Source organism: Aquimarina agarivorans (assembly GCF_000218485.1).
Classification (GTDB): domain Bacteria; phylum Bacteroidota; class Bacteroidia; order Flavobacteriales; family Flavobacteriaceae; genus Aquimarina; species Aquimarina agarivorans.
On sequence record NZ_AFPB01000174.1, the window covers coordinates 57672 to 115342 of the forward strand.

59 protein-coding genes and 1 riboswitch (2 of these 60 cut by a window edge) are annotated in these 57671 nt (G+C 34.0%); of the genes, 29 read left to right on the top strand and 30 right to left on the bottom strand.

Annotated features, from left to right (window positions below):
• The 9 genes from GMC_RS0115375 to GMC_RS0115415 form a co-directional block, all read left to right on the top strand.
• Nucleotides 1-525, top strand: the 3' portion of a protein-coding gene (locus GMC_RS0115375) for a sugar kinase (protein WP_010522986.1). The gene continues 498 nt to the left of window position 1, outside the view; 525 of the gene's 1023 nt are visible here — the last part of the coding sequence; the start codon falls outside the window, past its left edge; the stop codon is at nt 523-525.
• Between the two features lie 79 nt (nt 526-604).
• A complete protein-coding gene (locus GMC_RS0115380; protein WP_010522987.1) occupies nt 605-1273 on the top strand; it encodes a bifunctional 4-hydroxy-2-oxoglutarate aldolase/2-dehydro-3-deoxy-phosphogluconate aldolase in 669 nt (222 codons plus the stop codon).
• A 27-nt stretch (nt 1274-1300) separates the two neighbouring features.
• Nucleotides 1301-2953, top strand: coding sequence for a UxaA family hydrolase (locus tag GMC_RS0115385; protein ID WP_010522988.1), 1653 nt, complete (start codon nt 1301-1303; stop codon nt 2951-2953).
• 131 nt (nt 2954-3084) lie between these two features.
• Nucleotides 3085-4548, top strand: a complete 1464-nt coding sequence (locus GMC_RS0115390) for a tagaturonate reductase (RefSeq protein WP_010522989.1) — start codon at nt 3085-3087, stop codon at nt 4546-4548.
• 102 nt (nt 4549-4650) lie between these two features.
• Nucleotides 4651-5478, top strand: a complete 828-nt coding sequence (locus GMC_RS0115395; protein WP_029489823.1) for an amidohydrolase family protein — start codon at nt 4651-4653, stop codon at nt 5476-5478.
• Between the two features lie 224 nt (nt 5479-5702).
• On the top strand, nt 5703-6494 hold the full coding sequence (locus tag GMC_RS0115400) for an SDR family oxidoreductase (RefSeq protein ID WP_010522991.1): 792 nt from the start codon (nt 5703-5705) through the stop codon (nt 6492-6494).
• Between the two features lie 178 nt (nt 6495-6672).
• On the top strand, nt 6673-7989 hold the full coding sequence (gene fucP / locus GMC_RS0115405) for an L-fucose:H+ symporter permease (RefSeq protein ID WP_010522992.1): 1317 nt from the start codon (nt 6673-6675) through the stop codon (nt 7987-7989).
• A gap of 11 nt (nt 7990-8000) precedes the next feature.
• Entirely contained in the window at nt 8001-8345 is a 345-nt protein-coding gene (locus GMC_RS0115410; protein WP_029489824.1) for an L-rhamnose mutarotase, read from the top strand.
• A 270-nt stretch (nt 8346-8615) separates the two neighbouring features.
• Nucleotides 8616-8918, top strand: coding sequence for a hypothetical protein (locus GMC_RS0115415; protein WP_010522994.1), 303 nt, complete (start codon nt 8616-8618; stop codon nt 8916-8918).
• A gap of 481 nt (nt 8919-9399) precedes the next feature.
• Here GMC_RS0115415 and moeB read toward each other — a convergent pair whose 3' ends face one another.
• The 11 genes from moeB to thiS all read right to left on the bottom strand — a co-directional run bounded on the left by moeB (nt 9400) and on the right by thiS (nt 18088).
• Nucleotides 9400-10500, bottom strand: coding sequence for a HesA/MoeB/ThiF family protein (gene moeB, locus GMC_RS0115420; RefSeq protein ID WP_029489825.1), 1101 nt, complete (start codon nt 10498-10500; stop codon nt 9400-9402).
• Nucleotides 10501-10548: 48 nt separating this feature from the next.
• Complete coding sequence (thiH, locus tag GMC_RS0115425) at nt 10549-11733, bottom strand: 2-iminoacetate synthase ThiH (RefSeq protein WP_010522996.1); 1185 nt, start codon at nt 11731-11733, stop codon at nt 10549-10551.
• Between the two features lie 14 nt (nt 11734-11747).
• Complete coding sequence (locus GMC_RS0115430) at nt 11748-12107, bottom strand: four helix bundle protein (RefSeq protein ID WP_010522997.1); 360 nt, start codon at nt 12105-12107, stop codon at nt 11748-11750.
• A 70-nt stretch (nt 12108-12177) separates the two neighbouring features.
• Nucleotides 12178-12942, bottom strand: a complete 765-nt coding sequence (locus GMC_RS0115435; protein WP_010522998.1) for a thiazole synthase — start codon at nt 12940-12942, stop codon at nt 12178-12180.
• Nucleotides 12943-12964: 22 nt separating this feature from the next.
• Nucleotides 12965-13606 (bottom strand): thiamine phosphate synthase, encoded by a 642-nt coding sequence (gene thiE / locus GMC_RS0115440; RefSeq protein ID WP_010522999.1) that lies wholly within the window; start codon nt 13604-13606, stop codon nt 12965-12967.
• Between the two features lie 27 nt (nt 13607-13633).
• Nucleotides 13634-14002: a four helix bundle protein gene (locus GMC_RS21840; RefSeq protein ID WP_010523000.1), complete on the bottom strand. Its 369-nt coding sequence runs from the start codon at nt 14000-14002 to the stop codon at nt 13634-13636.
• 99 nt (nt 14003-14101) lie between these two features.
• On the bottom strand, nt 14102-14866 hold the full coding sequence (locus tag GMC_RS0115450; protein WP_010523001.1) for a hydroxymethylpyrimidine/phosphomethylpyrimidine kinase: 765 nt from the start codon (nt 14864-14866) through the stop codon (nt 14102-14104).
• A gap of 47 nt (nt 14867-14913) precedes the next feature.
• Complete coding sequence (locus GMC_RS0115455; RefSeq protein ID WP_029489828.1) at nt 14914-15501, bottom strand: thiamine phosphate synthase; 588 nt, start codon at nt 15499-15501, stop codon at nt 14914-14916.
• A 21-nt stretch (nt 15502-15522) separates the two neighbouring features.
• Complete coding sequence (locus GMC_RS0115460) at nt 15523-15876, bottom strand: four helix bundle protein (protein WP_010523003.1); 354 nt, start codon at nt 15874-15876, stop codon at nt 15523-15525.
• 45 nt (nt 15877-15921) lie between these two features.
• Nucleotides 15922-17784 carry a phosphomethylpyrimidine synthase ThiC gene (gene thiC, locus GMC_RS0115465; RefSeq protein WP_010523004.1) on the bottom strand — a complete coding sequence of 621 codons (1863 nt, stop codon included), beginning with the start codon at nt 17782-17784 and terminating at the stop codon, nt 15922-15924.
• 100 nt (nt 17785-17884) lie between these two features.
• Nucleotides 17885-18088 (bottom strand): sulfur carrier protein ThiS, encoded by a 204-nt coding sequence (gene thiS / locus GMC_RS0115470; protein WP_010523005.1) that lies wholly within the window; start codon nt 18086-18088, stop codon nt 17885-17887.
• Nucleotides 18089-18190: 102 nt separating this feature from the next.
• Nucleotides 18191-18285: riboswitch (TPP riboswitch) on the bottom strand.
• Nucleotides 18286-18363: 78 nt separating this feature from the next.
• On the opposite strand from thiS, the gene GMC_RS0115475 reads away from it, so the two are divergent.
• On the top strand, nt 18364-19764 hold the full coding sequence (locus GMC_RS0115475; RefSeq protein ID WP_029489829.1) for a sensor histidine kinase: 1401 nt from the start codon (nt 18364-18366) through the stop codon (nt 19762-19764).
• Nucleotides 19765-19769: 5 nt separating this feature from the next.
• Nucleotides 19770-20816, top strand: a complete 1047-nt coding sequence (locus GMC_RS0115480; protein WP_029489830.1) for an ATP-binding response regulator — start codon at nt 19770-19772, stop codon at nt 20814-20816.
• Nucleotides 20817-20830: 14 nt separating this feature from the next.
• On the opposite strand, the gene GMC_RS0115485 is transcribed toward GMC_RS0115480, so the two are convergent.
• Nucleotides 20831-22189: a sigma-54-dependent transcriptional regulator gene (locus tag GMC_RS0115485; protein ID WP_010523006.1), complete on the bottom strand. Its 1359-nt coding sequence runs from the start codon at nt 22187-22189 to the stop codon at nt 20831-20833.
• Nucleotides 22190-22424: 235 nt separating this feature from the next.
• Nucleotides 22425-22748 (bottom strand): hypothetical protein, encoded by a 324-nt coding sequence (locus tag GMC_RS0115490; RefSeq protein ID WP_010523007.1) that lies wholly within the window; start codon nt 22746-22748, stop codon nt 22425-22427.
• Nucleotides 22749-23200: 452 nt separating this feature from the next.
• Here GMC_RS0115490 and GMC_RS0115495 point away from each other — a divergent pair, with 452 nt between their 5' ends.
• The 5 genes from GMC_RS0115495 (at nt 23201) to GMC_RS0115520 (ending at nt 28146) form a co-directional block, all read left to right on the top strand.
• The gene (locus tag GMC_RS0115495) at nt 23201-24151 is read left to right on the top strand and encodes a T9SS type A sorting domain-containing protein (RefSeq protein WP_010523008.1); all 951 of its coding nucleotides are present in this window, start codon (nt 23201-23203) and stop codon (nt 24149-24151) included.
• A 170-nt stretch (nt 24152-24321) separates the two neighbouring features.
• Entirely contained in the window at nt 24322-26385 is a 2064-nt protein-coding gene (locus GMC_RS20125; protein WP_010523009.1) for a Tex family protein, read from the top strand.
• Between the two features lie 13 nt (nt 26386-26398).
• On the top strand, nt 26399-26866 hold the full coding sequence (locus tag GMC_RS0115510; protein ID WP_010523010.1) for a CYTH domain-containing protein: 468 nt from the start codon (nt 26399-26401) through the stop codon (nt 26864-26866).
• Between the two features lie 215 nt (nt 26867-27081).
• Nucleotides 27082-27468, top strand: a complete 387-nt coding sequence (locus tag GMC_RS20130) for a Crp/Fnr family transcriptional regulator (protein ID WP_010523011.1) — start codon at nt 27082-27084, stop codon at nt 27466-27468.
• A 363-nt stretch (nt 27469-27831) separates the two neighbouring features.
• Entirely contained in the window at nt 27832-28146 is a 315-nt protein-coding gene (locus tag GMC_RS0115520; RefSeq protein ID WP_010523012.1) for a hypothetical protein, read from the top strand.
• A 31-nt stretch (nt 28147-28177) separates the two neighbouring features.
• Here GMC_RS0115520 and GMC_RS0115525 read toward each other — a convergent pair whose 3' ends face one another.
• The 4 genes from GMC_RS0115525 to GMC_RS0115540 all read right to left on the bottom strand — a co-directional run bounded on the left by GMC_RS0115525 (nt 28178) and on the right by GMC_RS0115540 (nt 31382).
• Nucleotides 28178-28825, bottom strand: a complete 648-nt coding sequence (locus GMC_RS0115525) for an HD domain-containing protein (protein ID WP_010523013.1) — start codon at nt 28823-28825, stop codon at nt 28178-28180.
• A gap of 75 nt (nt 28826-28900) precedes the next feature.
• A complete protein-coding gene (locus tag GMC_RS0115530) occupies nt 28901-29926 on the bottom strand; it encodes an acyl-ACP desaturase (RefSeq protein ID WP_010523014.1) in 1026 nt (341 codons plus the stop codon).
• 5 nt (nt 29927-29931) lie between these two features.
• On the bottom strand, nt 29932-30666 hold the full coding sequence (locus GMC_RS0115535; RefSeq protein WP_010523015.1) for a lysophospholipid acyltransferase family protein: 735 nt from the start codon (nt 30664-30666) through the stop codon (nt 29932-29934).
• A gap of 305 nt (nt 30667-30971) precedes the next feature.
• On the bottom strand, nt 30972-31382 hold the full coding sequence (locus tag GMC_RS0115540) for a BrxA/BrxB family bacilliredoxin (protein WP_010523016.1): 411 nt from the start codon (nt 31380-31382) through the stop codon (nt 30972-30974).
• A gap of 118 nt (nt 31383-31500) precedes the next feature.
• Here GMC_RS0115540 and GMC_RS0115545 point away from each other — a divergent pair, with 118 nt between their 5' ends.
• From GMC_RS0115545 to GMC_RS0115565, 4 genes are all read left to right on the top strand, one after another.
• Complete coding sequence (locus tag GMC_RS0115545; protein WP_010523017.1) at nt 31501-32256, top strand: TerB family tellurite resistance protein; 756 nt, start codon at nt 31501-31503, stop codon at nt 32254-32256.
• Between the two features lie 57 nt (nt 32257-32313).
• A complete protein-coding gene (locus GMC_RS0115550) occupies nt 32314-33771 on the top strand; it encodes a sensor histidine kinase (RefSeq protein WP_010523018.1) in 1458 nt (485 codons plus the stop codon).
• Nucleotides 33772-33781: 10 nt separating this feature from the next.
• The gene (locus GMC_RS0115555) at nt 33782-34555 is read left to right on the top strand and encodes an enoyl-CoA hydratase/isomerase family protein (protein WP_010523019.1); all 774 of its coding nucleotides are present in this window, start codon (nt 33782-33784) and stop codon (nt 34553-34555) included.
• Nucleotides 34556-34731: 176 nt separating this feature from the next.
• On the top strand, nt 34732-36135 hold the full coding sequence (locus GMC_RS0115565) for a hypothetical protein (protein ID WP_010523020.1): 1404 nt from the start codon (nt 34732-34734) through the stop codon (nt 36133-36135).
• Nucleotides 36136-36345: 210 nt separating this feature from the next.
• Here the strand turns inward: GMC_RS0115565 and GMC_RS0115570 are convergent, their stop codons facing one another.
• The 5 genes from GMC_RS0115570 to GMC_RS0115590 are packed head-to-tail and all read right to left on the bottom strand — an operon-like array spanning nt 36346 to nt 41590.
• Nucleotides 36346-37719, bottom strand: coding sequence for a DUF58 domain-containing protein (locus GMC_RS0115570; RefSeq protein ID WP_010523021.1), 1374 nt, complete (start codon nt 37717-37719; stop codon nt 36346-36348).
• 6 nt (nt 37720-37725) lie between these two features.
• Nucleotides 37726-38703: an AAA family ATPase gene (locus GMC_RS0115575; RefSeq protein WP_010523022.1), complete on the bottom strand. Its 978-nt coding sequence runs from the start codon at nt 38701-38703 to the stop codon at nt 37726-37728.
• Nucleotides 38704-38708: 5 nt separating this feature from the next.
• On the bottom strand, nt 38709-39899 hold the full coding sequence (locus GMC_RS0115580; RefSeq protein ID WP_010523023.1) for a DUF4350 family protein: 1191 nt from the start codon (nt 39897-39899) through the stop codon (nt 38709-38711).
• Nucleotides 39892-40575 (bottom strand): hypothetical protein, encoded by a 684-nt coding sequence (locus GMC_RS0115585; protein ID WP_138940656.1) that lies wholly within the window; start codon nt 40573-40575, stop codon nt 39892-39894. The genes GMC_RS0115580 and GMC_RS0115585 overlap by 8 nt, the downstream gene beginning before the upstream one ends.
• Nucleotides 40576-40612: 37 nt before the next feature.
• Nucleotides 40613-41590, bottom strand: a complete 978-nt coding sequence (locus tag GMC_RS0115590) for a stage II sporulation protein M (protein WP_010523025.1) — start codon at nt 41588-41590, stop codon at nt 40613-40615.
• Between the two features lie 22 nt (nt 41591-41612).
• On the opposite strand from GMC_RS0115590, the gene GMC_RS22390 reads away from it, so the two are divergent.
• Nucleotides 41613-41864 carry an RDD family protein gene (locus tag GMC_RS22390; protein ID WP_238528023.1) on the top strand — a complete coding sequence of 84 codons (252 nt, stop codon included), beginning with the start codon at nt 41613-41615 and terminating at the stop codon, nt 41862-41864.
• An 11-nt stretch (nt 41865-41875) separates the two neighbouring features.
• A complete protein-coding gene (locus GMC_RS20135; protein WP_238528024.1) occupies nt 41876-42367 on the top strand; it encodes an RDD family protein in 492 nt (163 codons plus the stop codon).
• 41 nt (nt 42368-42408) lie between these two features.
• On the opposite strand, the gene GMC_RS0115600 is transcribed toward GMC_RS20135, so the two are convergent.
• Nucleotides 42409-42846 carry a DUF805 domain-containing protein gene (locus tag GMC_RS0115600; RefSeq protein ID WP_010523026.1) on the bottom strand — a complete coding sequence of 146 codons (438 nt, stop codon included), beginning with the start codon at nt 42844-42846 and terminating at the stop codon, nt 42409-42411.
• Nucleotides 42847-42865: 19 nt separating this feature from the next.
• Complete coding sequence (locus GMC_RS0115605; protein WP_010523027.1) at nt 42866-43249, bottom strand: DUF805 domain-containing protein; 384 nt, start codon at nt 43247-43249, stop codon at nt 42866-42868.
• A gap of 181 nt (nt 43250-43430) precedes the next feature.
• Here GMC_RS0115605 and bioB point away from each other — a divergent pair, with 181 nt between their 5' ends.
• Both bioB and GMC_RS0115615 read left to right on the top strand, forming a co-directional pair.
• Nucleotides 43431-44513, top strand: coding sequence for a biotin synthase BioB (bioB, locus tag GMC_RS0115610; RefSeq protein ID WP_029489833.1), 1083 nt, complete (start codon nt 43431-43433; stop codon nt 44511-44513).
• A gap of 30 nt (nt 44514-44543) precedes the next feature.
• Complete coding sequence (locus GMC_RS0115615) at nt 44544-45422, top strand: cupin-like domain-containing protein (RefSeq protein WP_010523029.1); 879 nt, start codon at nt 44544-44546, stop codon at nt 45420-45422.
• A 278-nt stretch (nt 45423-45700) separates the two neighbouring features.
• Here GMC_RS0115615 and GMC_RS0115620 read toward each other — a convergent pair whose 3' ends face one another.
• The 3 genes from GMC_RS0115620 to trmB are packed head-to-tail and all read right to left on the bottom strand — an operon-like array spanning nt 45701 to nt 47358.
• The gene (locus GMC_RS0115620) at nt 45701-46039 is read right to left on the bottom strand and encodes an MGMT family protein (protein WP_010523030.1); all 339 of its coding nucleotides are present in this window, start codon (nt 46037-46039) and stop codon (nt 45701-45703) included.
• 15 nt (nt 46040-46054) lie between these two features.
• Nucleotides 46055-46684: a LysE family translocator gene (locus tag GMC_RS0115625; protein WP_010523031.1), complete on the bottom strand. Its 630-nt coding sequence runs from the start codon at nt 46682-46684 to the stop codon at nt 46055-46057.
• A 2-nt stretch (nt 46685-46686) separates the two neighbouring features.
• Entirely contained in the window at nt 46687-47358 is a 672-nt protein-coding gene (gene trmB, locus GMC_RS0115630) for a tRNA (guanosine(46)-N7)-methyltransferase TrmB (RefSeq protein ID WP_010523032.1), read from the bottom strand.
• 718 nt (nt 47359-48076) lie between these two features.
• On the opposite strand from trmB, the gene GMC_RS0115635 reads away from it, so the two are divergent.
• Nucleotides 48077-48283 carry a hypothetical protein gene (locus GMC_RS0115635; RefSeq protein WP_010523033.1) on the top strand — a complete coding sequence of 69 codons (207 nt, stop codon included), beginning with the start codon at nt 48077-48079 and terminating at the stop codon, nt 48281-48283.
• A gap of 1 nt (nt 48284) precedes the next feature.
• Here the strand turns inward: GMC_RS0115635 and GMC_RS0115640 are convergent, their stop codons facing one another.
• From GMC_RS0115640 to GMC_RS0115655, 3 genes are all read right to left on the bottom strand, one after another.
• Nucleotides 48285-49358: a sensor histidine kinase gene (locus GMC_RS0115640; protein ID WP_010523034.1), complete on the bottom strand. Its 1074-nt coding sequence runs from the start codon at nt 49356-49358 to the stop codon at nt 48285-48287.
• Between the two features lie 139 nt (nt 49359-49497).
• Complete coding sequence (locus GMC_RS0115645; RefSeq protein WP_010523035.1) at nt 49498-50181, bottom strand: response regulator transcription factor; 684 nt, start codon at nt 50179-50181, stop codon at nt 49498-49500.
• 260 nt (nt 50182-50441) lie between these two features.
• A complete protein-coding gene (locus GMC_RS0115655) occupies nt 50442-52715 on the bottom strand; it encodes an inorganic phosphate transporter (protein ID WP_010523036.1) in 2274 nt (757 codons plus the stop codon).
• A 319-nt stretch (nt 52716-53034) separates the two neighbouring features.
• Between GMC_RS0115655 and GMC_RS0115660 the strand changes: the two genes are divergently transcribed.
• The 4 genes from GMC_RS0115660 to GMC_RS0115675 form a co-directional block, all read left to right on the top strand.
• The gene (locus GMC_RS0115660) at nt 53035-53397 is read left to right on the top strand and encodes a toxin-antitoxin system YwqK family antitoxin (RefSeq protein ID WP_010523037.1); all 363 of its coding nucleotides are present in this window, start codon (nt 53035-53037) and stop codon (nt 53395-53397) included.
• 209 nt (nt 53398-53606) lie between these two features.
• On the top strand, nt 53607-53963 hold the full coding sequence (locus tag GMC_RS0115665) for a carboxypeptidase-like regulatory domain-containing protein (protein WP_010523038.1): 357 nt from the start codon (nt 53607-53609) through the stop codon (nt 53961-53963).
• 529 nt (nt 53964-54492) lie between these two features.
• Nucleotides 54493-57201 carry a TonB-dependent receptor gene (locus tag GMC_RS0115670; RefSeq protein WP_010523039.1) on the top strand — a complete coding sequence of 903 codons (2709 nt, stop codon included), beginning with the start codon at nt 54493-54495 and terminating at the stop codon, nt 57199-57201.
• Between the two features lie 93 nt (nt 57202-57294).
• Nucleotides 57295-57671: the 5' portion of a beta-helix domain-containing protein gene (locus tag GMC_RS0115675; RefSeq protein WP_010523040.1), read on the top strand. 835 nt of this gene lie beyond the right edge of the window; the window shows 377 of its 1212 coding nt (coding positions 1-377); it begins with the start codon at nt 57295-57297; its stop codon lies off the right edge, out of view.

The window sequence follows — 57671 nt, forward strand, 5'->3', positions numbered from 1 at the left end:
AACTACCGCAAAAAATTGTGGAATTACGGTAAAACTCCAAAGGAAGTTATGCCTGAACTGTTAAGTTATAGTAACGTTATTTTAGGTGATGTTGATACCGCATTATTTATGTTAGGTAAAGAAAAACTTGACCCTGATTATACGGTTGATTTGGAAGCGAAAAAAGTATTTGCTAAAGTTTTTGAATTGCTTCCCAATCTGCAAACTATGGCAATGACTTACCGAAATTCATTAAATGCTTCGCATCAAATCATCGGGGGGCTACTTTATAATAAAGGTGAAATGTACCGCGCACGTTTAAATGAAATTACCCCCGTAGTGGATCGTGTTGGTACAGGTGATGCCTTTATGGGCGGATTAATATATAGCTTAACTGAGTATACTAATGATCTGGAAAAAGCTATTGCATTTGCTACTGGAGCTTGTGTTATCAAGCACACTATTTTTGGAGATGTAAATAGAGCGTCCAAAGAGGAAGTGTTGAACTTTATTTCCAGTGATGGTTCAGCAAAAGTAGATCGTTAAATGACTAAATTCTCCGTAAGGGGGCAACAAGTAATTAAAATAGACTATTGGTAATACCAATAACTAAAAAAAGTATAAAATGGCACAATTTTCAAGAATCGAGGTAGCACAAGTAATGAAGGAAACAGGAATGGTACCTTTATTTTATCATCCTGACGTTGAATTAGGAAAAAAAGTTTTAAAAGCATGTTACGATGGTGGAGCACGTTTATTGGAATTTACAGCTCGTGGTGATTTTGCTCATGAAGTTTTTGCGGAGTTAACCAAATATGCAATTGCTGAATTGCCAGGGATGATTATGGGAGTAGGATCGGTAACCGATGCTGTAGCAGCCTCAATGTACATGTCTTTAGGTGCCAATTTTATTGTAACACCAGTATTGCGAGAGGATATAGCTATGGTGTGTAACCGACGCAAAGTAGCTTGGAATCCTGGTTGTGGGACATTGTCAGAAATAGCTAAAGCAGAAGAATTAGGTTGCGAAATTGTAAAACTGTTTCCAGGAAATTTATACGGTCCTAAATTTGTAAAAGGAATTGTTGGGCCTCAACCATGGACCTCAATTATGCCAACAGGTGGTGTTACCACGGAAGCGTCAAACTTACAAGATTGGTTTGATGCAGGAGTAACTTGTGTTGGTATGGGATCGCAATTAATCAGTAAAAAAATATTAGCTGATCGCGATTTTGATGGTTTACAAAAAACGGTGGCACAAACATTAGCAACTATTAAAAAAGTAAGGGGATAAACAGTCTTGCTCAAATAAAATTAAATAATGTCAGCATCTTACGCGCAAATTGACCCCAAGGACAATATTATTGTGGCAATAAACGAATTGCCAAAACATCAGCGTATTGACATTGCAGGTAAAACATTTTACTTAAAAGAAGCTATCCAACAAAAACATAAGTTTGCGTTGGATAGTTTTAAAATAGGAGCTTCTATTTATATGTACGGAGTTTTGGTAGGTAAAGCTGTAATGCCCATTGCTCAAGGTGAAGCCATTACTGCGGCAAATGTAAAACACGCTTCATCTGTATACCAAACCAGTAAAGAAAAATACACTTGGACGCCTCCCAATAGTTCAAAATTTGCGAATACAACATTTAATGGATTTCACCGTAAGGATGGTAGTGTTGGAACGCGTAATTATTGGTTGGTTATTCCGTTAACATTTTGCGAAAATAGAAATGTTGATGTGCTTGAAGGGGCATTGCTAGATGCCTTGGGCTACAGTACGACAAAAGATTTTGCTGTAAATACAAACGCATTAATTGAAAAATATAAAACAGGTGCTTCCGCAGAAGATATATTAAGCACCACTATTATTGAAACAAAAGAAGAAATTCATAGAAACAGAATTTTTCCGAATGTTGATGGAATTAAGTTTTTAAAGCACGATGGTGGTTGTGGAGGAACCAGGCAAGATGCCGAAACACTTTGTAATTTATTGGCAGGATATATTACGAATTCAAATGTAGCTGGAGCTACTATTTTTAGTTTGGGCTGCCAAAACGCGCAAATTGAAATGCTAAAAAAAGCGATAGCAAGTCGTAATACCAACTGTAAAAAGCCAATTTTTTATTTTGAACAACAACAAAGCAAAAGTGAACGTCATTTTATACAAGATGCGGTAAGGCATACTTTTACAGGTTTAATGGAAGCCAATAAGGTAGTGCGGGCACCTGCACCACTTAGTAAATTAATTTTAGGGTTGGAGTGTGGTGGTTCCGATGGTTTTTCGGGAATTTCTGCAAATCCAGCTTTAGGATATGCTTCTGACCTGTTAGTTGCTTTGGGAGGTACACCTGTACTGTCTGAATTTCCGGAACTCAACGGTGTGGAACAAGAAATTGTGAATCGGTGTGAGCAACGTACAGATGCCGATAAGTTTACCTCCATTATGAAAACCTACGGGCAGCGGGCTATTGAGGCAGGATCAGGATTCGAAAACAACCCATCGCCAGGAAATATTAAGGATGGGCTCATTACCGATGCCATGAAATCAGCGGGAGCGGCAAAAAAAGGAGGGACTTCTCCTATTGTTTCGGTACTGGATTATACCGAAAAAATAGAAAAACCAGGGTTAAATTTACTCTGCACCCCAGGTAATGATGTGGAAAGTACTACCGGCCTTGCGGGTAGTGGCTGTAATATGATTGTTTTTACTACAGGTTTAGGGACCCCTACAGGAAACTCAATTACGCCAGTTTTAAAAATGTCAAGCAATACCGCGTTATATGAAAGCATGCATGATATTATTGATCTTAATGCGGGGACAGTCATTAGCGGCGAAGAAACTATTCCAACGATGGGTGAAAAAGTATTGGAATACATTATCAAAACAGCTAATGGCACAATACAGGCCAAGGCAGATGTCAAAGGTCAAAACGATTTTATTCCCTGGAAAAGAGGGGTGTCACTATAGACTAGTTGTGGGTTGGTAGTTGGGAAATACGAGATTTTTTTGAATTCAAAAAAAATGATTAATCTAACAACCAACAACCAACAACTCCCAACTGACAACTGACAACTCAAAACCGACAACTCACAATTGATATGAAAATAGTAAACAGAACCACAACAAATAAGCCAGTTCAATACCCAGAGCGTGTACTTCAATTTGGAGGCGGAAATTTTTTGCGAGCTTTTTGTGACTGGATGTTTCATGTATTAAATACCGAAACAGATTTTAACGGAAGTGTTGTTGTGGTTAAACCCACGGAGCGCGGAGATTATTCGGAATTAAGAGCGCAAGAAGGGTTGTTTCATGTGGCTTTGGATGGTATTCGTAATGGGGCGTTAGTGTCCGAAGTAACTTTAGTTGAATCTGTTAGTAGGGTAGTGCATCCTTATTTGGAGTGGAACACATTTCTGGCAACAGCTGAACAACCTGAAATGCGTTTTGTGGTATCAAATACCACAGAAGCTGGCATCAAATTTTCCGCTACGGATAATTTTTCCGATACGCCACCACATGAATTTCCTGCAAAGTTGACTTTGTGGTTATATCACAGGTTTAATTTTTTTAATGGAGCAGCTGATAAAGGATGCGTTTTGCTGCCGTGTGAATTAATTGAAAATAATGGAGATGCTTTACGCAAAACAATTTTGGCGTATGCATCAAAATGGAATTTGGGTTTTGATTTTCAGGACTGGGTTACAGAACATAATCATTTTTGTAGCACTCTAGTGGATCGAATTGTTTCAGGATTCCCTAAAGAACGTGCTACTGAAATTTATAAAAAAGTAGGTTATGATGATGCTTTATTAGTCGCTGGTGAGGAATATCATAGCTGGATAATTAAAGCTCCTGGCTTTATTCAAAAAGAACTACCCTTTTTAAAAACCCGTTTAAACGTACAGTTTGTTGATGATTTATCATTGTATCGAAAATTAAAAGTGCGTATTTTAAATGGAGCCCATACCTCATTAGTGCCCGTTGCTTATTTGGCAGGTTTGCGTACAGTTAAAGAGGCTATGGATAATAAAATGGTGGCAGCTCATGTTACGGAATTACTTTCTGCGGAAGTAAAACCTACATTGTCTCATTTTTCAGCGCAAGAAGTTGATGTTTTTATTAAAGCAGTTACGGATCGTTTTAAAAATCCAACCTTAAAACATTTTCTTATTGATATTTCATTAAACAGTACGGCTAAGTTTAAAGCTCGTTTGTTGCCGGCTTTTATTGATTATGTTAAAATTCATAACACCTTTCCTAAACGTATCGCTTTTTCATTGGCGAGTCTGATACAGTTTTACAAGGGGGTTTTTAACGGTGAAAAGATTGCAGTAAATGATGACAAAGAGGTGTTGAATTATTTTACTTTTGAGTGGGATAAAGTCGACTCTGGAGAACAAACCATAAATGAATTAGTTACTAATATATTATCCAACGAAGTTATTTTTGGTCAAAACTTAACCCAGTATTTAGGTTTAGTTGTTTTTATTGAAAATATATTAGAAAACATTGAAAATACAGGAATTAGTAATCTTTTAAGTAATGTTGAACAATTTTCCTAACAATATGAGGTAGCAAAATAAACATAAGAAGCAGCAAGTTTGTGGGAATTATAGCATTTTTGAAGTACATTATTAACCCCTATTTGTTCTTTAATCAGGTTTATGAAAATAGATTCTCATCAACATTTTTGGCATTACTGCGAAGTAAAACACAGTTGGATAAACGATCAGATGTCAGCAATTAAAAAGAATTTTTTACCTAGTGATTTGCAGTGGGAATTGAGTGATAAAGGAATTGACGGTTGTGTAGCTGTTCAAGCAGATCAGCATGAATCAGAAACAAATTTTTTAGTAGCCGAGTCAAAAAAACACGATTTTATAAAAGGTGTTGTGGGTTGGGTAGATTTAAGAGCCAAAAATATAGAGCGTCGCTTAGCGCACTATACAAAAGAAAAAATAATAAAAGGATTTCGGCATGTAGTGCAGGATGAGCCCCACGTGGATTTTATGATGTGGTCAAATTTTCAAAATGGAATTGGTAAATTAGAAAAGTATAATTTTACTTATGACATTTTAATTTATCCTTCGCAATTACATGCTGCATTGTATACTGTAGATAAGCACCCAAACCAAAAATTTGTCATTGATCACATTGCCAAGCCCAACATCAAGGAAGGGCAAATGGAAGATTGGAAAAAAGGGATGAAAGAGATTGCTGCGCATGAAAATGTAAGCTGTAAGCTTTCTGGTATGGTTACTGAAGCCGATTGGAAGGATTGGAATCAGGAAGATTTTGTGCCCTATTTGGATAATGTGATGGAATTGTTTGGAGTTGATCGGGTAATGTATGGGTCGGATTGGCCAGTTTCACTAATCGAATGGACCTACGGCGAAGTAAAAGGAATTATTGATACGTATACTGAAAATTTTTCTGCACACGAAAAAGAAAAAATTTATGGTAAAAATGCCATAGATTTTTATAATTTGTGATCAAAAACAAATTGGAGTTGCATGCCTTCTTTTTTAAAATTGCGCTAAAATAATTGAGGTTTTTGCTGCATTGGCTATTAGATTAGTAGTCGATGCTTGTATTTAATTTTAGTTCAAGTTAAAGTAAATAGCCCAAAAGTTTTTTTGCTAATTTTTGAATGAAGGATACACATATTAACCAAGGCTATTGAATAATCAGTGAATAGCTCAAAGCACACGGCTTAATGGATTTAAAACTAAAAGATAAAGTAGTAGTTGTTACAGGTGCTGCAGGATTAAAAGGGAGTATTGGCGAAACTATAGTACAGGCGTTAGCCAACGAGGGTGCTATTCCCGTTATAGTATGCAGAAACGATCGTGGTTTTGGATACGAAAAGGAACTAAAGGAGCGTGGGATTGATGCTTTGTTTGTAAAAACAGACCTTTCAGACCATAATCAAATAAAAAAAGCAGCCGAAAGTATCAAAAACAAATACGGAAAAATTGATGCATTAATAAATAATGTAGGGGTAAATGACGGCGCAGGATTGGATGCTTCAGTTGATGATTTTATGTATTCATTAAAGTTGAATATGGTCAGTTTTTTTGCAATGACTAAGTTTTGCCTACCTATGCTAAAAAAGGCAAAGGGGACTATTTTAAATATTGGCTCAAAAGTAGCGCTTACTGGTCAAGGTGGAACTTCGGGCTACGCGGCATCCAAAGGAGGAGTTTTGGGGCTTACCCGGGAATGGGCTGTTGATCTTATTAAATTTGGTATCCGCTCAAATGCCATTATCATTGCCGAAAGCTGGACACCTGCTTACAAAGCATGGATTGAAACACTGGATAATGGCGAAGAAAAATTAAAATCTATAGTAAAAAAGATTCCTTTTGAAAACAGAATGACCACGCCGCAAGAAATAGCTGATCAGTGTTTGTTTACTATTTCTGAAAAATCATCGCACACCACGGGACAATTTATAATTGTTGATGGTGGATACGTGCATTTGGATAGGTCATTACTTACTGAATAAGTATTTAAATCAATTCGCTTAGATTAAAGGTATTTGTTAATTTGAAATATTAGCATGACTTTAGAGAGATAGTAAGATGTTACGCTGAAAAGAATAAATAGGGGCAATGTAATGTGTAAGTGTTACATTTAATTACCTTACATTAAGTAGAAAAACAGCATTGCTTAAAATAAAATTTATGGAAAACACTAAAAAAGCACCAATTGTTAGTAAAGAGTTGTTGTTTCCTTTTGTCATTATTACCTCTTTATTCGCCTTATGGGGTTTTGCCAATGATGTTACAAACCCAATGGTAACCGCGTTTAAAAAAGTAATGCCTGAGCTAAGTTGGTTTCAGGCGTATTTAGTACAATTTGCATTCTATTTTGGATATGGTTGTATGGCCATTCCTGCGGCACTATTCATAAAAAAATTCAGTTACAAATCTGGTATTTTGCTAGGATTAATCTTGTATGCTTTAGGAGCGTTTTTGTTTTATCCTGCAGCTATTTTTGAAGAATATACGTTTTTCTTAATCTCATTATATGTTATTACCTGTGGATTGGCATTATTAGAAACTACATCTAACCCATTAGTGTTATCACTAGGGGCTAAGGAAACAGCCACGCAACGTTTAAATTTAGCACAATCGTTTAATCCTATTGGATCAATTTCAGGAATGATGATAGCACAATTTGTGGTGTTAAGTCAAATTAAATCTGCAGATTACAATGATACCTCTTATGCCGCTTTAGATACAGCAACAAAAGCAGCTATTAAAACTGAGGATTTAAGTATTATAAGTTATCCTTATATAGGTATCGGTATAGTGGTGCTTATTATTTTAGTAATTATTGCATTTACAAAAATTCCTACTACGCAAAAAATAGTCTCTTTGACCTATAAAGAATCTATAAAAAAGATTTTTGCGCGCAAAGTATTTTTTCCTGGAGTAATCGCTCAAATGTTTTACGTGGGGGCACAAATTATGTGTTGGACAGCTATTTATCAGTATGTGCAATATTTAAATGAGTCGGCAGGAACTCATTTAAATGCTACTTACATGAATATAACGGCTATGGGAATCTTTTTAGGGGGGCGTTTTTTAGGTACAGCTTTACTTAGCAAACTTAAAGCGCCCAAGTTACTGTCTTTATTTGCCATTTTAGCTATGGTTTGCTGTATGGGAGCTATTATGTTACCTGGTATGCCGGGATTAATATCGTTAATTTGCATTTCATTATTTATGTCCATAATGTTTCCCACTATTTACGGAATCGCACTGAAGGATATGGGAGATGAAGCAAAAGTTGGATCGGCATTTTTAGTAATGGCTATTGTAGGTGGTGCTATATTTCCACCAATACAAGGGTTAATTATTGATATAGGAGGAACTAATTTGGCAGATACGCTGATTGCCGGTGTGCCAGAAGTGAAATTTTCGTTTATCATGCCTTTATTATGCATCTCAGTAGTGGCAGTATATGGTTTTTACGCTTCAAAATTTGAAAACTAATAGTTACAATGATGAAAACAAAAAGATATTGCTTGACCTGCGATTTAAAAGATGATCCAAAATTAATTGCTGAATATAAAGAATACCACGCTGCTGGTAAGGCTTGGCCTGAGATTACCTCTAGTATTAAAAATGCAGGGATTGTAGATATGCAAATTTACCTTTCGGGTAATCGGATGTTCATGATTATGGAATGCGATCATACGTTTGATCCTAATAAAAAAGCTGAAATGGATGCTGCCAACCCAAAAGTGCAAGAATGGGAGCAATTAATGTGGAATTACCAACAAAGTTTACCTTGGGCTAAAAATGGAGAAAAATGGCTTGAAATGGAAAAAATCTTTCAATTAGCATAGTAATTCTGTTGCTCATTCCGTATCAATCGGGGGGTAAAAATTGGTTTGAATTTCTTTTTTTTAACTTTCAAACGATTTAAAATTTCTTTTAATGTGTTGGTTAACTATAATTTGTGTTTATTGCCGATTTGTTTATGTTAAAATTCTTTTTGGAACATAATAATTTGTTTTTTGAATTTAATTTAGAAGACATTTAATTTGAAAATTAGTTGGTTATACTAGTTCAGGTTGTGTGTACTAAACATATAAATTATATCAAAATAAATAATTATGGAAGAATTATTACTCAAAACCAAAAGAAGAAACAACCAAAAATTAAGCTTAAAAAAAGTAGCAATTGGTTCAACGTTTGATATTTTTCAGTGGAAAAAACCATCAGCAACTACCAACGAGTATGAAATTAGTATTAACGGCAAAAAGTCAATCAAAAAAAGCGATTCTTCTTTGGTGCTTTTTTCCTGTCCGAAAAGTAATTTTAATGAGGGCGAAAATAAAATTTCAGTAAAGGTATTGTCAGGAAATAAACAAAACGTAACTGATGAACTAAAATTTAATTATTCTTTTTTAGGGTAATTTTGAAAAAATGAATACCAGTTTTTAATAAAATGTAAAACTAAATTACTAGTTAACTTTGTTTTATTATATAGTGTTATAGATTTAGCGACACTATTTCAAAACACAGATAGCTATAAATATAGTTTAAAAAACATTATTATTGATAAAATGGTATTGGAATCCAATTCTAATTTAAGGCGTTATAGTCTTATTTTTAATTGGATTCTTTTTTATGTGCTTAAATTCAGCTAAAGCAGTAAATGGTGTAAAACGCGCCGTTCCGAGTAATTACATTTTAATAATCTTTATGTTTGATATAGTTTTAGCCGGACTGTAATTATGTTTCGCATTGAATTTTAGTTAAAAATGAACCATTTAAACGGAAAATTAGCGTTTGAATAGTTAATTATTTATTTTAAAAAGGATATACGTTCTGGTTGAGGTTAAGTATAGCGCATGTATGTTATTCGAAAAATTAAGAATGTAGGTTTGCTTGCAATTAGCTGATAGAATTGATTGCTGTAATTCCTCCTGTTAAATTCAACAAGGTTTTTGGGTATTTGTTTTTCAATAATAATTCGATAGCTGCGGCACTTCTTTTACCTGAAAGACACATCACCACCAATACTTTTGAATTAGGAATTTCTCCCATACGTTTATCTAATTCGTCTAAAGGGATGTGTTGTCCGCCAATATTTTCGTCCTCATACTCGTGATAAGTACGCACGTCTAATAAATGGTAGTTCTCTTTATTTTTTAAATAAGCTTCCGCAGAAATTGTATTCATGTCATTCGTATTGCTTACACCACAAAAGAATTCATAATTACTTTCTAAGGTGGTGATTTTTATATCCTTATTTTTTTGGAAATGAAGTAGTTGTTGTTGTAAGCTTAAGGCATCAAAGTATAATAGTTTATCAACTAAAGGCGTACCGATACTTACAATTAATTTAATTGTTTCATTGGCTTGTAAACTTCCAATAATACCTGGGAGTACGCCTAATACACCCACATCGGAACAATTTGGTACCGAGTTGGGGGCAGGAGGTGTGGGGAACAAACAACGATAGGTTCCGCTGCCCTTGTAATTAAAAACACTTACTTGTCCTTGGAATTTAAAAATAGATCCAAAAACTAAAGGTTTATTAGCTAAAACACAAGCGTCATTGACTAAATAACGCGTAGGGAAGTTATCTGTGCCATCAACAATAATATCAAATTGGTTAAATAAACCAACGGCATTTTCGGTAGTTAAAAAAATATTGAATACCTCAAATTTTACAAATGGGTTTAATTTTGATAAGCGATCTACTGCCGAAGCGGCTTTAAATTGACCCACATCATCTGTAGTGTATAAAATTTGACGCTGTAAATTACTTTGATCTACTTTGTCACCATCAATAATACCAATGGTGCCTACGCCAGCAGCAGTCAAGTATTGCAGTACTGGGCAACCTAAACCTCCAGCACCAATAACAAGTACTTTGGCTTGTTTTAGTTTTAGCTGACCTTCCATTCCTATTTGATCCAATATCAGATGGCGATGGTATTGGTTTCGTTCATTAGAGTTTAGAGTTGTCGATTGTCGGTTGTCGGTCATTTTAGTGTATTCTTTTATGTGTTATCTGATTGCTGAAACCATTTTATTTTAGCGAAATGATTCCCAGTCTTTCCAAACTACTTCAAAACCTTGGTTTTTTAGCATATCTGCAATTTCTTCGGTTGGACGTTCATCGGATATTTCAAATTGTTCCAAACTTTGGGGTTCTACCACATAGCCACCAGGATTCGTTTTAGATTCGGCACTAATAGAAGTGATTCCTAATTTAACTACATTGTTCCTAAATACTTCACTTTCTCTGGTAGACATGGACAGTTCCACATCTTCATCCAATAAACGAAAAGCACAAATGGCTTGAACCAAATCAGGATCTGTCATTTCAACTTTAGGTTCTAATCCACCACTATGTGGACGTAACCTAGGAAAAGAAATGGAATATTTAGTTTTCCAATAGGTTTTTTGTAAATATTGTAAATGCAATGCCGTAAAAAAACTATCAGTACGCCAATCCTCTAAACCAAATAAAGCACCTAAGCCTATTTTGTGTACGCCTGCTTTTCCAAGTCTATCGGGGGTTTCTAGACGGTAATAAAAATTACTCTTTTTTCCTTTCGGGTGGTGTTTTTTGTATTCGTCTTTATGATAGGTTTCTTGATATACTAAAACTGCGTATAGTCCGCTATCAACTAAAGTTTCATAATCGGGCTGATCCAAAGGTTGTACCTCAATAGTAATATTACTAAAATGCTGTTGTATTAACTCAATAGCGTGTTTAATGTATGAAACTCCTACGGTTTTATTAGCCTCACCAGTAACTAGTAATATGTGGTCGTAACCTTTTAACTTTAGGAATTCAACTTCCTTTAAAATTTCAGTATCTGTAAGTGTTCGACGTGCAATTTTATTGGTCATACTAAATCCGCAGTACGTGCAAATATTTTGACACTCGTTACTCAAATACATAGGAACATACATTTGCATGGTATTCCCAAAACGTTTTTTGGTCAACTGACTGCTCAACTGAGCCATTTGTTCCAAATAAGGCCTTGCAGCTGGCGAAATTAAGGCCTTAAAGTCCTCAATGTCACGTTTTGAATTTGCTAATGCGCGTTCTACATCAGCGGCTGTTTTAGCGTAGATCTCACTAGTGATTTGATTCCAATTATATTGATCGAATGTGGCTTTAAAGTTATTTGCTGTTGGCTGTTGGCTGTTAGCTTTTTTCTCTAAAGAAATCCTACTTTTTAACATGTCAATTTTTGTAAAACTCATACCTGTAGAAATCTTTAAAAATTGCTTCTAATTTTAGATTGTAATGAATTCAACATTTTTCGTATTGAAATAAGTACTGCATCTAATTTTTCAAACTCTTCTTTTGTGATATAATTTAAATCTTTTGAAACTTCAAGTAAATAGTTTGATTCAGCAGCTGAACCAGACGCTATATTTAGAAAATTAGCGAATTCTTTATCCGAATGTCTTCCTGCTCCTTCTGAAATATTTGTTGGAACAGAAAGCATCGCTCTTCTCAATTGAGAAGTTAGTCCGTAAACTTCTTCCTTAGGGAATTTTTTAGTGACCCTATATACATCCAATGTTAATTTATGAGACTGTTCCCACACATTATATTTCTTATAATCTCTCATTTTATATTGATTGCAATGTTTATATTTTTAAAAATTAATCCAACGGCTAATAGCCAAAAGCAAACAGCTATTAACTCAAAAAACTCGTTAATGGACTACTCGCCTCGGCATGTTGCTTTACGGGAGCTAATTTAGCTTCGTAAGCCATTCTTCCTGCCTGGACAGCCATTTTAAAAGCTTTTGCCATTTCAACTGGGTTTTGCGAAACTGCGATAGCGGTATTTACTAAAACCGCATCAGCACCCAGTTCCATAGCATATGCAGCGTGTGAAGGGGCACCAATACCAGCATCAACTACTACAGGTACATTACTCTGGTCAATAATAATTTCTAAAAAATCCTGTGTTTTTAATCCTTTATTACTGCCAATTGGTGCTCCCAAAGGCATTACACATTGAGTGCCTACTTCCTCTAAGCGTTTACATAACACAGGGTCGGCATGTATATAAGGCATGACTATAAAACCTAACTTAATCAATTCCTCGGCGGCTTTTAATGTTTCAATAGGATCGGGTAATAAATATTTAGGATCGGGATGAATTTCCAATTTTATCCAATTGGTTTCTAAAGCTTCACGAGCCATTTGCGCTGCAAAAACAGCTTCTTTAGCATCTCTAACTCCTGAAGTGTTAGGCAACAAATTAATATGCTGATGCTTCAAATGAGTTAAAATATCATCCTGTTCATTGCTAACCTCAACTCTTTTTAAAGCTACAGTAACTAATTCACTTTCCGAAGCTACTAAAGCTTCTTCCATTAAAACTGATGAACTAAATTTCCCTGTTCCTGTAAACAAGCGAGAGGTGAATTCTTTATTTGCTATTTTTAATTTCATATTTCTAGCTGTTGGCTAATAGCTAATTGCTAAAAGTTTGTTCTATTTGTTCTATTCTTTGTTTTAACTCTAATTCACTTTCTCCAGTTAATAAACCAGAAACAGCAATATTAGATAATCCTGTTTTTGATAATTCTGGAAGGTCGCTTAATGTGATTCCTCCAATACCTACTACAGGCAATTGGAAACCTTTCAAAACAATCTGATTTACAATTTCAGAATATCCTTTCGCTCCTAAAATAGGGCTTAACTTATCCTTTGTTGTTGTAAATCTAAATGGCCCTAAACCAATATAATCTACTCCATCTTCAATATGCTGCAAACAATCCTCAAGTGTGTTTGCTGTTCCTCCAATAATTGCTTCTTCCCCTAATTGTTTTCTAACTTCTTTAGGGTTTGTATCTGTTAATCCAACGTGTACTCCATCGGCACCTGATTCTCCTGCAACTCCTATATTATCATTAATAATTAAAACCGCTCCATAGGTATCACATATTTTTCGCGCTTCTTTTGCTGCATTTAAATAATCCAGTAATTCAACATTTTTTAGACGTAATTGCACCCATTTACATCCCGATTTGCAAACTGCTTCTATATTTTGTAAATGCTCAGTGATGGTTTTTCCTTGGGAGATATACTGAAGGTAGGTTTTAGGTAAATTCATAGTAATAAGAAGTTAAGAAGTCAGGAGTTAAGAAGTTATGGAGTTAACAATTGCTTTGCAATAGGCATTTAGTAATTTGCTTACTTCAATCAAAAGAACCTTTTCATTATCAATCGTGTTCTTGTAATTTAAATCTTGGGTTAAAATCAAAAAATAACGACATTCTTCTAAAGAGCCTTGTGCGATATTAAAGAATCTAAGCTTGTCTTTCAGTCCTTTCTTTTTATATCCTTCTGCAATATTTGCAGCAATCGAGGTAACCGCTCTTCTAAATTGAATCGTTAATCCATAAGTCTCTTCTTTAGGAAAACCTTTAGTCATAGTGTATACACATAAAACAAATTGATGCGCTTTTTGCCACACTAATAAATCTTCAAAAGATTGACTTTTTTTCATACTTAACTTCTTTCTTCTTAACTTCTATTTTACAGCTTAACTCCTTAACTCCTGACTTCTTAACTCCTCACTTCTCAACTCCAATTTCAGCCTCTCAAATTAAAATCTAAAATTCCCTAATAGCTCTTTATTACTTCCCAAATATTTTTCTGTAAATCGCTTAGCGCGAAAGCAGCTTTTTAACAATGGAAAACCAAGGTTCAGATAAGCAGCCATAGCACTTGATAATACGCAACCGCTACCGTGTTTTGGGTAAACAGGATGGTATTTGGGGTTTATTGGATATTTTTCACCTTGTTTGGTGTATAAATAATCTTTTCCTTTTTCGGATTCGTTATGTCCCCCTTTTAAAAACAGGTTTGTTTTTTCTGTTATATGAGCAATGGTTTCTTCTATTGTTTTTGAAGAGTATAATTTTTGAATTTCATCATAATTAGGTGTCAATACATATATTTTTGACAATACTTTATCAAATATTTTTGAATCAAAATTTGTTTGAGTCTCAGCATGAAAGTCAAAATTTGTCGATGCACTTAAAACAGGATCTACAATTATTTTAATTTCTGTGTTTAATGAAATTAATACATCAATTATTTCGGACATTGTCCGCCAATTTTGAATAATACCAATTTTTACTACATCAATGTTGAAACGCTTAAATAGGGTTTCTATTTGTTTTTTTATGGTATCAATATCTGTCCAAATACAATCGATAAATGTAGTATCTGTTTGAATTGTATTTGCTGTGCAAACGGATAGCCCTTGACACTTTAAAGCTTCAAAGGTTTTACAATCGGCAACTAAACCTGCTCCACCCGAAGGATCAAAACCTGCAATTGATAATATGTAGGGTCTTTTTTTCATTTTATATTTAGTACAAAGTATCGAGTAGTCAGTACAAAGTCTTTTTATTATTGAATAGTGTCTTTTAACCTCTCAAAGCTCTTTAATACATTCTCTGATTTCCAAACACTCCCTAAAACCGCTACTCCATTAAATCCTAACTGATAAGCTTCAGAAATATTAGTTTCATTAATTCCTCCTAAAGCAATAATTCGTTTATCAATATGATTTACATCAAAACCTTTGCCTTCATAACCTTCTTTTGATATGGACGAAAAAACGGGGCTTAAAAAATGATAATCGAATTCGAACTCACAATTAACTAGGGTTTCCGGTTTATGAAAAGAACTACTAATTGTTTTGCCATACATTTCTAAGTTTAAAAAATAGCGACCAGGATTATCTATGTGGTTTATTCTTTTTTGTTCTGGAAAATGAATGCCTTTTAAGTTGAATTCATTTATTAATTCGTGAAAATGATGCACCACAATTCGGTTGTGATATTGTTTGTCTATTTGATTTAAATAATCACAATGCGCTTGATAATTTTTAGTAGGCTTCCTTAAATGATAATACTGCAAACCTTCTTGAAAAAGCTGATGTAGTATTTCAATTTCATTAGGAATATCATTTTCTGGAGCTATTAAAATTAGCATATAATAATTATGAATTTTCAATTACGAATTACGAATTGTCTTTTGTATGCTTCCAATAATCTTTAACAGTTCTTCAACATCATTTAATAGTTCTATTTTAACCTTCTCTGAAATATAATCGGAATCAAATAGTAAGCGTATCCAGTATTTACTTTCTCTCGCTTCTTTATAGGAAATAGACAATTTAGCATAAAAATCCTTTTTACTTTGACCTCCAATAGCCTCTTCAATATTTGCTCCAATTGAAGTTCCTGAACGCAGTAATTGTTTTGAAAGAACGAATTCTTTTTTTGATTCCATTAAAAACCGGCAATGTTTTACAATTTTAACTGCAAAAGCATAACTTTTTTCTTGTACTACATTACCAGTTTTCATTAGTCTCAATTATTCAATTCGTAATTCCTAATTAATCATTCGTAATTAAAGATAAACTTCACTTCCTTTTTCTTTAAACTCTTTTGATTTTTCTTCCATCCCTTTTTGTAGGACTTCGTTATCGTCAGAAATTTTATTTTCGGCAGCAAAATCACGTACTTCCTGCGAAATTTTCATAGAGCAGAATTTAGGTCCACACATAGAACAGAAGTGAGCTACTTTTGCACCATCGGCAGGTAAAGTTTCATCATGATATTCACGAGCACGTTCTGGATCTAAACCTAAATTAAATTGATCTTCCCAACGGAACTCGAAACGTGCCATACTTAAGGCATTATCACGGTGTTGTGATCCTGGGTGTCCTTTAGCTAAATCGGCAGCATGTGCCGCTAATTTATACGTAACTACTCCCACACGTACGTCCTCTTTATTAGGTAAACCTAAGTGTTCTTTTGGTGTTACATAACATAACATAGCACAACCGTACCAGCCAATCATGGCTGCTCCAATACCCGATGTAATATGATCGTAACCTGGAGCAATATCAGTAGTTAAAGGGCCTAAAGTGTAAAAAGGCGCTTCGTCACAAACTTCGATTTGCTTTTCCATATTCTCTTTAATCATGTGCATTGGCACGTGACCTGGACCTTCGATAAAGCATTGCACCTCGTGCTTACGGGCAATTTGCGTAAGTTCACCTAAAGTTTCTAACTCAGCAAACTGAGCTTCGTCATTGGCATCGGCAACTGATCCTGGACGTAAACCATCTCCTAGAGAAAAGGCTACATCGTATGATTTTAATATTTCACAAATTTCTTCGAAATGCGTGTATAGGAAACTTTCTTTATGGTGTGCTAAACACCATTTTGCCATAATGGAACCACCACGAGATACAATACCGGTAACACGATTGGCGGTCATAGGTACATAACGTAATAACACACCAGCATGGATAGTAAAGTAATCTACACCTTGTTCGGCTTGCTCAATTAAGGTGTCACGGAAAATTTCCCAAGTTAAATCCTCGGCTACTCCATTTACCTTTTCTAAAGCTTGGTAAATGGGTACGGTACCAATTGGCACTGGAGAGTTACGTACAATCCATTCACGTGTTTCGTGAATGTTTTGTCCTGTAGACAAGTCCATAATATTATCTGCGCCCCAACGACAAGCCCAAACGGCTTTTTCAACTTCTTCTTCAATAGATGAAGTGGTGGCAGAGTTTCCAATGTTAGCATTAATTTTCACCAAAAAGTTACGTCCTAAAATCATAGGCTCAGCTTCGGGGTGATTTATGTTTGAAGGGATTACAGCACGTCCTCTAGCTACTTCTTCACGAACAAACTCAGGAGTAATTTTTGCTGGAATTGAAGCACCAAAGTGTTCTCCTTTGTGTTGCTTTCTAATTTCGGTCATTTCGTCAATTCGTTGATTTTCACGAATAGCGATGTATTCCATTTCGGGCGTAATAATTCCTTTTTTTGCGTAATGTAATTGCGTTACATTTTGTCCTTTTTTAGCACGTTTAGGTTTGTGTTTAAGGTCAAAACGCATGTGGTCTAAACTTTTGTCGTTTAAACGCTCATTACAATATTTAGATGAAAAAGTATCCAATTCTTCTACATCACCACGATCTAAAATCCATTGCTCTCTTATGCGCTCAATACCATTGTGAACATTGATTTCCTTGTTAGGATCGGTATAAGGTCCTGAAGTATCATATACGGTTACAGGTTCGTTAGGTGTTTTCTTTTTGGTTAACGAATCGGTGGTGTCGCTCAAAGCTATTTCGCGCATAGCCACTTTAATCTGTGGGTGAATTTTCCCTTGTAGATAAACCTTTTTTGAATTAGGAAAAGGCTTTCTGGTAATTTGTCCTTCTTTTGGTGCAGTGTCTTTACTTTTCATTATTATGGCTATTGGCTAACGGCTTTTGGCTTTTAGCAATTAATATTTGTTTTTTCGTGGTTGAAGCTAATGGCTATTAGCCAATAGCAAATGGCTGAATTTACCCCCCTTGAGTAGCTTGAATAATAGTAACGGCATCACTATTATTAAGCTGGGTTTCTTTCCAATTATTTTTTGAAATTATTTGGTTATTAATAGCTACCGCTATACCTTGTTTGGAAATTGCTAATTGATTTAAAAGCGTGTCCAATGAGGTGGTGGGTGCTATTGTTTTAGGTTTGTGATTAACGTTTATATGTATCATTTTTAGGATTTTGGCTAGTAGCAATAAGCTAAAAGCGTTCCGTTAATAATTTTATAAACTTTAGAAATAAACTAAATAATATAGTTTAAAAAAGAATAGACGCACTTGGTGCTGACTTTTCCCTTCGTCGGTACTAACCGTATCAGGTTCAAAGGGTATTTCTCAGTTCAACTTAATGAACACCCCTAAAGTTTGAAACAAAAGTAATGAAAATAAGATGATCATATATTAATAAAACTTAAAAAAGCGTTAAAGTAATAGCAGTCCTTATATAAATGATTACTTCAAAAAACAAAATTACTACTAAACTAGTTATCAGTTACCTTTTGGCGATTTCGTTAAGTGTCATTGCTTTTGTGCTGTTTTACCAACAATTGTCCAACTTCGCCAATATTACAAAAGGGGCGCCTAATAGGAATGAGCATGTTTTTTTGATTAGCAAAACCATAACTAATTTGTATGAAATTGAAGCGTTAGGAAGGAATTTAATTAGTAAAAAAGATTCAACAGACTTTGATTTGTATCAAACAAAAGTGGAAGAAATTAATGACGCTATTGATCAGCTAGTTAAAAAATATCCCGATAGTAGCCGAAGGATTCAAATAAACAGTATCAAAGACTTGCTACGCCGGAAAAATATTAGTGTTGCGCAACTCACCGAAATTTATACTACAAAAAGTACTGAGGATTTTTACACCGCAGCGGTTAAGGAACTAAAACAGGTAGATCCTACCTTTAAAAGTTATAAGTACACAAACAGGTTTAAAGAGTTCAAACCTCACCAAAGACGCTATTTAATCAAATTACTCGATTATTCAAAACGAGATAATGAAAATAAAATCAGTAATAAAACGGTGGATTCTATTGCGGAGTCAGTAACCAATGTGCTTATAAAACTGGCACGGAAAGAACAAGCGATACAAAAACGAATACAATCCAAAGAGCAGGAGATTATTGAAAATGACCGTGTATTAACCTCACAAATGCGATCCATGCTAACCGATTTGGAATGGCAGGAGTTGCAGCTAGCGGCTAAACGGGAGCAGGAATCTCAAAAAGTACTTTCCCAAACTTCGCGAATCATACTTTTTTCTACACTATTGTCATTACTAACTGCGCTTACATTTATTTATTTTATTAATAAGGATGTAAAAAAGAATACCAAACAGCAGCAACAGTTAGCGGAATCAAAAGCTTATGCGGAACAGCTATTAAAAAGTAAGGAAAACCTAATGAATATGGTGACGCATGATGTGCGCGCACCTTTGCATAGTATCTTAGGATATTTAGAACTGCTCTCAAATAGTAACATACAGGAAAAGGAATTACATTACATTAATCAGGCGCAAAAATCATCAGATTATATGCTGCATTTGGTAAATGATTTACTTGATTTTTCAAAAGTAGAGGCAGGAAAATTATCCATTGAATCGGTAACGTTTCAGCCAAGCGTGGTTATTGAAAATGCTATTAAACAATCAATTCCTTCGGAAGACGTAAAAAACCTCGAAATAGATGTCAATATTGATGCGGCACTTAAAAGGCTTTTTTTAAGCGACCCTTACCGCATAAAGCAAATTGCCATAAATTTAATTAGTAATGCCTATAAGTTTACACCATCGGGTTTTATTACAATTGATGCTCACTTAGTTCCTAAAAACAAAAAAATTACCTGAAGTTTATGGTTTCTGACTCAGGAATTGGAATTACAGAAGAAAAACAGAAACATATTTTTGATGCATTCTCTCAAGGTGATATTAGCACCACAGTTTATGAAGGTTTTGGATTAGGATTATTTATTACTAAAAGCTTGGTAGACTTGCTAAGAGGTACACTTACGCTAGAAAGTGAATTAGGTAAAGGGAGTACTTTTGTTTGTTATTTACCTTTGCAGGAAACGAATACCACTGCGCAAGAAGCCAAACAAAAAAACGCGATAACAAGTAAAGATTTAGTAAGTATAAAATCCATTCATATATTAATTGTAGACGACGATTCATACCAACTAGGTTTTTTGCAAGAAATTTTAAATCATTATAAAATACCACATACAGCGTTTCATGATGTTGAAGAAGCAGTTGCTTTTGCTCAAAATGAAAAGCCAAACCTTATTTTTACGGATATTCAAATGCCAATTCATGATGGATTTGACTTTTTAAAGTTATTAAATGCAAACCCTATTACTGCTAAAATTCCTGTAGTTGCCCTTACGGGAAATACCGAAAAGTCAGCTCAGGAATATATTGAAAAAGGCTTTGCTAATCGGTTGTTAAAGCCTTACAAACCAGATCATTTGATAGCCACTATAAAAGAAATTATTAATGTAGAAATTTTACCGTCATCAATAAGATCATTGCCACAATTAAACTTGGTCACCTCAAGCTATGATTTGACCGATATGTCATTATTTTTAGAACAGGATATGGATGCAGTAAAAAAAATACTAGGTACATTTTTAGTGATTACTCAGGAGCGTATTGTAAAGTGGGAGCAAGCCATTTCTAAAAAAGATTTTGAAACATTAAAGGATTTGGCACATAAAATGAATCCTATGTTTACGCAAGTTAAAGCCGAATCAGTGTATAAAAACCTCAGAGTAATTGAACGAACTAAAGAAAATGAAACTATCGGCTTTTATGGTTTGTGTGATGAAACGTTACAAGCAATAAAAACAACCATAGGAGAGTTGGAATTATTTATGGCAACCGATGTTGGGGTTGAGGTATAAAAATAACTCCTAATTTAGTTCAGGTTAATATTGTATCGTTTCAATTTGTTATACAATGTTTTGCGATCAATTTTCAATAACTTTGCTGCTTTGGCTTTATTGCCGTTGGTAAGTTTTAATGCACGTTCAATAAGTACCGTCTCATTTTCTGAACTTTGTAATGGGGGTAGCGTTTCACTAATTGCATTACTTGATCTTATATGTTCTGGCAAGGTGTTTACCTGTATTGGTTGATTTGAAGCCGAAAGTAAAACAGCACGTTTAATTACATTTTGAAGTTCTCGTAAATTACCTGGCCAGTTGTATTTTTTAAAGGCATCAAGTGTTTTGTCATCCAAACCAATGCAATTTTTGTCTAGTTCTACATTTGATTTTTCAATAAATGAATTTGCAAAAAGCGATAAATCCTCGTGCCTGTCCCGTAAAGAAGGAACATGTATTGAAAACTCATTAAGTCGGTGTAACAAATCCTCTCTAAAATTGCCTTTTTCAGCCGCTTTAGTTAAGTTGCTATTAGTTGCTGCTATAATTCGGATATCAACATTAATTTCTGTTTGACTTCCAATGGGTCTTATTTTGCGTTCCTGAATAGCGCGTAAAAGCTGTATTTGCAATTCATAACTCAGGTTTCCTATTTCATCTAAAAATAGGGTGCCACCATTAGCCGTGCTAAAATGGCCTTTTTTGTCCGATAGTGCTCCAGTAAATGATCCTTTAATATGTCCAAAAAATTCGCTTGAAGCAATCTCTTTTGGTATCGCGCCACAATCAACAGGCACAAAAGGTTTATCTGATCGCGTACTCAAATCATGTATAGTTTTGGCTATGTTTTCTTTTCCAGTACCACTTTCGCCTATAATGAGTACGGACATAGGAGTTGGAGCCACTAATTCAATATATTCATGTAATTTTTTAGAAGCAGGACTGGTACCTTTAATAAATTTGGTAGATAATCCAGCCTCCGTTTTTTGCTTAGAATTAATTTCTTTAGGCGCAGTTACGGGTGTTGTTTTGCTATTAAAGGCTTTTTCAATAACGGAAAGCAATACTGTGGGCTGAATTGGTTTTTCCAAATAATCAATAGCTCCTAATTTTATGGCATTTACAGCAAGATTAATTTCGGCATAACTCGTCATCATTACTATAGTAGTATTGTCATGCTCTTTAACGAAAGGTATAATTTCAAGGTCTTCACTATCGGGCAAACGCATATCCGATAGTACCAAATCAATTGTATGTTCTAAAAGTTTCTTTTTGGCTTGTTCAAACGAGCCAGCAATTGATACCTGAAATCCTTTTTTAGTTAAAAAAGTTTCTAGTAAATTACTAAAAGAAATATCATCTTCTACAATTAAAATATGTTTGGACTTCATAAAAACTATCGACGTTAACGCTTAATATTTTTTCAAATACTAAAATAAGTTTCAAGATAGTATTTTTTTAAATAAGTATATTTTATTTTAAAAGATGAATACGATATAATGAGTAAGGTCGTTCAATAACATGAACGACCAAACCGAACTAAACATATAAACTATATCATACCTAAAAAACACGTCTTGGACAGTAAGTGATTTTAGGTTTGATATCGTTCAAAAACATCGAAAACTATTCTTGTTCTTTAGTTTCCATGTCTAACCACTCTCCTTTAGCGTTAGCGTATAAGATGGTAGAATCTTCACCTTGTGTATCAAGAACCAACTTGTATGCACCATCTTGATTAACAAACGCCTTAGAAATAGTAGCTCCTTCATGTTCTTTTTGTACAGCTTCAACAACTAATTTTGGTAAGGTAGCAACGTCAATTTCCAAGAAATCTTCGATTGCTAACTGTATATCATTATTTGTTGACTGCACTGAAAAATTAGCTGCAAACACTTGTGTTGAGAAAGCGACGATAGCTGCTAGAGCTGTTAGTTTTAAGTTTTTCATTGAGTCAATGTTTAAATATTGTGTAAATAAGTTTGAGTATTAGTAGTATAGAAATAGTTATGCCATTATTTTTTTTAAGGCTTAAAATCCATGTAAACCCAACGAACAAGGGGGTTTAACGTGTTTTTAATTGTTTATTTAAAAAATTAATTTATTGGGTAAAGTGAGCAAATGTGTGGAAAAATTCTACACTTTAAGTGTGGAACTCGCTGTTTATCAGCTGTTGTAGTAATTGTTTTTCTCCGTTGACTCATTAAAACAATGCATTCACTAAAAAAATTGATGCATTCACATTTAACTTAAAAGTAAAAATAAGACAAATATCACTGTTTAAACGCTGCCAGTACTACAAAAGTATAATTTGATATGTTGTATAGGTATAAAATATTGAAAAGCAGCTATTTGATATGTAAGTCTTATATTTGAATTTTTAACATTTATCTACTAAGGCTATGAAAACTAATATTTTAAAAACACTACTAATTTATCTTATTTTTTCTGGAACTGTATTCAGTCAAGTGCAGGACAGTACTATTAATGATCCAGGAGATATTGCCTTTGTAGGTTATTTTTACAATGGAGCTTCAGGTAATAATGAGGGTTTTTCATTCGTTTTTTTAGATGATTGCCCAGCAGGAACAACTATACGATTTGATGATGATGAATGGACGGGAGCTAGCTTTGCAACTGCCAATGGCGAAGGACAGGTTTTATGGGAAAATAATACGGGTTCGCTAATCGAATCAGGTACGGTAATCACCATTACGAATCCGAGTAATAATGATGGGTTTCTTATTTCGGCATCGACAGGTGTCGCTACTGAGGATAATGCAGGTTTTACACTCACCAGAGACGATCAAATTTATGCTTATACAGGAACCAGAGATGCCCCTGGCATTTTTTTAAGCTTTATTGGCGAAGATGATTCGTTGAGTGCCGATACCGCAACACTTCAAAATACAGGGCTAGAACCAGGAAAAACAGCTTTTGTGGTGAATAATGGTGGTTTTTATGCTGCTGGTACTGACTGTAATGGTATGGTTTCCGCTTGCGCAGAAATGATTTATGATCCTACTAATTGGACGTTGGGGGATTTTATGTTTCCTGAAGGGATACCAAACTCGTTTTCAAATACTACAGAATCAAATACGTTGAATGTTACAGAAAATACTTTTATGGAGCAAGAATTATCTTTGTATCCCAACCCAACATCAGGCAAAGTTTTAGTGACTAAGGCTGAAACGATTTTGAAGTTGGAACTCCTTAACTTAAATGGAGTACACTTATCAACTGTTACAGGCATAAATTTAGTAGACCTAACTAAATTCAGTTCAGGTGTTTATTTATTAAAAATAACTACAGCTTCAGGAATTAAAATGGAGCGGATTTGCAAACGTGACTAAAATTTCAAATTTTTCAATGGGGAGTTAAAAACAGATTAGTACATTTAACTTTAATAATTTTAAAATCGTTACTCCATTGAGTGCAATAACTAGTAAAACAACTGGAATTTCTGAACTTTCCTTTGTTTCCAAAGCTACATCAATACCGCAAACACATGTAAAAAAGCACCTTGCAATTACTAAATGATGGTGGCACGGTGCCTTTTATTTCGCGGTACCGAAAGGAAGCTACTGGAAATTTAGATGAAGTAGCAATTGAGTCTATTAAAAAGCAATGGGAAGCTTTTCAAATGCTTCAAAAAAGAAAAGAAGCAGTAGCAAAGGCAATCGGCGAACAAGGATTTTTAACAGATCAAATAAAAAGTAACATAGCTTCCGCAGAAAATTTAACTGCTTTAGAGGATCTTTATTTGCCTTATAAAAAAAAGCGTCAAACTAAAGCTACGGTAGCAAAACAAGCTGGACTGGAGCCATTGGCAAAAATAATTATGGGACAGCGAGAAACTAATTTGAGGAGTAGGGCAGGTCAGTTTATTAAAGGATCAATAACATCGGAAAAGGAAGCATTAGCTGGTGCCAGTCATATTATTGCTGAATGGGTGAGTGAGCATACTGCTACCCGAAATTCCTTACGTAGACTGTATCAGCGTAAAGCCACAATTACCTCAAAAGTCATAAAGGGAAAGGAAACTGAAAAGGAAGCCTTGGTATATCAAGCTTATTTTGATAGCAACGAGCTGCTTTCGCGCTGTCCATCGCATCGTTTATTGGCTATGTTAAGGGCGGAAAAAGAAGGCGTGGTACGATTAAAAGTAAGTGTAGAAAAGGAAGAGGCTCTGGATCATATTGACCGATTTTTTGCCACCTCTAATAATGAAGCTTGTACTGATGTTATTTTTGAAGCAGTAGCAGATAGTTATAGCCGTTTGTTGGCTCCAGCAATAGCAAATGAGACCATGCAACTAGCCAAACAAAAGGCGGATGAAGCTGCAGTACGCGTTTTTTCTGAAAATCTAAAACAATTATTGCTGGCTGCTCCTTTGGGAGAAAAACGAATTTTAGCACTAGATCCTGGATTTAAATCTGGCTGCAAATTGGTTTGTTTGGACGCGCAAGGAAAGTTAGTTCATAACGAAACTATTTATCCGCACCCTCCCCAGCAGAAGTTTACTGAGGCCATTAAAAAGGTAAAGAGTTTGGTAAATGCTTACAAGATAGAAGCAATTGCTGTGGGTAATGGGACTGCGGCTCGGGAAACTGAGCATTTTGTGAGTAAAATTCCTTTTTCTAAGGATATAAAAGTATTTATGGTTAATGAGAGTGGCGCGTCTATTTATTCAGCATCGCCAATTGCCAGGTCTGAGTTTCCCAATTATGATGTAACAGTTAGGGGCGCAGTTTCTATTGGCCGTAGGTTAGCAGATCCATTGGCGGAATTGGTTAAAATTGATCCCAAATCACTGGGTGTTGGGCAGTATCAACATGATGTGAATCAACAATTATTAAAAAAAGAATTGGATACTACGGTATCACATTGTGTAAATGCGGTGGGAATTAATGTAAACACGGCAAGCGAGTCGTTGTTAAGCTATATTTCGGGTATAGGACCTAAATTAGCTAGTAATATTGTAGCGTTTAGAACGGAAAACGGAGGAATCCCTTCTCGCAAAGCATTAAAAAAAGTAAAAGGATTAGGTGCTAAAGCCTTTGAGCAGGGAGCTGCCTTTTTGCGAATTAAAAATGGAGAAAATGCTTTGGATAATTCTGCAATTCATCCTGAGCGTTATGCACTTGTGAGTAAAATGGCTAAAGATTTAAATGTTTCAGTTCAGGATTTAATTGGGAATGCAGCTTTAGTTGCAACTATTCCATTATCGAATTATGTGAATGATCAAGTAGGGCTGCTCACTTTAAAGGATATAATAGAGGAATTAAAAAAGCCAGGATTGGATCCCAGAGCGCAATTAAAAGTTTTCCAGTTTGACGAAAGTATTCGTAGTATTTCAGATCTAAAAACAGGAATGAAACTCCCAGGAATTGTAAATAACATCACTAATTTTGGATGCTTTGTGGATATTGGAATTAAGGAAAGTGGATTAATCCATGTATCTAAATTAGCCAATCAATTTGTAAAAGATCCAAACGAAATTGTGAAATTAAATCAGCAATTAATAGTGACCGTGGTTGAGGTTGATGAAGCAAGAAAACGCATTCAACTATCATTAATAGATTAATATATCAGATCCAATGATTGAAATCGAACGAAAATTTTTGGTAACCTCCCTAGGTTTTAAAAGTGAAGCGCATAAAAAAACACGTATTATTCAGGCTTATTTAAATAGCCATCCTGAAAGGAGTGTGCGTATCCGTATAAAGGGAAATCAGGGTGTTTTAACCGTAAAAGGGAAAGGCAATGCCAGTGGAACATCGCGTTTTGAATGGGAAAAAGAAATTACTGTAGCCGAAGCTGAATCTTTATTGCCTTTGTGTGAAAAAGGAAGCATCCATAAAACCCGTTACGAAATTCCCGTAGGGAATCATATTTTTGAGGTAGATGAATTTTATGATGACAATCAAGGCTTAATCATTGCTGAGGTGGAGCTTTCCGAGGAAAATGAATTTTTTGAAAAACCTTTGTGGTTGGGCAAAGAGGTTACGGGTGATGCCAAGTATTACAATTCAAAGTTAATAGCAATCCCTTTTTGCGAGTGGTAAATGCAAAAGACTTATTTGGAAAATTATCAAAGCATACTAGCAAATATTGAAAAGTACGTGACTTTGACGGCAACTGAAGTCCAACAGTTTTGTGCAATTGTTACTACAACCAAGTTAAAAAAAAGAAGCCTTATACTTCAACCTAATACCGCATGCTTACATCAAACTTATGTAGTTAAGGTACTTTACGATCTTATTTTGTCACATCTGCAGGAGTGGAGCACACGATTTCCATAGCTGTAGAGGATTGGTTTATTAGTGATTTTAATAGTTATATTGTGCAAACCTCTGCCTCTTTGTATATCGAGGCGTTGGAGGAAACTACAATCCAGCAAATTGCATATAACGATGTGGAAAAACTTTGTGATCAATTTCCAAAATTTGAGCGTTTTTTTAGATTGGCAGCTCAAAAAGTATTTGCATACTCGCAACAAAGAGTGTTGGTCAATTTGGAAAAATCTGCTGAAGAGCGTTATGCTGAGTTTTTAAAAAAATATCCAGTCATTGTGCAACGTGTACCACAATACGTATTGGCTTCTTATTTGGGCATGTCGGCTGAATTTTTAAGTAAAATTCGAAAAAAGAATGCCAAATTTTCTTGAACTAGTTCATTTTAATTGGAAATTTAGTAGCGTAGTTTTGGGTTAATAAAAAAGATAAAATCATGGCAAATAAAATTATTGCAGAAAATGCGGTTTTCTAGTGAATAAATGGGGGAAGATTATTGACAATAAACGTTGCCACTGGTTCATTTTAAATTTGAGTATATTTGCATAATTGTTTTTATAGCTAGTAAGCAGTTTGTGATTATATATAAGAATAACTGATATAGATTAATCAGTAGCTATTTGGATATTTTAAAGCTTAAATCTTTTAAGTTAAGCCTAACTAGCGGTATACTAAACAAGGATGGTATAGAGTTATTTATGTAAGAAAACGGTATTAGTCCCCAAATCTAATTACTTATGAAAAAATTAATTACTTGTCTTATTTTTGCATTTAGCATACTGCTAACTAATTGTTCAAGCTCTCAAGGATACGGATGTTTTAGTGGTAAAAAAGTTAAACTAAAGAAAGGGAAGAAAAAATCTCCTGGAGCTTTAGTTGGTGTTAAAGGAACATCGGACAAAAAATCTCAAAAAGCACAGGAAAAAGAAAGAAAAAAAGCAATTAAAGAGCGTAGAGCAATTGCTAAAAGAGCGCAAGATTCTATTGATGAACTATCTATTGATACCCCTGACTTACAAGAAGAAGAGGATAAAGATGATGGAGAAAAGTAGCTTGATACTTGATGCTAAAGCTATCATTTTATCATACTTTTCCTTCCCATTCATTGTAAAATTGATTTAAAAATTGTTCCATGTACTCGTGGCGTTGGGCTGCTAATTGTTTGCCCGTTGGGGTGTTCATTTTATCTTTGAGGAGTAATAATTTTTCATAAAAATGATTGATTGTTGGAGCTGTAGATTTTTTGTACTCCTCTTTTGTCATGCTTAAATTGGGGGCAATAGAAGGGTTGTAAATTGCCCTATTTTTAAAACCTCCGTAATTAAAAGTTCGGGCAATACCAATGGCGCCAATGGCGTCCAAGCGATCTGCGTCCTGAACTACATCCAATTCTTTTGATGCAAATGTGGGCGTAAAATTTCCGCCTTTAAAGGATATGTTTTCAATTATGGCAACCACATGTGTTATAATTTCATTTGATACCTGTTGTTCACCTAAAAAAGCATACGCTTTTTTAGGACCAATAGTTTCATCACCATCATAAAATTTTGAATCTGCAATATCATGTAATAAAGCACCAAGTTGAACAATTAAAACGTCTACTTTTTCGGTTTTTGCAATTAAACACGCATTATTATATACGCGCTGTATGTGAAACCAATCGTGTCCACCTTCTGCGTAAGCGAGCTCAGTTTTAACAAAATGTTTCGTTTTTTCAAGTAATTGTTCCATAAAATTAAGAGGATTAGAAAAGAAAACTCCAAAACAATCAAGTGTTTGGGGTTGTGCATGTTATTTAACTGAAAATTAAGATTTAACAACGGCTGGGTTTACCCACGAAAATTTTGGACTTTCGTCAGGCAATACTAAACGGTCACTAATGCGTTCCATACGAGCGGGTAATTTCATAACAAAATCACGTGCGCGTTCGGCTTTATCATTTAAATCAGTCAAATTTTCAATATCCCATTTGCCAATAAGGCGCTTCATAATATCCACATAATCATGAGCAGTGTACACCCCTAATTTTTGAGCTGAAACTGAAAATTCATCAAATTTTGCTCCAATAGCCTGACCGGTTTCGCGTAAAAAGTGCGCAGGCATAATGATTTTACTTTTCATCATATCGGAAAAGGCAATCATCATTTCGCTAGGGTCTAATTTAAAAATTTCGTCCACAAAAGTACTGTAAGCATTAAAGTGACGCATTTCATCTCCAGCAATAATTTTACACATTTTTGCTAATGATTTATTGGAGTATTCACGGGCTAGTTTGGCTACTCGGTTGTGCGAAATATTGGTGGCCAATTCCTGAAAGCTGGTATAAACAAAATTTTTATAAGGATCTCGGTCGGTACCAATATCAAAACCATCGCTTATCAAATGTTGCGTGGTTCGTTCAATTTCAATCATATTTACGCGCCCAGATAGGTAAAGGTATTTGTTTAGGACATCACCGTGCCTGTTTTCTTCACCGGTCCAGTAGCGTACCCACTTAGACCATCCATTGCCACCTCCTTCGGCACAAAATTCGCCACCTTTGGCGTGTTGGTCAATTCCTTGTACGTCCATTAACCAGGATTCGTAGGTAGGTAGGGCTTCTTCGGTAATGGTATCGCCAACTAACACAACCCAAAAATCATAGGGTAAATCCTTAGCAAGTTCACGGAGTTCTTTTACTTCATCAAAAAAAGTATCTTCATTTTGTGAATCGGGTAAAAAATCAGTGGGTTGCCATACTTTTTCAATGGGCACTAAAAAAGTATCCACAAAACCGTCAATTTTGCGTTCCAACAAATTCATTACCTCTAATCTAATATTATCTAAAGCCATGCTTTCTAATTTATTGCCATTGTAATTTGGCGCTCTACTTTTTCTTTTAAATCTTCGAAATTACAGGAAGCGATTGCTATCGGTTCGTGTACTTCCAGTGTTATATTGCTAAAACCACCAACGGGGAAATAGCCGTATCTCATCAGTTTCCAGCTATTATTTATAGTAATTGGCACTACAAACCCATCGGGCATGTTTCGCGTTAGTAATTTTAATCCAGTTTCATTAAACTTTTTTGGTTTTCCATCCCTGCTTCGTGTTCCTTCTGGAAAAATTACACCAGTTTGATTTTCTGCTTGCAAGCGTTTTCCAAAATTCATAATTACGGGTAACGATTGCCTTTTGTTTTTACGATCAATTAATACGGAACCACCATGACGTAAATTATACGAAATACTTGGGATTCCTTTACCCAACTCAATTTTTGATATGTAATTCGGATTATATTTCCTCATGTACCAAGCAATCATTGAAATGTCAAACATACTCTGATGGTTAGAAACAATTAACAATGGTTTCCCTTCAGGAATATGTTGGTTATTTATGTATGTCGTGGTATTTCCCACTAAATTAATGCAGCGTAATAAAAAAAAGTTGAGTATTTCAACACTTTTAGTATGCGCTTTTTTGCCTATTAAATGTCTGCAAAACACTTGAATCCCATGAAAAATAATTAATGAGATAAAAAACGCAGGGTAAAATAAGACAGATAAAATTGCTGCTAAAAATTTCTGAATCATGCGTATTTACAGCTTTAAAAACTTTAGTTTGCAATTTCTTACAATATTTTGAGCTTAACAATTTTTATGATACATAATCCTAAATAAAATATAAAAATATTGTAATCAATTGATTTTCATTTTGCAATACAAATAAACAAAGCCGTTTGATTAAAAACGGCTTTGTTTATTTTATATTTTGATTTTATCAACAACTGGGTAGTTGATATAGCCAATTAGTTGTTGTTTATGCTTAGAAATTATCCTTAAATGAAATGATGCTTTAACAAAAGTAGCGCTAGCTATTCATTTAAAGGAGGTGTTGTTTAGCAAAAACTATTATAAGCATCTGTCAAATTTTCGGCAATCATATCAGCGGGTCTCCCTTCAATATGATGGCGTTCCAACATATGCACTAATTCACCATCTTTAAATAATGCAATACAAGGGGACGAAGGAGGAAACGGTGCCATGTGCGCACGTGCAGCATTTACAGCATCTTTGTCAACACCAGCAAACACGGTAACCGCATTAGTAGGGCGTTTGTCATTTTCTAATGACATTTTTGCAGCCGGACGCGCATTTGCAGCAGCACAACCACAAACTGAATTTACTACAACCAGCGTAGTTCCTTCTTTTTTTATGGCAGCTTCTACAGCATCAACGGTATGCAATTCTTCAAAACCAAAGTTTGCAAGATCAGCTCTCATTGGTTTAACTAATTCTTCTGGATACATATTTCTATTTTAAATACAAAGTTACAAATAATGTACCATATTTGCTCAGGTAGCATATTGTCAGTATTTATAATTAAATAGCTATAAATGGTATATTTGTTTTTTTAAACAATTGCATATGTACAAATGGGTTGGTGCTATGGTGGGTGCCTATGTGTTCAGGTTTCCGGGTTTAGTAGCAGGTTTTTTTATTGGTTATATAATTGAACAATATGCTAAAGGGAATGGCAAAAATATTTCAGGTGAAAACAAAGGAAACAGGCCTAATTTTAAGGGGAGGTCAAAGGTAACTCCACGAGATTTTGAACTCAATTTATTATCACTAGCTTCTATAATCATTAAAGCAGATGGGGCAGTTAATCAAACAGAATTAAATTACGTACGGCAATATTTTGTGCAGTCCTACGGTAAAGAACGTGCCAACGCTACTTTTAAAACCTTTAATGAAGTTATTAAAAGTAGGGAAATTAATACGTTTAAAATTGCGACTTACATTGCACATAATACGCGCTACGCATCACGCTTACAAATCATACATTTTTTATTTGGTATAGCTGCTGCTGATGGACATGTAAGTGGTAATGAAGTAAATCGAATTCATGAAATTGCGGGAGCTTTTCGTATTAATCAGCGTGATTTTGAGAGCATTAAGGCGATGTTTTTTAAAGAGGCTGATAATGCTTATAAAATTTTGGAAATTGATAAATCAGCTACGGACAGCGAAATTAAAAAAGCGTACCGTACCATGGCTAAAAAATACCACCCTGATAAATTACAACACTTACCTCCGCATTTAGTAAAAGGCGCCGAAGAAAAGTTCCAATCCGTTCAACAAGCGTACGATCAATTGCAAAAAGAACGCGGTTTTAAATAAAACCTATTAATTATTCAATTGTTTAGCCTAAATTTAAAGGTAAATTTATTGCTTTTCATGTTCAAACGTCCCTTTTCATTACGTACCCGTTTATTTATAGCCATGCTTTTGCTGGTAATGATGGCCTCTATTGTTATTGCAGGGATCACCACATACCGCTACAAAAACGAAGCTGAAGAATACCACAAAGAGCGATTGGAACGAAAGGAGATGGCGATTAAACAAAACATTAATTATGTTTTGAAACGTACTACCTATCCTATTACAACTAAAAATATTCCGTTGATTTTTAAGGAAAACGGTCGGATTTACGAAATGTCTGCCGTGCATCGGATGCCTTTGATTATTTACGATTTGGAGGGAGAATTACTGATTAAATCAAACGAATCCTTTATTAAAGATTCTGTAAAACAGGGCATACCAGACATTGTAATTTCCAAAATGAACAGCTCGCCAAAAAAACGCTTTTTAGTGAGTTATGATAGGGAAGGAGAACGATTTCAGTCTTCGTACAGCTATATCACTGATAATAAATTTAAGCCATTAGCCATTTTAAACTTACCGTATTTGCAAAATGACGATTTGGTAAAAAAAGATATTTTAGCATTTTTGCGCAGTTTGGTTGAGGTCTATTTATTTATGTTGCTCATTTGTATTGGTCTAGCGTATTTACTATCCAATTATATCACCCGTTCTATTACCACCATTTCCGAAAAAATAAACAAAACCCGAATTGGTAAGCAAAACAAAAAAATTAAAGCGACTTACATTAGTGAAGAAGTTTCGGTTTTGGTGGAGGCCTACAATAGTATGATTGACCAATTGGAGGAAAGTGCTATAAAATTAGCAGTAAGCGAACGTGAAAATGCTTGGCGCGAAATGGCAAAGCAGGTGGCGCATGAAATTAAAAATCCGTTAACACCCATGCGCCTAACAGTGCAAAATTTCCACCGAAAGTTTGATCCCAATGATCCCAACATAAAAAGTAAACTTACGGAGTATAGTGATACCTTAATCCAGCAAATTGACACGATGAGTACCATAGCTTCGGCGTTTTCCAACTTTGCCAAAATGCCCGAACGTAAGGATGAAATTTTAAATGTTAGCGAAGTAGTAGGGTCGGCATTAGAAATTTTTGCTGAAAAGGGGATTGTTTTTAACGCTAGCGCAGAAAAAATACTTATTAATTTTGACAGAACTCAATTAATTCGTGTAATTACAAATCTGGTAAAAAATGCGCTTCAGGCTATTCCCGAAGATAGAACTAATGAAGTGGTAGTAACTATTTCGCGCCAAGCAAATGATGCGTATATTTATGTAAAGGATAATGGCGTTGGAATTGATTTAGAAAACAAACATCAAATTTTTGAACCTAATTTTACAACCAAATCAAGCGGAATGGGTTTAGGTTTGGCCATGGTTAAAAGTATTATTGAAACCTATAAAGGAACAATTAGTTATAGCTCAGTAAAAAATGAAGGGACAGCGTTTGTAGTTCGTATTCCACTGCACTAAAAAATAATTTATGGATTTTAAAAACATCAAATACGAACAGACACAGCAATTGGTCAGCATTACAGTCAACAGGCCGGCTAAGCTGAATGCATTAAATGCAGCTACAATATCGGAATTGCATGAAGCATTTAAAGTTGCAAATATGGATTTGGAGGTGCGTGTAATTATCCTTACCGGAAGTGGCGAAAAAGCATTTGTGGCAGGAGCAGACATTAAGGAGTTTGTTCGTTTTAACCAAATTGAAGGTACTGAACTGGCTACCCGAGGTCAGCAATTACTTTTTGATTACGTTGAAAATTTGGAAACTCCCGTAATTGCAGCTGTCAACGGATTTGCTTTGGGCGGAGGTTTGGAACTTGCCATGGCTGCACATATCAGAATAGCTAGTGAAAACGCCCGTTTCGGTTTGCCAGAAGTTTCGTTGGGAGTGATCCCAGGATACGGGGGTACCCAGCGGTTACCACAGCTAGTAGGTAAAGGTAGGGCAATGGAAATGATATTAACAGGCGGAATGATTTCGGCTGAAAAAGCGTTGAGTTACGGACTGGTAAATCACGTAGTTCCGCAAGATCAGTTATTGGTGCAAGCGACTGAGTTAGCAAAGAAAATAGTCAAAAATGCACCGTCAGCCATTAGTGCAGCAATAACTACGGTAAACGCTGGTTTTGATGTGAATCAAAATGGGTTTGAAGTAGAAAAGCAAGCTTTTGGTAGTTGTTTTGGAACGGCCGATTTTAAGGAAGGAACCAATGCTTTTTTAAATAAAAGAAAGGCTAATTTCTAAATTTTGAGTAGTTCTATTTATCCACTTAAAAAGTTTTTCTGATTTGAGTCTAAAATTTTTTACAAACCTTTTAACATTAAACTTAATGTTAAAAGGTTTTTTTATGTATAAAAATAGGTATGTCGATAAATCTAATTTCATTTTGAAAATTATAGTTTTACGAAAAAAAATGAAAGATGAAAAAACAAAGTTTAAAAATTTTATTAGCATTAATTTGTCCACTCATTAATAATGCGCAGAATAAATTAATTCCTTTACTAAATAGTAATAAAAACGCTCCTGTACTTATTTATCTGGACTTTGATGGAGAACCCCTAACAGATACTACATTTTTTGATAATTTAGGGAAAGCATTACCAGAAAAGGAAGAAAAAGAATTAAAAATTAAAAATAAAAACTTAAGTGTATCACCTTCTAGTTTTAATACAAATCAAATAAAACAAATATGGGAACGTGTCAAGGAGGATTATTGTATTTTCAATATTAATGTTACTACTGATCGAAAACTGTTTGACAAACATCCTGATAATAAAAAAGTATTAGCTATGATTGGAACAGAAGTGAACTTGTTTATTGGAGGTAAGCCTTTTCCTTTATTTGAATCCGGTAGAGCCTCTATTGATGGGTATGGTAATATAAGATCTTCTTATTGTTGGTCTTTATATAAAGGAGATCCCATACTTGCTGCTACATCAATAACTCATGAGATTGGGCATGTCTTTGGATTATTACACAATGGAACTATAAATCCTGATAGAGAGTACTTTAAGGGATTTGCGAATTATAAACCCATAATGGGAAGAGGTATTAATATTAAGCGAGTTATGCAATGGGGTAACTCCGAATACGATAATGCGAATAGACAACAAGATGATATAAACGTTATTTTAAAAAACAATAACATAAAGTTAATCAAAGATGATTATCCAAATACTTTATCATCAGCATTAGAACTTTTTTTTGAAAGTGATAAAGCAGAAATTAAAGGAATTATTCATCAAAGAAATGATTTCGATTTTTTTAAAATTTTTGTTCCCGAAAATGTTATTCTTAACATTGAAGCCAGCGGCCCAAAAAAATATGGCAATCTCGATATACAACTGGACTTATTCAAATCGAACAAAGAATTGATGGAAAGTGCTGATCCGAAAGATAAACATAGCGCTAACATTACTACAAAAATTGAAACAGCGGGCTATTATTATGTGAAAATTGACGGAGTTGGCAAAGGCAATCCTGCTGTAAACGGATATTCGGATTATGGATCATTAGGGCAATATACCCTTAAAATCGATTTTAGAATGAATGAGGAAATGACGCTAAGCTCAAATACACACATGCCATTAAAATCATTACAAAATGAAGGAAAGGATGTACTTACAATTCACCGAGAGGAGAAAGAATTAACTATAAAAGGAAAAACTAATTATATTAAATTGTATGACCTTTCAGGCAAAAGAATTGGTTTTTCAAAAGGGCAATTGCTTCATTTGGATACAATAAATGCTGATGCTTATATATTAGTATATGAAACTTCAACAACAAACAAAGTTATGATCAAAAAGATTCTGTTAAAATAATTATAATCTACTGAATTTTAATATATTATGTATCATTGTGAATTTTGATAGATATCTGTTGTTTCCAGTGATTTTCGAAATGATAATGAAGAAAATTGTAATAATCAGAATTTTAGTTTAAAAATAGTTCTTGATACGGTTTTTTGTATTTCAAAAATACTGTAGTAGGCATTAGAACTTGAAAAACAAATCAAAATGCACTATGGCTTATTATAGCAATCCTTTTGCTTTTATTTCTAAATATTTATTAATGCTATTAATTGTAAGATTTTGAGGAGAAGTTAAAATACTTTGAATGCCATATTTTTTAAGTTCAGCGACTATTAAACGTTTGTCATGACTAAATTTTTCAGCAATAGTTTTATCAAAAATTTCCTGAGCCGTATGTGCTTCACTTCGCCTTAAGGATTCTAATTCTGTATTTTTAAAAAAAACAACAACCAATAAATGACTTTTGTTAATTGCCCTTAGGTAATTCATTTGCCTATGTAAGGCGTCCAAACTTTCAAAATTGGTGTATAACAAAAGCAAACTTCTATGAGTAATTTGACTTTTAACGGTTGCGTACAAATTTCCAAAATCAGATTCCTTAAAATCAGTAGTTACATTATACAAGGATTCCAAAATCAAATTCATTTGCGAATTTCGGCGTTCAGCTTTCACAAAATTTTCAGGTTTTTTTGAAAATGAAAAAATTCCTGCTTTATCGTGTCGACGAACCACCACATTACTGATAACTAATGAAGCGTTAATAGCATAATCCAGCAAGCTCAAATTTTCAAAAGGCATTTTCATTACCCTGCCTTTATCAATAATAGAGTATACCCGCTGTGATTTTTCATCCTGATACTGATTTACCATTAAATGATTTCGTTTAGCAGTAGCTTTCCAGTTAATGTCCTTAATGTTATCTCCTTGTACGTATTCTTTTATTTGTTCAAACTCAAAAGAGTTTCCAATTTTACGTAGTTTTTTTATGCCAAATTCCAAACTAGTTTGGTTGAGTGAAATCAAATCGTATTTTTTTAATTGTAAAAAACTAGGATAATTTTTCACCATTTGATTGGCATTAAATGAAAATTTTCGGGTAGCAAATCCAATAGTTGATTTGGTAAAAATCAGTAAGTCTCCGAAAGAATAAGTGCCTCTTTCGGTGGGGCGAAGCACATATTTAAGTTCCTTTTTTTCATTGGGTTGTAGTTTGGCATTCAATTCAAAATTTCGATTTTGAAATTGAAAAGGCAATTCGTCAATAACCGTACAATCCGCAATCAAACCATATTGGTTCTTAATTTCAACGTTTATAAAATTTTGATCCCCGTTGGAAAATTTTTCGGGTAACAACCTGGATGCTTGAATTCCTTTACTTGTTGAATAGAGTAAAATAACATCCAAAATTAAAATAGCGGCTAATGCAAACGCAAGTATTTTGGCTAAAGGAAAGATCAAGGGGTATATAAATCCAAAAATAAAACTAATTACTACGCCAAAAAGTGCATAAAAAAATCGATTGTTTAAAAACAATGTTAGGAAAAACTGTGCTAATGGACTGTTTTTGATAGAATAATTTTGCTGTTGCGGCATAAGTGATTATTTTGGGATTTCAACACTTTGCAAAATATCATTAATGATTTGAACCGTGGTTATACCTTCCATTTCGCGCTCAGGGGTTACAATTATTCGGTGTTGTAGCACGGGAATAGCAATTTGCTTGATATCTTCGGGAGTAACAAAATCTCGTCCGTTTATGGCTGCATAAGCTTTACTAGCTTTTAATATGGCAATTGATGCTCTTGGCGAGGCTCCTAAATATAAAAAAGCATTTGTCCGTGTATTTGCAATAATTGAAGCGATGTATTGAATTAAATGCGGTTCTACAATTATTTGATTTATAATTCCCTGGAATTCAATAATTTTTTCCTGACTCAGACTGGTGGTAATTTTGTCAAGCTTTGGCATTTTCAACTCATGTTCACGAGTTAAAATTTCAATTTCTTCTTCTAAATTTGGATAATCAATGGTTATTTTAAATAAAAAGCGGTCTAGTTGGGCTTCAGGTAAACGGTAAGTGCCCTCTTGTTCAATTGGGTTTTGAGTGGCAATAATCATGTAAGGTGCTTCCAATTTATAGCGATTACCATCCATGGTTACCTGGCGCTCCTCCATTACTTCAAAAAGAGCAGCTTGCGTTTTTGCCGGGGCTCTGTTAATTTCATCGGCTAATATAATGTTGGAAAAAATAGGTCCTTTTTTAAATTCAAATTCTGAATTTTTTAAATTAAAAATGGAAGTACCTAACACATCTGAGGGCATTAAATCAGGCGTAAATTGAACTCTATTAAATCCTACGGAAAGTGATTTGGCTAACAATTTGGCAGTAATTGTTTTGGCTACACCTGGGGCACCTTCCAATAAAACGTGGCCTTCAGCAAACAATGCGGTCAATAACAGGTCGGCAACTTTTTTTTGTCCAACTATTACTTTTGATAATTCGCCTTTTACCTGCTGAACGCTGGCTTGTAAATCCTGTAAATTTAATCTGTTATTGAATTGAATCTCGTTTTCCATAAAATTTATGATTTTTTATAAAAGCCTTCTATCTCTTTATTTAATTTCATTAATGGTTCTTTACTGCTAAATGTATGCGATTTCATGCTAATTAGCATGGCAGTCAATCTTTCAATATCCTCAATGGGTTTATTAGATTTTTGCGCTAGTTTTTTGACAAAAACACGATCTAAATTATCGGTTCTTAAATGATATTTATTGCGGATAGTTTCTAAAAAATAGCGAATAGTTTTTTGAATTATTCCGTTGTAATCTTCGGCTTCATAATGCAAGCTGCTAACGGTATGTACAAATTCAGTAGTAGTATTTTTTAAGGGTTCAATAATAGGAATGGCTCGTTGCCTTCTTTTGGCGTTAAATAGTAAAAAAAGACCTAATCCTAAAAGTAATAAATACCAACTCCACTTAAGTGCTGGTTTAGATAAAATAAAACTTAATGGCCCTTTAGCAAGTTCCGGGTCAACCTTTTGGTTTTTGTCAAACACTAAGTTTAAATGCTGGGGTAAGTATGATATTACTGTATTTATATAATTACTATTGTTAGAGGCTAGCATCTGATAATTAGTAAATATTTCAGGTGTAGTATGTACGTAGAATATCCCTTTTTTGTAAGGAATACCAGCAAAATTAATGCGTTGATCACCTTGTTGATTAGTAAAATAACCAAGCGATTTTACATGGAGTGTGTTTTTAATATAGCGATTCCTAACGGTTAGTTTTTGCAGGTATTGTAAGCTGTCATTTTGGTGCTCCAAATAAACAGTACGTTTTTTTTGAGCAAATGAAGCCTCTTCATAATCAATTTTTATTCCCAAGCTATCCTGAATAAATTTTGGGAGCACATTAGTAGCAATAAATGCATGTCCTCCATGTCCAACTTGTGCTAGTAAAGATTCAAATGAAACATTATCAATAGGGTAGCTGTTGGAAATACTCATGTATAAATGGTCGGTAATATTTTTAGCAAGCGAAGTGCTGTCTTCTAATTCAGTATATTCATAATACGTAGTATACAATTGCTTAGGTTTAAAGGTAAACCAATTGGGTAGTTGATCAAAAAATACTTTCGTATCAAAAGGTTTGGTTTCAGTTTCTATAAAAGTGGGACTCCAATCCACTTCATTTGACCGATTCAAAAACAGCAATACTGAAATTACCAAAATTACAATAGCAATTAAAACCCCTTTTCTATTCATTTTTCAGTTGTTTTAAAAGTTGATCAAATGCGGTAGCTGCGGTTTTGTATTGATAATCGTCAATTTTAAATTCGCCATACCAAATGTAGGTATAATAATATGCAGCTTTAGCATAGGTTGCATGGTACTCAGTGTCTTCTAAATCCAATTGATAGTCATGGGTGGTTTTTTGAGGGTCATATTCTAATTTGTTGCCGTTTTGTAAGTTTTGCAATAACTGTAAATAATGATATTTGATGGCTAGGCGATAGTTTTTATTTGCAATAGCCTCCGTTATTAATTGACTGAAATTGGCTACTTGAACACTTTCATGTGATTCGTAATTTTCAATTCCGTTCGATGGTTCCGTTTTTTTACCAAACAGCCATCTAAATTCTTTATTTTTTGCTAATTTATATATGAGCAAAATAGCGCCAAATAGCACTAAAAAGTAAAAAACAATTTTTATAGTTTCATAAAGTTCAAGGGCGTTTTTACCACCATAATTAAACCATTCCATCAACTTTTCAATAAACCAGCGCTTTATTCTGTCAAGCAGAGAAATTGTTTCCTCGTAGTTGTAGTCGCTATCATTAAGGTAGGGGGCTTTAAAGTCAGCAGGTAGTTTCCTTACTTTTATTGGGGTAGTTGGAATACGAGTTGTTTTTGATTGAGAATATATGGTATTTACTGCCAAGTTGTAAACGAAAAAAAATAAACTGAAAAAGTATTTACTACGCATCATAAGCACCACTAATTACTTTTTTATGTACTTTAAAGGGATATATTAAATAATAAAAAGAAATTAAACTTAAGGTTCCAAATATAATAATTAAAGCCAAAAAATTTGGCATCTGATCAGCGTAACGAGTAATAAAACCTTCTAAAAATCCAGCGGCAATAGTAAAAGGGAACGTGCTAATTACAATTTTAATACTGTTTCGCATGCCTAATTTAAAAGAAGAAAATCTTGATAGCGTTTTTGGAAACAAAATACTTGCTCCTAACATAAATCCTGCTGCACCTTCAATAACAATGGCAAAAATTTCCATAGCTCCATGTATCCATATTCCTTTAGCACTTTTCCATAAAACGCCTTGTTGCTCAAAAAAAAATTGGAAAGATCCTAACATAATTCCATTTTGCAGTAATATGTATCCAGTACCAATTCCTCCGGTTAATCCGTAAACAAAACTAGTTAAGCCAACTTTTAAATTGTTAAAAGTGATGCCTATAAAACTACCCCAATTGCTTCCACTTTTGTATATGGCGACTGGATCACCCTTTTCAATATTTTGGAGCGTTTGATTAACGTAAGCGTCTCCTAAAATTAAACGTACAAATGATTCTTCATTAGCAGCTGAAACCACGCCAATAATGACAGCTAATAAAAAAAAAGCAAAGGCGTACATCAAATACCTTCTGTTTTGATATACTAGTAACGGAACTTCAATTTTAAAAAAGTGAAGAAGCATATTTTTTTCAACCCGCCGGGATTGGTATATTTTTTGAAATACGCGAACTGCTAAATCATTTAAATAAATTACTAGCTTACTTTTTTTATAGTATGTTTGTGAATAAGCAAGGTCATTAATTAAATGTAAATACAACCGTGATAGTTCGTCCGGATTTTCAATTTGTTTTTGTGCAATTGCTTTTTCGAATTGCAACCATTTTTCTTTATTTTGCTTAATAAAGGCTACTTCTCTCATACCTAACAAATAACATGATATAATGGCAGAAATACAAATTACTACTACACAAAATGTAACTATAAACTTTAAAGCAGCTGATGCTGGAGAGCGTATTTTGGCTTATTTTATTGATTTGGTCATAAAATCATCTTATGTAGGTGTGGTAATTTATTTGCTGTCCAGTTATGCTAGCCGCCAAGGGAGTAATTTTTTTGACAGCTTTGCTAGTGATATGTGGAGTATTATAGCTTTAGTAATTATTTTTTTTCGCCTATTATTTTTTACACCTTAGTGCAGGAAGCTATGCTAAATGGTCAAACATTAGGAAAAAAGATTGCTAAAGTACAAGTGGTTAAAATTGATGGTTATCGCGCCGGTTTTCTGGATTATTTTATTCGCTGGGTAATGCGCATTGTTGATATTAATTTATTTTCGGGGGTTGTTGCCTTGGTAGTAATCGGAAGCTCAAAAAAGCATCAGCGTTTAGGCGGCATAGCATCGGGTACTGCTGTAATCACTTTAAAAAATAAAGTGACTATTGATCATACAATTTTGCAGGAAGTTGAAGCAGATTACGAACCCGTGTATACTTCAGTATTAAAACTATCTGATAATGATGTGCGTATTATTAAAGAAAATTTGATTACAGCATTAAAAACAGAAGACCATAAAACATTATTAATTATTAAAGAAAAAATCATTAAGGTCATTGGACAAACCCCTGCAAAGGATATAACTGCTGAAAATTTTATAAAGCGTGTAATTAAAGATTATAACCACTACAGTGCTATGTAGTACCATTAAAATTTTTGCTATTTGCAATGAGCTAGAATTGGCTAACTAATTCCAATATCGTCCAATTCATTGTAAGGTTTTTTTGGATCATCTCCATATTCATTAGGACCTTGATAGCCTTCGGTAATTAATAAAATAAACAACCAAATCCAACCAATAATAGGGACTAATATCAATAGCAAAAACCATCCACTTTTGTTAACATCATGTAATCTCCTGATTGAAACAGCCAAATAAGGGATAAACATTAATACGCTAAAAATGGTAGATAAAAATCCAAAGTTGCCTGAAAATAAATCAAAAAGGTTGTCAATTACTCCCAATAGGGCCGAAAAGATAGAATAAAACAAGTAAAACATCCAAAACTCTTTCCTTCGGGACCGACTGCTAAAATCCAAATATTTGTGCAGTGCCATCGTAAACCATTCCATAGGCATGTATTCTTTATTAAAAGAAAGATGGAGTAAATTTTCCTCCATCTTTTAGCGTAGTTTAAAATTAACTCGTTACTCCAATTTCGTCTAACTCATTGTCTGGATTTTTTGGATTAGGACCGTATTCGTTTGGACCTGGTTCACTGTCCTGACATAGTAATACAATAAGCCAAATGGCACCAATTAATGGAATTAGTATTATTAAGAAAAACCATCCACTTTTGCCAATATCATGCAAACGTCTTACAACTACTGCTAAGCTTGGTAATGCAACAGCCAATGAGTATATGTATGATAATGCAACTAATTCGGGGCTGATTGCGTAAGTTATTCCCACAATAATGTAGCTAATTATAGTGCTAATCAAGGTAAACATCCAATATTCTTTTCTTCTTGCTCGACCATTAAAATCGACATATTGTTTAAGTACTTTTAAATACCATTCCATAGTTTATATACATTTAGTTAGTAATCAAATGTAAGAAATTGTTTCACTAAAAAAAATTCAGTGATTTTATTTACCTGTAATATGGGATTTTATACGGTAAAATAAAAGATAAATGAAATCGTCAACTTAATTATTGGTAGACTTCATTTTTTCTTATTTTTGGCTTACTGATTCTATTACAATGAGCGAAACGAGACACGACTGGACGAAAGAGGAAATTCTTGAAATTTATAATAAACCTTTAATGGAACTGTTGTACCAAGCAGCAACAACGCATCGTAAATATCACGATCCAAATACCGTTCAGGTATCTACCTTATTATCTATTAAAACCGGAGGATGTCCTGAAGATTGTGGGTATTGCCCGCAAGCAGCACGGTACCATACTGACGTTGATGGAAATGATTTAATGTCCGTGCAACAAGTAAAAGCGCAAGCCTTACGAGCAAAGGCAGGTGGGAGCTCACGTGTTTGTATGGGAGCGGCTTGGCGTAATGTAAAAGACGGACCTGAATTTGACAACGTGTTGGAAATGGTGCGTACCATTAACAAACTGGACATGGAAGTTTGTTGTACTTTGGGGATGATTACCGAAAACCAGGCAGCGCGTTTGGCTGAGGCAGGGTTATATGCTTACAACCATAACCTGGACACTTCGGAGGATTATTACAAAGAAGTGATTTCTACCCGTGGTTTCGAAGATCGTTTGACTACCATTGACAACGTACGAAAAACCAACGTTACCGTTTGTAGTGGCGGAATCATTGGAATGGGTGAAAAAGAAGCAGACCGTGCAGGAATGTTAGTGGCATTGGCAACTTTAGATCCACAACCAGAATCTGTTCCTATTAATGCTTTAGTAGCAGTAGAAGGGACGCCAATGGAAAACGAAAAGCCTGTGCCTATTTGGGATATGATTCGTATGGTAGCCACTACGCGTATTGTAATGCCACAAACGCAGGTACGCCTTTCGGCAGGAAGGACGCAAATGAGTAGAGAAGGGCAAGCAATGTGCTTTTTTGCTGGAGCAAATTCTATTTTTGCTGGAGACAAGCTCCTTACCACTCCAAATCCCGATGTGGCCGAGGATATGAAGATGTTTGAATTGCTAGGCTTAACTCCGCAAAAACCTTTCGTTAAAAAGGCGCGACCTGAAACTGTAGAGGCTGAAAATTCCGCGCTATCAGATTTGGGAGAAAAGCCGAAATGGACACGTCCTGAGCATAAAATTGAAAGAAATTTGGAAGCGCAAAAAAATAAATAATTTGTTTTTTGTTATTTTAGTGTTCTGATAATGAACCAAAAAATCTCCTTAGAACCAGTTGTTAAGTTAAAAGAAGTCTCAAAAAGGGAGTTCTATGAAAATTATGTAATTCCGCAAAAACCAGTAATTGTTGAGCGTTTTGTAAGTGATTGGGATGCTTCAAATTTATGGACGTTGGATTATATAAAGGAGGTGGCCGGAAATAAGCATGTGCCGCTTTATGACAATCGTATTCCAGTAAATAACGCTAAGCGCAAATTTAATGAGCCGCATTTGCATAAAACGCTTGCGGAATATATTGATGACTTAAGTAATGGACCTACACCGTACCGAATTTTCTTATATAATTTACTAAAAGAAGCACCAAAACTTCAGCAAGATTTTAGTTATCCCAAGGACACAGGGTTGCGTTTCTTGAAAAAGTTGCCTATGCTGTTTTTTGGAGGAATCAATTCAAAAGTGTTTATGCATTACGATATTGATTATGCTAATATTTTGCACTTCCATTTTAATGGAGAAAAGCAATGTATTTTATTTCCTCCTTCGGAATCAAAATATTTGTACAAGTTACCAAATGCTTTGGTGGCTTATCATGAAATAGATTTTGAAAACCCCGATTTTGTTAAATTTCCTGCCTTGCTCAAAGCAAAAGGATTTTTAGCACATTTAAATCATGGCGATATGCTGTACATGCCCGAAGGCTATTGGCATCAAATGACTTACAAAACGCCAGGGTTTAGCATGAGCTTGCGGGCTTTACCCATTTCAAAATACCATTTAGCAAAGGCTGTTTACAATGTTTTTGTCATGCGCCATTTTGATAACTTAATGCGAACCATTGGACAAGAGGCGTGGGTAAACTATAAAAATAAATACGCCGTAAAACACACAAATAAAAAGTGGGCTTGATTGTATAGTTCGTAACATTGAATTACCCATTTAAAATGGACTTTTCGCTTAATACTTCATGCCTCAACATAGGCTTGGCTCTGTTTTCATTCTTGTTCAAACAAAGAACATCTAATTTTTTTAAGCAATTTGAACTAATACTCTTTTGATGCAAAGTCATTCAATAAGCGTCGTTTTTTGTAAAAAAATGCTGAATGAAAATTTTAGTCTTATTCAAATCGGATATACTTTCTTGCGTAAGCTAAAAAAAACTTATCATTTATTTTAAGTTAGTATTACTAATACAAATCAGCAGGATCCCAAAACTTAGTTTTAAAGTCAACCACCTTATCATTTTTAACAACTATGCCTTCGCTTTCTAGTAATTGTTGCATTAAATTTGAGCCAGGAAAATGATGTTTTCCAGTCAATAAGCCTTGGCGATTGACAACCCTGTGCGCAGGTACATCCATTCGGGAATGTGCAGCATTCATTGCCCAGCCTACCATACGCGAACTTTTAGGAGCACCTAAGTGTTTGGCTATTGCGCCATAGCTTGTTACTCTGCCATAAGGAACTTGTACTACCACTTCATAAACACGTTCAAAAAAGTTTAAGGTATTTGGGTTGTATTGCATAATTTAAACACAAAATTATTCTGCCAAAATGCGTATAACAGTAACTACCATTAAAATACCCATTAGCATAGCCATAAAGTAATTGGATTTTTGGGCAAAACGTTCTTCTTTTATTTGAATTTTTAAGAATGAAATGGCGTAAATGTAAAGCATCACAAATGTGCCAGTTGATGCCGCAAGGATGAAGCTGTAAATTGTAGGTAAATCATATTCAACAGTTCCTTTTAAGTTTAAGGCAGCACCCACCATACAAAAATAGGGAATGGGTAAAATATTAAACGCAGATATCATAGCACCTTTGAAAAAGCTACGCAAAGCGCCGTGTTGGGAGAGTTTTACTTTTTTTTGGCTGGCTCTTTTTTTTGCTTTAATAAAAAAGTAGATACCAAGCAAAAGAAAAACAACTACACCAGTACGCAATATCATATGATACATCCAGCGGTCGTCAAAAATATAACGTGCCAATTGTATAGCGATTAATGCTTGCAAAAGAACCACGACTGAGGCGCCAAAAGCAACTAAAATCCCGCTTCTTTTTCCGCGCTCTAAACATGTTTTAGCTACTGTCATATTTACAAGGCCAGGAGGAATAACACCTACAAAGGCAGCAAAAAAAGTGATGACAAAAAGCTTAGTAGTAATCAAGTTTACTTTATTTTAAATCGGGTATAAGTTATGGCTTTATTTTTTTCAAGATACTGATTTTCATAAAAAGTTTGGATGGCTAATACCTCTTTTGGAGCACCTTCGTTTTTGTAAATGTCATGATTGGCATAAAGTACCTCGTGACCCGCACCATGCAGCAAACCAAGGGTGTAGCCGTGCATGAATTCGCTGTCCGTTTTTAAATGCATAACGCCATCTTTGGTCAAAATCTTTTTGTAATTAGCTAAAAAAGTAGCATTGGTCATGCGGTGTTTGGTGCGCTTGTATTTTATTTGAGGATCAGGAAAAGTAATCCAAATTTCAGAAACTTCGGCTTCAGCAAAAATGTAATTTATAAGTTCAATTTGTGTGCGAATAAAGTAGACGTTGTTCAAATTTTCCTCCGTTGCAGTTTTTGCTCCGCGCCAAAATCGAGCTCCTTTTATATCAATGCCAATAAAATTTTTTTCAGGATAAAGTTGGGCGAGTCCTACAGTGTATTCGCCTTTTCCACAGCCCAATTCCAGTACTATGGGATGATCATTTCCAAAACGTTTGCTCCAGTTTCCTTTTAAGTCAAAACTATTTTCAATAACCTCTTCACGAGTTGGTTGAATGACATTTTCAAAAGTTTTATTTTCATTAAAACGTTTCAGTTTGTTTTTACTTCCCACAAGCACAAAATTTATTTCTCCGTAAGGAGATTATCAAATATCGTGCAAAACTAAGGAATAATACCAAGTTAAAGTTGATATCCATTCAATCATTTGTGAATTGTAAAGCTTTCATTTAACTAAAAAATTAAATTCTTTTTATCATTAATCGAAACTAGCTTTCAACACATGGTCTTTTTACTTTTTTGCGCTATTTCCTGAAATCGTGTTAATGATAGGTGAGAGCTATAATACCGTTTCAAAAGTTAAATTGCCCCAAAAAAAGGTATCTATAGAGGATATTTATAGAATGGCGTAGATTTATAAAACGTATTTAAGTGCTTAGGAGATTTTAATTGATGGCATTTTGATTCGCGTTTTAATATTATTGTATTAGTCATCATCACGACGCTTTACCGTAATAAAAGAGCGATTAAGGAAAATAAGTACTAGTATTAGCTTATATAGGTGTTGTTTTGCCTATGGGTTTGAAAAATGGAAAAGATTGTAGCTTTAATAACATTATGTTAATATTATCAAAAAAAACATTCAATACATTTATTCGTTATATCTTTAGTATGAGTAGTTTTATTTAAGTTTTTGATTGATTAGTTGAAGTTGATAATTGACTAGGATTAGCTAATTGAAAGTTTTTTGAAGTGTAATTTAAGGCACGTTATTTGATAATGTATTACTTGTTGACTGATTGGTAATAGTGTTATTTTAATGTTTATATTTTATGAAAAAAATTATTATTCCCTTAGCACTTTGTTTATACATTATTTTATTGCAATTTGATAAAATTGATCAAGAGGAATTAAATAGCGAAGCATCTGTTTTTTGTGCTGAGGAACAATTGGCAGTTAAAGAGGAGGCTGTAGTACTGCCTATCCCTGTTGCGTTGGATTGTAATAAATTGGCTAATAAGGATAAAAGTGTTGATTAAATTACCTGTTGTCCAATTCAGGTTCAACAAAAGCACTGGATCTTTCAAGAGTAAACGAAAATTCACTCCCTATGCCGTACACACTGTCTACATAAATATGTTCATTGTGTGCTTCAACAATATGCTTTACAATGGATAAGCCTAAGCCAGAGCCACCTTCGTCCCTAGACCTACTTTTATCCACTCGGTAAAATCGTTCAAAAAGCCTTGGTATAAATTCTTTTTTAATACCCTCGCCATTATCGGTTACCCGTACTATAATTTTTGAGCCTACTAAATCTTCAATACTTACCTCGGTGGTGCCATCCTTATGTCCATATTTAATGGAGTTTACAACTAAATTGGTAAGCACCTGTCTAATACGTTCCCTTTCGGCTTTTACTAAAATAGGTTTCTGATAATTACGATCTAGTATAAGTGCTATATTTTTTTTTCCTGCTTTAATTTCTAAAAGCTCAAATACATTTTGAATCAATTCAACAATGTCAAAATCTTCATATTCTACGGTCATGCTTCCTACCTCTAATTTGGTAATTAAATCCAAATCTTCAATAATATAATTGAGCCTGTCTACGCCTTTGCTGGCTCTTTTTAAATATTTTTTACATAGCTCAGGCTTGTTCATGGCACCATCTAAAAGGGTTAAAATATAGCCTTGTATGGTAAATAAAGGTGTTTTTAACTCGTGCGAAACGTTTCCTAAAAATTCTTTGCGGTAAGCATCACGTCCTTTTAGGGTTTCAATCTCTATTTTTCGTTTTGTAGCGTAGTTTCGTACCTGATCCATTAGCAGTTTCATGTCAGTAATAACTAATGTAGGATTGGATGTTTTTTCTTCAATCATATCCAATTCTTCATAAATACGGTTAACACGACTATAAATGTATTTTTGGGTACGGAATTGCACCAATAAATAAATAGCGGCAAACGCGCCTACCCAAAATAGGAGTACAAATAACAGATTAAAAAAATTAAAGCACCATAACAATCCTGTTAAAAATAAAGTAAGAACCAGACTGGTATAAAGTGCAGTTCTGAAAGAAAATACATTTGGAGTAGTAAAAGACTTAATCATAAAGATTTATGTTTTCAGGCAAACATAAGGTACTTAAAATTTGTAAAACGAGGATCGGGATAAGCTAAAAAAGGCTTAACAAAAGTCAACCCTTTTTAGATATTTTTAAGCAGGATAAACGTGTGTGCAATTAAAAAGGTTACACTACAAATTTATAACCTACACCTTTGATGGTTTTAAAACTCGCATCGCCAATTTTTTCCCTTAGTTTTCTTATGTGTACATCAATAGTTCTGCCTCCAACGATAACCTCTTCACCCCAAACACGTTGCAAAATATCTTCGCGCTTAAATACTTTGCCAGGTTTTGATGCTAATAATGAAAGCAGTTCAAATTCTTTACGCGGTAAAATTAATTCTTTTTTGTTATGGATTACCTTGTACTCATCTCTGTTAATGATGAGTTCGCCTATTTTTAAAGCCTGTGAGTTTTCCTCATCTTTTTTGAACCTTCTTAATAAGGCTTTTACTTTACTTACTAATACTTTTGGTCGAATTGGTTTAGTAATGTAATCATCGGCACCAGCATCAAATCCAGCAACTTGAGAATAATCTTCGCCTCGGGCAGTTAAAAAAGTAATTACGGTATCTTCCAGACCAGGTAGTTTTCTGATTTTTTCGCAAGCTTCAATACCGTCCATTTCGGGCATCATCACATCAAGAATAATTAATTGAGGCTTTATTTTTTTTGCCTTTTTAATTGCTTCCAAACCATTATCCGCAGTGATTACGTTGTAGCCTTCATCGGTAAGGTTATAGCCAACAATTTCTAAAATATCGGGCTCATCATCAACTAAAAGTATGGTGGTGTCTTTTTTATTCATTGTGTAAAATTGTAATAAAATATATGCTTTGTACTTATGCCATAAATTTAGGAAGATCATACAAACAAACTGGTATAAATATACCACTTAATACTAAGTAAACATATTTGTGTACACTTAGTAACAATATGCTAACATAACCACTTCAGCTCAAAACTTTAAATTAACTTAGTTAAGGTTAAAAAAAACAACTCTTAATTTTAACAATTTGATTTTCAAAAATTTGATCAACAATTGGGCTTTGCACCAGTAAATTTAAATTATATCCTTTTTTGATCATTAAAGGTTTGTAGTAAATTCATAGTAGCCGTAATTAAGTCTTTAGTCTCTAAAAGTAATCCAAAATACAGGGTGGTATTTTTAGGACTATCCTCTTCGTTACGTGTACGTTCCACTTGTTTGTTTATTTTGTTGGTTAATACATCGAATAATTGTTGTTTTTCAATAATAATTGAACTGATTTTATCAAAGTCTTTATTGTTGAATATTTTTTTAATTTCAGAAAAGAATCCATCCAAATGCTCCTGAATTTCTTTTAAATCTTTTATTTGATTGTAGCGAAGTTTACGGTGATTGTTATTTACATGTTTGTGGCTTGCTTTGGAAACATATTCAATAGATTGAGAAATATCCTGAAGGTATCCCAAAATATTGATATAAAAGTTACTGGCGCTTACGCTGGAATCTTCCAGATTTTTAATAAAGTAAAAAATGTTATCTCTTAGTTCTTCCACTTCATTATTTAAGCGGTCAATTCCCTTTCTGTTTTTCTTCAGCGCAGCTAAATCATAGGTGGCAAGACTATTAATAGCACCAGCATAAATTTTATTACTTCGGTTTACAAAAGAGTGTATATTTCCGGCGCTTTCATCCATTACCCCTTGTACAGAACTACTTTCGGTTTTGTGTAAGCTTTCATCTTGCTTTACTGCAATGGTTTTTTTGCGGTAGCTTAATGAACTTCTTACCAATAAAAATACGGCAATTAATAAAAGTATTCCCACCATAATTGAACCGCCTAAATGAATAAGAAGAGCCATAATTGCTGCGGCAGTAAACGCACTGAAAGCGGTAAAAAACCAGCCGCCAATAACATTTAGCACTCCAGCCACACGGTATACAGCACTTTCACTACCCCATGCGCGGTCAGCTAATGATGTTCCCATGGCTACCATAAAAGTAACATAAGTGGTGGATAATGGGAGTTTCATTGAGGTGGCAATTGAAATTAATACCCCTGCTACCATTAAATTCACGGCAGCCCTAACGGTGTCAAAAGCGGGCGCATCTTCAGGTAAGGTAGTCACGGGAACTTGCGATTGGTCAAATTGCTGATCGGCAAATTTTTTAAAACTTTCGGGAGCAATTGCTGTTAAATGATCTCCTATTGATATAATAGATCTTACAATGCTTCTAGACAATGCATTGGCTTTAAAGCGTTCGGTACCTTCGCCTTGTCGGGATAAATCGATAGAAGTTTTTACCACATCCCTAGCTTTAGTGGAAAACCACAAGGTTAGTACCATAATAAGTCCAGCAGCTAGCAGTAATAAGGTAGGAGTTTCGGCTTTTTCACCAAGAATTGCCATTGAAAATTCATTGGCAGGCACGCCTGAAGCAATCCACTGCGTGTATGAAGCCCATGCCGCAATGGGAACGCCAATAAAGTTTACCAAGTCATTCCCTGCAAAGGCTAAGGCAAGTGCAAAAGTACCCGCAATTATGATAATTTTATAAATATCAACTTTTAAAAGACTGATTAATAAATAGGAAATAACAGAAAGCGCAATCAGCCCAATACTTCCAATTTGAATCAGGTTTGCGTCAATAAACCCATTTAAGGTTAACGGATTACCGCCTGTATTTTGGTCAATAATTACACCAGCGTAGCTTGTTCCTTTAATTCCTTTAATAACTATAAAGTATAAAATAGACATTAAGGCAATGCCTCCAAATAGAGCGCCAACCCAATTTGCCTTCTTTTTATAATTAAAAGTGATTAATAATCTGGTAACATATTGTACCAAGGCACCAATTGAAAATGCCACTACTACCGAAAGTAAAATACCTACAATAATTTGTGCTGCCTTTTTTGTATTAATATAGTTACCAAGATCAGCTATTGTTTCTGCATCATTGGCAGTTATTTTAATAACGGCAACACAAACCGCAGCACCTAACAGTTCAAATACAATGGAAACTGTGGTGGAAGTTGGCATTCCTAGAGTATTAAAAAAGTCGAGTAAAAGAATATCGGTAATCATTACAGCCATAAAAATGACCATGATTTCATCAAAATAAAATTCCGAGGGGACAAATATACCTTTACGAGCTACTTCCATTAAACCGCTTGAAAAAATAGCTCCGGCAGCCACTCCCAAACTAGCAATAATCATTATTGATTTAAAAGAAATTACTTTTGATCCTATTGCTGAATTTAAAAAGTTTACTGCATCATTACTTACACCAACAACTAAATCTGCTACGGCTAACAGGGCTAAAGCCGCAATCATAAATATGTAAATATTATCCATAAAAGTACTAAAATTTCAAAGTCACAAAAATCATATTAAATTTTATAATAAGTGTTATTGTAATGTTATTATTATTATTATTATTATTATTATTATTCAAATAGAAATGATCTATTTAAATAGTTACTATTAATAGTAATCAATGAAATTTTATTACTGGTGATTGTTAGCACGTTTAATGCTATCTTTAAGGTGTTAAATGTCTGAAAATGTGTTATTTATTTTCTAAATGTTAATTTAATGTTACCAAAATGTTTTTTTAAAGTAAATGTTTTATTATATTTGTAAAGAAATTATTAGTAATATAAAAACATAACCCATGAAAAATATAATCTTATTTATTGCGCTTGTGGCATCTACATTTGCTTTTGCGCAGTCAGAAAAACCTACTTATGAAATTAAGGGAGATTTAATTGAAGGAACATTTTATCACGAAAATGGTAAAATCCAGCAACAAGGTCTTTACAACAAAGCAGGGAAATTACACGGCGAATGGAAGTCTTTTAACGCTAAAGGAGAAAAAGTTGCAGTTGGGAACTACGAAAATGGTAAAAAAACAGGAAAATGGTTCTTTTGGGATGGTTCTGTATTATCAGAAGTAGATTATAGTAACAATGAAATTGCTGCTATTAAAACACATGAAGATGAAAGTAATGTTGTTGTAAATTTTAATAAAAGGTAGGGAATGATATTAATATAGTATGCTACCAAGATAAAGTGTCATAAAAAACTGCTCCACGGGGCAGTTTTTTTATTTTTCTAAATATTGTAAGTCAGTAGCATAGCTATTTTGATAACATTAAATTAACAGTTACACCTCTTTTTCATAAAGATTTATAAACATTAAAAAACGAGTTTGTGCAGTATTTTTGTAATAAATAAAATCCGAATATGAAAGTTATCTTTTTGTTTTTTACCTTAATTGTTACCAATCTTGCACTAGCTCAGCATACTACTAATAGTATTGAGGGCAAACTTTTTGATAGTAGTAACAATAATGAATCCATAACATTTGCCAATGTGGTGGTAAAAGGATTAGGAAAGAGCAGTCTTACCGATTACCGAGGGAATTACGTATTAAAAAATCTAACACCAGGAAAATATACTTTGCTATTTAGTTTTTTAGGATACGAAACTAAAGAAGTTACAGTAGAGGTGATTGAAGGAAAAAAGAAACTTAATGTGTATTTGGAGACTACAAAAGCACTTAATTTTGATGATATTAAATTAGCAGTAAACAACAATTAATTAGCCATTAGTTAACACTTATATAAACAAAAAGCGACCTAAGTATTAGGTCGCTTTTTGTTTATTTATACCATTATTAAATAGCTGCGTTGGCAAGATGATTTAGTGAATAATAGTTTATAAAAATCAGCACCAGTATAAATTTAAGCGCAGTCATTAGCAATGTAAATACAAAAAAAGGCCTCCATAAAAATGAAAGCCTTAGTGAATTGAAAAATCTATAAATGCCTGTTTTGGGGCATTTAAAAATCAAATCAAAAATATGTTTTAAGTGAGTTTTAAAAGTAAACACAATCTTATGGTATTGTTAAACCTAAATTTATTTCAGAATAAAACTAAATTTTTAAAAAACTGATTTACAGTCGCTTCTGTTTGAATACAGGTGTAAGTACAAAAAATACCAACTAACATTAACATAACTTTCACATTTTATCATCACACAAAAGTAACCAGTTATTAACATGGAGATAACATTACGATGGTTTCTTTGCACCGAATTGAAAAATCAAAATAATCAAATTTATCTATTATGAAAAAAGCCTTATTTTTCTTATTGTTATTAGCATCTACAGTTACCTTTGCACAAGGTAATATTCAAGGAGTTGTTAATGATAAAGAATTAGCAGGAAGCCCATTACCTTTTGCTGACGTATATTTAAAAGGAACAACAAAAGGAACAACTACTGATTTTGATGGAAAGTATGTAATCGAAAATATTGACCCAGGTACTTATACTTTGGTAATAAGTTTTGTGGGTTACGAAGCGCAAGAGTTTCCTAACACTTTGGTTAAAGATGGTGAAACTTTAACTGTAAATGCAACATTAAGTGCCTCAGCAGCCTCCTTAAGTAACGTAATTGTTCAAGGAACATCTGCTGTAAAAGAAAGTGAAAGTGCATTGTTGGTTGAGCAGAAGAAGGCTGTGGAGATTAAGCAGGCTATTGGAGCAAAGGAAATCAGTAAAAAAGGAGTTAGTGATGCTGAAGGAGCAGTTGTTAAAGTTGTTGGAATTACTAAACAGCAAGGACGAAAAAATGTTTTTGTTCGTGGATTAGGAGATAGATATAATACAACTACATTAAATGGTCTTCCTTTACCTTCTGAAAATCCTGATTTTAAAAATATCAACTTGGATTTTTTTAGTACTGACTTAATTCAATCTGTCAATATTAATAAAAATAATAATGCATCTTTATATGGTGATGCTACAGGTGCCAATGTGGATATTATATCTAAAGAATTATCAGGAAAAGATTTTCTAAAATTAGATGTGTCAACAGGTATAAATACAAATACTTACGATAGAAGCTTTGTAAACATTGATGGTGGTACTGATTTAGGTTTTACTGACTCAAATATACCAATTGACAATTTGAATTTTTATGATTTCGAAAATTCGATTAACAACGATGGTGTTCAGTCTTTTCAAAATAATTTAGGTGTTTCACTTTCTGGAGGTAAAAAGTTTTATATAGGTGATAATAAATTAAAAGTATTAGCTACGGCAAATATCCAAAATGATTACCAAAGAATAGAGAGTCCTTTAAGGCAAACAACTAATGATGGAACTGTTTTTAGAGATCAAGCTAGGACTTCTTATGAGTATGAAGTATCACAACAATTTTTCGGAAACTTTAAGTATTCGTTTGGAGGACATGAAATTGCTTTAAATAGTCTTTATATACATAAAAACACTCAAAATTTAACAGAAGCTTTTGGTTTGGATACGCCAGAAGAAGTAGGGGACTTAAATTTTGTTAGAAGACAGCAAATTAATGATAATAATTTAATAGTAAACCAGCTGATATCTGATTTCGAAATTACAGATAAAATTGATTTTAGCGCGTCTGGAGCGTATAATAAAATAATAGCGACAGAACCTGACCGTAGATCGAATGATATTTTAGTTAGGGGAGGTGATTTTGTTGTAAACCCAGGTAGTGCAGGAAATAATGAAAGATATTTTTCGAGACTTGAAGAAGATGATTATGCAATTAATACTTTTTTCAAATTTGATTTTTCTAATGAAGATGATGATAAAAACAGAGATTTATTTGTAGGGTATAATTATCGTAATACATTCAGAACTTTTGATGCAACTATTTTTAATCATGATTTTGACACAACTTTTGGTTTAGATATTGATGATTTGGACGCTACGTTTAATCAATCAAATATTAATAATATTTTTAGATTAATCACTGGTAGAGGAAGGGCAGGAAATCCTAGAGCTTTTATACCTTTTTTCTATGATGGGGAAAGAATTATTAATTCATTTTATACAAAATTCAATTATGAATTTAGTGAGAAATTTTTCGCATCGGTTGGTTTAAGATATGAGCAAGTTGACTTAGAGGTGGATTTTAATACTAATATCGCTAATAGTTTAACAGACGGTTTAGCTTTAATTGATGAAGATTATTTTTTACCAAGTTTAAGTTTAAAATATGCTGTAAATGATAAAATGAATATTAGGTTAGGAAGTAGTTTGAGTTATACTTTACCACAGTTTTTAGAGATAGCTCCATTTTTGTATCAAGATATAAATAATTCTATACAAGGAAATCAAAATCTATTTCCATCAGAAAATATTAATGCAGATTTGAAATTAGAATATTTCTTTGAAAGAGATGAGTTTGTTGCTTTATCTGGATTTTACAAAAACATAAAAGATCCAATTGCAAGATCAGAAGTGCCTAGTGCAGGTAATACATTAACTTTTTTGAATGTAGGGGGTGAAGCAACAGTATTTGGTTTAGAACTAGAATTGAGAAAGAATTTAATTGCAGACGATTTCAATACGCTAACAGTTGATTTCAATGGGTCATACTTAGTTACAGATCAAGAGTTGACAAATGTATTTGCTTCGTTTACAAATGAAAAAGATGAATTAGAAGGTGCCACACCAGTGTTGCTAAATTCTTCTTTAGTTTATAATTACAAAAATGATAATGATAAAGAACTGTTAACTTCTTTAGTATTTAATTATTTTTCAGATAGAATATACTCAATAGGAACTAGAGGATTTGAAAATATTGTGGAAAAAGGAGTTCCAACTTTAGATTTTGTTTCTAAATATAATTTCAATAAAAAATCAGCGATATCTTTTAAGGTAAAAAATATCTTGAATCAAGATTTTGAATTCCAGAGAGAAGGAGCTGGAAATGTAGAGGATATTACTATAAGCAAGTACAATACTGGATTAGATATTAGTATCGGATATTCACATTCTTTTTAAATTTAAAAATTACAATTAGTTAATATTATTTTAACATTTATTATCTATTGTCAATATATTTTTGTCAAAAATTAATATTTAAATACACGAAAAATGAAAAAATTTTTAATCCCAATAGTATCGTTAGCTCTATTGTTTTCGGTAAGTTGCTCTGATGATGATTCATCAAGAGAGCCTCGTGAAAATCCTGGAGAATCAGTTTCAACAGATATAGCAGGGAATTTAACTTCAGACAGAACTTTAACAGCAGGAGAGTATACTTTAACAACTACGTTATTTGTAAAATCTGGTGCAACTTTGACTATAGAACCAGGTGTTACAATTAAGGCAACAGCGGGAGGAACAGATGCATTTATTATTGTGGAAAGAGGTGCGAAAATTATGGCAGAAGGTACAGCATCTCAGCCTATCAGATTCACCTCAAGTGCAGATAATCAAAGGTCTGGTGATTGGGGAGGTTTAATTATAAA

Bases quoted from the DNA above. Each gene is read 5' to 3' on its own strand.
- GMC_RS0115380 (WP_010522987.1), top strand. From the start codon at position 605: ATGGCACAATTTTCAAGAATCGAGGTAGCACAAGTAATGAAGGAAACA.
- GMC_RS0115385 (WP_010522988.1), top strand. From the start codon at position 1,301: ATGTCAGCATCTTACGCGCAAATTGACCCCAAGGACAATATTATTGTG.
- GMC_RS0115390 (WP_010522989.1), top strand. From the start codon at position 3,085: ATGAAAATAGTAAACAGAACCACAACAAATAAGCCAGTTCAATACCCA.
- GMC_RS0115395 (WP_029489823.1), top strand. From the start codon at position 4,651: ATGAAAATAGATTCTCATCAACATTTTTGGCATTACTGCGAAGTAAAA.
- GMC_RS0115400 (WP_010522991.1), top strand. From the start codon at position 5,703: ATGGATTTAAAACTAAAAGATAAAGTAGTAGTTGTTACAGGTGCTGCA.
- fucP (WP_010522992.1), top strand. From the start codon at position 6,673: ATGGAAAACACTAAAAAAGCACCAATTGTTAGTAAAGAGTTGTTGTTT.
- GMC_RS0115410 (WP_029489824.1), top strand. From the start codon at position 8,001: ATGAAAACAAAAAGATATTGCTTGACCTGCGATTTAAAAGATGATCCA.
- GMC_RS0115415 (WP_010522994.1), top strand. From the start codon at position 8,616: ATGGAAGAATTATTACTCAAAACCAAAAGAAGAAACAACCAAAAATTA.
- moeB (WP_029489825.1), bottom strand. From the start codon at position 10,500: ATGACCGACAACCGACAATCGACAACTCTAAACTCTAATGAACGAAAC.
- thiH (WP_010522996.1), bottom strand. From the start codon at position 11,733: ATGAGTTTTACAAAAATTGACATGTTAAAAAGTAGGATTTCTTTAGAG.
- GMC_RS0115430 (WP_010522997.1), bottom strand. From the start codon at position 12,107: ATGAGAGATTATAAGAAATATAATGTGTGGGAACAGTCTCATAAATTA.
- GMC_RS0115435 (WP_010522998.1), bottom strand. From the start codon at position 12,942: ATGAAATTAAAAATAGCAAATAAAGAATTCACCTCTCGCTTGTTTACA.
- thiE (WP_010522999.1), bottom strand. From the start codon at position 13,606: ATGAATTTACCTAAAACCTACCTTCAGTATATCTCCCAAGGAAAAACC.
- GMC_RS21840 (WP_010523000.1), bottom strand. From the start codon at position 14,002: ATGAAAAAAAGTCAATCTTTTGAAGATTTATTAGTGTGGCAAAAAGCG.
- GMC_RS0115450 (WP_010523001.1), bottom strand. From the start codon at position 14,866: ATGAAAAAAAGACCCTACATATTATCAATTGCAGGTTTTGATCCTTCG.
- GMC_RS0115455 (WP_029489828.1), bottom strand. From the start codon at position 15,501: ATGCTAATTTTAATAGCTCCAGAAAATGATATTCCTAATGAAATTGAA.
- GMC_RS0115460 (WP_010523003.1), bottom strand. From the start codon at position 15,876: ATGAAAACTGGTAATGTAGTACAAGAAAAAAGTTATGCTTTTGCAGTT.
- thiC (WP_010523004.1), bottom strand. From the start codon at position 17,784: ATGAAAAGTAAAGACACTGCACCAAAAGAAGGACAAATTACCAGAAAG.
- thiS (WP_010523005.1), bottom strand. From the start codon at position 18,088: ATGATACATATAAACGTTAATCACAAACCTAAAACAATAGCACCCACC.
- GMC_RS0115475 (WP_029489829.1), top strand. From the start codon at position 18,364: ATGATTACTTCAAAAAACAAAATTACTACTAAACTAGTTATCAGTTAC.
- GMC_RS0115480 (WP_029489830.1), top strand. From the start codon at position 19,770: ATGGTTTCTGACTCAGGAATTGGAATTACAGAAGAAAAACAGAAACAT.
- GMC_RS0115485 (WP_010523006.1), bottom strand. From the start codon at position 22,189: ATGAAGTCCAAACATATTTTAATTGTAGAAGATGATATTTCTTTTAGT.
- GMC_RS0115490 (WP_010523007.1), bottom strand. From the start codon at position 22,748: ATGAAAAACTTAAAACTAACAGCTCTAGCAGCTATCGTCGCTTTCTCA.
- GMC_RS0115495 (WP_010523008.1), top strand. From the start codon at position 23,201: ATGAAAACTAATATTTTAAAAACACTACTAATTTATCTTATTTTTTCT.
- GMC_RS0115510 (WP_010523010.1), top strand. From the start codon at position 26,399: ATGATTGAAATCGAACGAAAATTTTTGGTAACCTCCCTAGGTTTTAAA.
- GMC_RS0115520 (WP_010523012.1), top strand. From the start codon at position 27,832: ATGAAAAAATTAATTACTTGTCTTATTTTTGCATTTAGCATACTGCTA.
- GMC_RS0115525 (WP_010523013.1), bottom strand. From the start codon at position 28,825: ATGGAACAATTACTTGAAAAAACGAAACATTTTGTTAAAACTGAGCTC.
- GMC_RS0115530 (WP_010523014.1), bottom strand. From the start codon at position 29,926: ATGGCTTTAGATAATATTAGATTAGAGGTAATGAATTTGTTGGAACGC.
- GMC_RS0115535 (WP_010523015.1), bottom strand. From the start codon at position 30,666: ATGATTCAGAAATTTTTAGCAGCAATTTTATCTGTCTTATTTTACCCT.
- GMC_RS0115540 (WP_010523016.1), bottom strand. From the start codon at position 31,382: ATGTATCCAGAAGAATTAGTTAAACCAATGAGAGCTGATCTTGCAAAC.
- GMC_RS0115545 (WP_010523017.1), top strand. From the start codon at position 31,501: ATGTACAAATGGGTTGGTGCTATGGTGGGTGCCTATGTGTTCAGGTTT.
- GMC_RS0115550 (WP_010523018.1), top strand. From the start codon at position 32,314: ATGTTCAAACGTCCCTTTTCATTACGTACCCGTTTATTTATAGCCATG.
- GMC_RS0115555 (WP_010523019.1), top strand. From the start codon at position 33,782: ATGGATTTTAAAAACATCAAATACGAACAGACACAGCAATTGGTCAGC.
- GMC_RS0115565 (WP_010523020.1), top strand. From the start codon at position 34,732: ATGAAAAAACAAAGTTTAAAAATTTTATTAGCATTAATTTGTCCACTC.
- GMC_RS0115570 (WP_010523021.1), bottom strand. From the start codon at position 37,719: ATGCCGCAACAGCAAAATTATTCTATCAAAAACAGTCCATTAGCACAG.
- GMC_RS0115575 (WP_010523022.1), bottom strand. From the start codon at position 38,703: ATGGAAAACGAGATTCAATTCAATAACAGATTAAATTTACAGGATTTA.
- GMC_RS0115580 (WP_010523023.1), bottom strand. From the start codon at position 39,899: ATGAATAGAAAAGGGGTTTTAATTGCTATTGTAATTTTGGTAATTTCA.
- GMC_RS0115590 (WP_010523025.1), bottom strand. From the start codon at position 41,590: ATGAGAGAAGTAGCCTTTATTAAGCAAAATAAAGAAAAATGGTTGCAA.
- GMC_RS22390 (WP_238528023.1), top strand. From the start codon at position 41,613: ATGGCAGAAATACAAATTACTACTACACAAAATGTAACTATAAACTTT.
- GMC_RS20135 (WP_238528024.1), top strand. From the start codon at position 41,876: ATGCTAAATGGTCAAACATTAGGAAAAAAGATTGCTAAAGTACAAGTG.
- GMC_RS0115600 (WP_010523026.1), bottom strand. From the start codon at position 42,846: ATGGAGGAAAATTTACTCCATCTTTCTTTTAATAAAGAATACATGCCT.
- GMC_RS0115605 (WP_010523027.1), bottom strand. From the start codon at position 43,249: ATGGAATGGTATTTAAAAGTACTTAAACAATATGTCGATTTTAATGGT.
- bioB (WP_029489833.1), top strand. From the start codon at position 43,431: ATGAGCGAAACGAGACACGACTGGACGAAAGAGGAAATTCTTGAAATT.
- GMC_RS0115615 (WP_010523029.1), top strand. From the start codon at position 44,544: ATGAACCAAAAAATCTCCTTAGAACCAGTTGTTAAGTTAAAAGAAGTC.
- GMC_RS0115620 (WP_010523030.1), bottom strand. From the start codon at position 46,039: ATGCAATACAACCCAAATACCTTAAACTTTTTTGAACGTGTTTATGAA.
- GMC_RS0115635 (WP_010523033.1), top strand. From the start codon at position 48,077: ATGAAAAAAATTATTATTCCCTTAGCACTTTGTTTATACATTATTTTA.
- GMC_RS0115640 (WP_010523034.1), bottom strand. From the start codon at position 49,358: ATGATTAAGTCTTTTACTACTCCAAATGTATTTTCTTTCAGAACTGCA.
- GMC_RS0115645 (WP_010523035.1), bottom strand. From the start codon at position 50,181: ATGAATAAAAAAGACACCACCATACTTTTAGTTGATGATGAGCCCGAT.
- GMC_RS0115655 (WP_010523036.1), bottom strand. From the start codon at position 52,715: ATGGATAATATTTACATATTTATGATTGCGGCTTTAGCCCTGTTAGCC.
- GMC_RS0115660 (WP_010523037.1), top strand. From the start codon at position 53,035: ATGAAAAATATAATCTTATTTATTGCGCTTGTGGCATCTACATTTGCT.
- GMC_RS0115665 (WP_010523038.1), top strand. From the start codon at position 53,607: ATGAAAGTTATCTTTTTGTTTTTTACCTTAATTGTTACCAATCTTGCA.
- GMC_RS0115670 (WP_010523039.1), top strand. From the start codon at position 54,493: ATGAAAAAAGCCTTATTTTTCTTATTGTTATTAGCATCTACAGTTACC.